Here is a 57,518-nt window from a genome sequence, read left to right on the forward strand (position 1 = left end):
CAATTTGAACTCGAGCGTGTACTGCGCCCGCTTTGCCTTGCTTGTCATTGTTCTTCTCCTTGCTTGAGTTTACCTGCTCAGCAAGGGATTCGTTTTTCGGGGGCAAGCTCAACTCGGCCGTGCCCACGCTGGCAGTCATCGTCACGCCTTTGCCGATGTGCCGCATCGGGCTATGAGCTCCGAATCCCACAGCTACGCCGCCGCCTTCAAATCCTCAATCGCCCGCTGCCTCACCCCCAGATCGTCCCACAGCTCCGGATGGCACGTGAACACCAGAATCTGGTGCCGCGTCGCCGCATCGATCAGCGCTCGCTTGATCGCATCGCGCCGCGCCGCGTCGGTATGCACGGCAGCATCGTCGAGCATCAGCAAGGTCGGGCGACCGGACGCTTTCAAAAGGTCTGCATAAGCCAGCCGCGTCAAGATACCAAGTTGCTCCCGCGTACCGAAGCTCAATGCATCGAGCGTATCCGCACGACCATAACGGTCCAGCGTCGCCGGGCTAAGATCGTCGCCGAGCGCAATCGTCGACTGCGGGAAAATCCGCTTCAGATAGTGCCCAAGCCGCTCGGTCAACGGCGCACGCAACTGCGCCACCGCCGCATCGCGTTCGTCGACGAGCACTTCGTCGAGCAAACTCAACGCGCTCGCCCGCAAGCTGAGTTCGTCTTTGCGGCGCGTGGCTTGTTCCACCGACGCCTTCACCGTCGCAAGACGCTCCCCTAGCCCGGACGCGCCAACCGTTTCCAATTGACTGCGCAATTGCGCCATCCGCAGTTGCCGCTCGTGCTGCTCGTTGCGCGCAAGCTCGGCCGACGCACGATAGCGTTTCGCCTCAGCCGCCGGATCGTCGAGACGCGCCGCTTCCAGTTCGCGCTCACGTCCTTCGAGTTGCTTCTTCAGCGCCTCGACCTGTACACGCTGCTCGACAATTTTCGTCTGCCACTGTGCACGGTTGCGACAAAACGCTTCGTCGCTCAGTTGAGCTTCCTTGCGCTGCAACTGACCGGCGAGCGACTCTGTCGTCGCCGTGGCGGTGGATTTGCTTTCCGCCGCCTGCGCCAGCACTTTTCTGGCGGCTTCCAGTGCATCACGCGCGATGTCGGCATTGCGGCGAGCCTCATCGAGCGGCGGTGCAGCCGAGACATCGGGCAAGATCGCGAGCCGCTCATTCGAGGTCTGCAGCCGCGCGGCAGCCGAAGCCAACGCAGCGCGAAGCGCGTCGATACCCTGCGGCGCATGCACCTCAAGAATCTTCGCCTGGCTTTTCTGCTGAGCGACCAGCGCTTTCCACTGCTCGTGCCTGGCTTCTGCCTCGCCCAGCGACGCCACACCCAGCGCCAGCAATAACTGCGCATGGCTGGCTTCGAGCGATGCCAACTCAGACAACCGCGCCGACAGATCGGAAACGCCGGGAATCACCCGTAATTCGCCCAGCTCGCCAAGACCGATCAGCTTCTCCTCGTCGAGCCGCAGCACGCCCTCGCCGCTCACCTTTGTATCGCCGACGGTGATCGCGCCATTCAGCCGGTATTCGATGCGCGTCATCGCCGCTTCGGTTCGCGCGCGCAGCACGGTCAACTCCGCGTCGAGCGATTGGAGCCGTTTCAATTGCGCACCGTCGATTTCGAGCGCTGCCGCTGCTCGCGTCGCCTCCAGCACGGCCTCGTTTGCCTTGCCGGCGGCCGCGATAGCCGCTTCAAGCCGTTCGCTCTCGGTGCGGTGCAGAGCAATCTGACTGCGCAAATCGCCTGCGGTTACCGCGGCATTCGCCAGTTCGTACGCGCGGTTGGCATCGGCGTACGCCTGTTCGAATTGCGCGACGCTCGCCTGAGCTTGCGTATGTTCGTTCTGAACCGTCGACACGTTGGCTCGCGCTGCGTCGAGTTGCTGCCGCTCGCGAGCGACGGCCGCTTCGAGTTCCGTCGCCGCCTGTTCCTGCTGCACCGACAGCGCCAGTTCCGCGTCGCTTAATTTCAGCGACTGCGCCAGCCCCTGAAGACTGCGTTCGAGTTCCGCCGCTGCATCGGCGCGTTGTTGCGCCTGCACGGCCTTCTGCTCGTGAAGCTCCCAGGGGCGCTTGCGTTGGGCGTCCTCGAAGGCGTCCTGCTGCGTAGCAAGGCGCGCGATATTCTCGTCGAACTGCTGACGCTGCTGTTCCAGATCGTCACGTTCTTCAATGAGCGCCGCCAACGCCTGTTCGGCCTCGGCCAGCGGCCCGGTGGACTTCTGCGTACGCGCCGTAAGCAGTTGCCGAAGCTCGCGCTGCACCGCTGCGATCAGCGCATCCTCGCCGGCGGATTCGCTGCTGCCCGAAAGTTGCGAAAGCGCGTCGCGCAAATACTGTGCCGCGTGCCCCGTAGAATCGCGCACCTCCTGCGTGCCGCCTTGTTGCACCCACAACAAACCGGGAACGCCGGCGTTTTCCGCCTTCAGTGGCCCACGCGCGGCACGCGAAAACCCGAGCAACGCGGCGAGCTTGTCTTCCGCTTCGTCCTCGCCGAATACCGCCTGACCGATCTTCAATTCGCAGCGCTGCCGCGTGACGAACTGCTTCGACAGCCGGCACGCTGTGCCGTCCATATCGAACGTCACTTCAACCGACGGCTGCCCGCTTGCCTTGCCCCACGGCAGCAGGTCTTTCAGATGTGAAGCCTTGTAGCGTTCGAGGAACACCGCCCGCACGGCTTCGGCGATCGTGCTCTTGCCGGCCTCGTTCGGGCCGGTGAACAGATTGAGTCCGGGCTGCAGATCGTCGATAACGAGCCGGCCGGTGAACTGCTTGAATTCCTGAATCGCGATACTTTCCAGCTTCATGCGGACCTCGCTTCGCGCGGCAGTTCACGTTGAAAACGCGCAAGAAGCAATAACGCCTCCGCTGCGCGCTTGATCTGTTGCGGGTCGGATTGTGGGTCCTCCTGCAAGCCCCGCAGGCGCGCCACTACCTTCGCGAGGTAGCCGCTCTGCGCGCCCAGCTCTGCGAGGTCGTCAGCTGTGGGCAGCACTTGCAGGCCACTCAGATCGACGCGTAACGCCCGCACCCGAGCGCGAGTCTCTTCCACTGCAACGTGAATCGCTTCGGCCTCCGCCAGCGCAGTCGTGCCACTAACGGTTACCCGCAGCACGTCTTGACTGCCTAATGCGCTGAGGCGCGTCTTGAGTGAATCCACATCGGTCGGCACCGAGATCGTCTCTTCCCAGCGATGCCATTGATATTTACCCACCCGCACCGCTTCAACGGCCGGCACGGCGCCTGGCCCGGTCAGCGTGACGTCGAGCATGAAGCCCGGATCGTTGGCGCGGAAACGGTCCTGCTCGTGCGTGCCGGCATACCAGGTGCGTTCATCGACGCGCAAATGGCCGTGCCAGTCGCCGAGCGCGAGATAGTCCAGGCGCGCACTCGCGGCACGCGTCGGTGCGATCGGGTTCGACGAGTCGATGCCCTCCTGCAGAATGCCGCTCACGCTGCCATGCGCAAGCCCGATCCGGTGATAGCCGGGCGGCGTCTCCGTCGTGTCGAAGAAGCCCGTCGTGTCGTCGTAGGTGATGCGTTGCGTGAGCGGCGCGCAGAGCAACGCGCATTGGCAGGCGTCGAGTGTCACCACGCCGGGTTCGAGCACGACCCGCACGTTCGGTGCAATACAGTTCAGGCGCTGCGCACGCGTCCACACGCTTTCGACCAGCGCGGCATCGTGATTGCCGGGCAACATGATCCACGGCCCCGAAAACGCCTGCAGCGCGCCGAACAAGCGGCGGATCACCGTGTCCGATACGGTCTGCAGGTCAAATACGTCGCCCGCGACCAGCACGGCGTCGACCTTGCGCGCCGCCGCTTCTTCAGCGATCCGGCGCACGGTTTCGAAGCGCGCTTCCGCGAGGTGTGCGGCTTCGTCCGGCTCGAACTGGCCGAATTGCGTGCCTATCTGCCAGTCCGCGGTGTGCAGAAACCTGATCACTGTGCCTCCATTCCGTTCGATTGCATCGTCACTCTATGTTCATCCAGCGCTCGCCCAAGCCGCTCGCCCAGGCAGCGCCTCGCAGTCTAACCGCAGATGTTACCGCGCCTACGGGTCAAAGAATGTCCAAAGCCAGTGCCGCACGGCCGGAACAGCGGCGCTACACTCGCGTTTCTGGACGAACTCGCCAGTCGCACCGCGACATTCCAATCGAATTGAACCCCGCTGCCCTGCTGCCGATGAACAAAGAGACCGAACTGAAGAAGGCCAAGCGCACCCCGTTACTGCTGCTGGCGGCCGCCGCCTGCGTTTTCCTCGTGACCGCCTTCATGCCGCGCGGCCTCTGGGTGGACGGCATCAAAGCGGTGGCCGAAGCCGCCATGGTCGGCGCGCTTGCCGACTGGTTCGCCGTGGTCGCGCTGTTTCGCCGTGTGCCGATTCCGATCGTCTCCAAGCACACGGCGATCATTCCAAAGAACAAACACAAGATTGCCGACAACCTCGCGGTATTCGTGCAAGACAAGTTTCTGGACGTGCCGTCGCTGGTCGGTTTGATCCAGAAACACGACCCTGCGCAAAGCATCACCGGCTGGCTGACGAAGCCGGCCAATACCGCGCGTCTAGGCGACTACGTGGTCAAACTGACGAGCGGCATTCTCGAACTGACCGACGACGTACGCATTCAGGTCTTCATCAAGGACGCGCTGCGGGACGTGCTGGCCAAAGTCGATCTGTCGCAATCCATGGGGACGATTCTCGACACGCTCACCAAGGACGGCCGCCACCAGGAACTGCTCGACGCCGGCATCGAACAGGTGGTCGCGTTGCTGCGCGAACCGCAGGCGCGCGAGTTTATCGCCGAGCGCATCGTCGAGTGGGTGAAGAATGAATATCCGAAGATGGAGATGATCCTGCCGTCGGCATGGCTCGGCGAAAAAGGCGCCGAAGCGATCGCCAATGCGGTGAACCGGATGCTCGAGCAGATCAGCGAGAACCCCACCCATCAGCTTCGCCAGAAATTCGACGACGCGGCGCAAAAACTGATCGTCAAACTCAAGAGTGATCCGGCGTTCCTGCAGAAAGGCGAAGAACTGAAGCGTTATCTGGTGGAAGGCGAAGCGCTCAGCACGTATGTGAAGGACATGTGGGGCGAACTGCGCACATGGCTCAAGCGCGATCTGCAAAGCAGCGATTCGGCCTTGCACGCCAGGGTGATGGCGATGGGTCAATGGGTCGGCCGCGAACTGGCGCAAGACCCCGCGCTGCGTCAGTCGCTGAACGACCACCTGGAAGAAGCCGCACGCGCCATGGCGCCGGATTTCGCCCAGTTCCTCACACGCCACATCAGCGATACAGTGAAGAACTGGGACTCGCGTGAAATGTCACGGCAAATCGAGTTGAACATCGGCAAGGATTTGCAGTACATCCGCATCAACGGAACGATTGTGGGCGGCTTTATCGGCTTGCTGCTGTATGCGAGTTCGCGGCTGTTCGAACTGTTGCGTTTGCACATGGGCTGAGGGATACGGCCGCCGCGCGTCAAAGCGCCTACAATCCAGGCATATGAATTGCTCAGGCGCTTTATCTGACTGCCGCGGTTCCGCGCGCCCTCAATAACAGCGTCAGTGCCACAACATCGAAAAGTGTGCTCATGAAATTATCGTTACCGCCGCATGGGCGGCCGAACCGCGTATACCCGCCAGGCACGCCTAGTCTCCATGGGTTGGCGTCGGTCATCACCGGCGTGGTGGTGGTGTGCGCGCTGTACTTCGGCCGTGAGGTGTTGATTCCGATCACGCTCTCCGTGCTGCTCAGCTTTCTGCTTGCACCGCTGGTGCAAGCGTTGCGGCGCTTCCACATGGGTCAAATGCCGTCGATCTTTATCGCCGTGCTGTTCGCCCTCGCCACCTTGCTGGCCGTCGGCGCGCTGATCGGGGCGCAACTGGTGCAACTGGCCGGCGATCTGCCCCAGTATCAGGAAGCGATCGAGCAAAAGATCGAGACGGTGCAGGAGAAAACCGTCGGCCGGGCCGATTCGCTCATGAGCCGCGCCGCCGCCACGCTGCAACGTGTCGCGCCGAGCAAGCCGAGCCCGCCACGTCTCACCGGACGCGCGGCGCGCAATGCGCCTCCCGTGCCGCAACAGGTCGAAGTGCATGAGCCGTCGCCCACGCCGATGCAACTCGCTCAACGTGCGCTGTCCCCAGCGATTGCGCCAATCGAGACCACCTTCATCGTGCTGGTCGTGACGATCTTCATCTTGTTGCAACGCGAAGACCTGCGCGACCGTTTGATTAGTCTATTCGGCTCGCGTGACCTGCATCGCACCACCACCGCGATCAACGACGCCGCGGGGCGGCTAAGCCGCTACTTCGTCGCGCAACTCGGTGTGAACCTCAGCGCAGGCGGGGTGATCGCCATTGGTCTGGCGATCATCGGCGTGCCGGGGGCGCTGCTGTTCGGCGTGATTGCAGCGTTGCTGCGCTTCGTGCCGTACATCGGCATCTGGATCGCCGCGATTCTTGCCGTATTTCTCGCCGCCGCCATCCAGCCGCAATGGACCATGGCGGTCTATACGCTGATCCTGTTCATCGTCGTCGATGTGGTGGCCGGGCAGATTGCCGAGCCGCTCCTGTACGGCCATCGTTCGGGGCTGTCGCCGCTGGCGGTAGTCGTGGCGGCGATCTTCTGGAGCTGGCTGTGGGGGCCGATCGGCCTCGTGCTGTCCACGCCGCTCACGCTGTGCGTCGTCACGCTGGGCCGCTACGCCGATCGTCTGAACTTCCTCACGGTGCTGCTGGGCGACCAGCCCGCACTGACGCCCGCGCAAACCTTCTATCAGCGGATTCTGGCGGACGATCCGCATGAAGCCATCGTGCAGGCGGAGCGCCTCTTGCGCGAGATGTCGCTGATCGATTACTACGACAATGTTGCGCTGGAGGGTCTCAAGCTGGCGCGCAACGATGCGATGCGCGGGGTGTTGATGCCCGAGCAGCTGGCGCGGATCAACGACGCGCTGGTCGATATCGTCGAAAACCTGGAAATCGCCGACGGACTGCCAGATCGCCTGTCGCGCACGGACCCGGCCGACTCGGCTGGAGCGATATCGGCTTCGGCGACGGCCGATCTTTCGGAACGGCACGACAGCCACATTTCGGCCCACTCGCGGTTGCGCCATGAAAGCGAAAAAACGTCGGTGCTGTGCGTGCCTGGACGCGGCGCATTCGACGAAGTCACCGCCGCGATCGCCGTGCAATTGCTCGGGCGCCAGGGGCTCGCACCGATGATGGCCACGCACTCGGGTTATCGCAGCGCGCATCCCGACGAACCGAGCTTCAAGGACGCGCCGATCATCTGCATCATCTCGCTCGACGCGCCGGATTCACCACCGTATCTGCGCAATATGCTACGGCGTACGCGGGAATGGCGGCCGCGGGCGACGCTGGTGGTCGGCGTGGGCGGCGTGCCCGAAAGCGGCCCGGAGATGGGCGCGACCGGCGCTTCGCACGCGGCGCCGACGTTCCGCGCGATGATCGAGGAATGCCAGGTGGCGGCGAGCATGCAGCTCTCGCGCCAGCCTTCTCATGCGGCCGGGGCGGATTGAGATAGTCTGCGCGGTCCCTGCATGATTGAACAAGAAAGGCCGTGAGGTGCTGGCGCACCCCGCGGCTTTTCTATTTGCGGTGCGTCCGTGCAATGTACCCAAAATGATGACAGCCGCGCGCGCCCCCTCCTTCATACTTCACCTATCGATTCGCACCGCCTCCAGAGCGCGCTCAAGCGCCGGCGGGCAATCCATCGGTATCGCAGATCCAGGAGACACGCATGAGCCGCAGCTTCAAACCCTATCCGTTCACGCCTCGTCATTATGCGGGTGCGGTGCCGCCGCTAGTCGACGGGCGCGACCCCGTGAGGCGCGCCGTAGCGATTGTCGGCGGCGGTCCGGTCGGCATGACACTGGCGCTGGCACTGGCTCGCCAGGGCGTGCGCTCCGTGCTGATCGAAGCCGACGACGGCGTCTGCACCGGCAGCCGTGCGATCTGCATTTCACGGCGCAGCCTGGAGATTTTCAAGCGGCTGGGCGCAGTGCACGGTTTCCTGCAAAAAGGCCTGCCATGGACGGGGGGCCGCAGCTTCTACCGCGACGCCGAAGTGTTCCGCTTCGCCATGCATCAGGACGACGAGCAATCGCTGCCGCCGATGATCAACATCGCGCAATACCAGATCGAACAGTTGCTGCTCGACGAAGTGGAACAGCACGCGGACCTGATTGAGATCCGCTGGCAAACGCGCGTGACCGGTATTGAACAACATAGCGACAACGGCACGGCCGGCGCAACGCTTGACCTGAGCACCGGCGAGACCGCATGGAAAATGCACGCGGATTGGGTCGTTGCATGCGACGGCGGCCGCAGCACGATTCGCGAGGCGCTCGGTCTCAAGCTCACCGGCACGACGTACGAAGGCCGTTACGTCATCGTCGATATCGAATTGAAGAGCGAACGCGCCACCGAGCGTCTCGCGTATTTCGATCCGCCCTCCAATCCCGGCTCCACCGTGCTGGTGCATAAGCAGCCCGACAACGTCTGGCGCATCGACTACCAGCTTCGCGACGACGAAGACCCGGAGGCAGCGGTCAAGCCCGAGAACGTGATGCCACGTGTGCAGAGCGTGCTCGACTCCATGGGCGAAACGGGCGAATGGTCGCCTATCTGGATCACCGTCTACAAGGCCAACGCATTGACGCTCGAACGCTATCGCCACGACTCGGTGCTGTTCGCGGGCGATGCCGCGCATCTCGTGCCGATTTTCGGCGTGCGCGGTGCGAATTCCGGCATCGACGACGCCGACAACCTCGGCTGGAAACTCGCTTGTGTGGTCAACGGCATTGCGTCGGACCGTCTGCTCGACAGCTACAGCGACGAGCGCGTTTTCGCGGCGCGTGAAAACCTGAGCTACGGGATGAAGAGCACGGAATTCATGGCGCCGCCCTCCTTTGCATTCGACCTGATGCGCAAGGCCGTGCTCGGACTTGCTGAACATCATCCCGGCGTACGGCCGCTGATCAATCCGCGGCAGACGCATGCGATTGCGTATGCCCAGTCACCGCTCAATCGGGTCGCGGCCGTTGCATCGGACGCGTTCGCCAAAGGTCCGGCGCCAGGCACAGTACTGCCGGAGTGCCGCCTTCAACGCATGTGTGACGGTGTAGCAGCCGATATCCATCTCACCGATCTGCTTGGACCATGCTTCACTGCGCTTCGCTTCGGCGCGGACGTGGCACAAGACGAAGCATGGCAGCAATTGCAACACGCGCTTGGCGAACACAGCATTCCGTTCAAAGCGATCACGCTGATCACGAGCGATGCATCGCGCGGCACCGGTGCGCATGTGGTCGATCCGGCGGGCCGCTTGCACGAGATGCTCGACGCGACGCCAGGCACCGTCTATCTGATCAGGCCGGACGGTCATGTGCTCGCCCGCTGGCGCAACGGCAACGCGACGAACGTGCAAAACGCCGTGACGGCCAGTCTGACGAACGGACTCAAGAGGAATCCACACCATGACCGATAGCGAACTCGATCTCGTCTACACGACGCTCTGCAAGACACTGACCGCTGAAGGCGAAGCGCAAGCGCCCTTATATCTGGCACGCCTTGCATTGCTATGCATGACGGAACTCGACGACACGCAGCGGGCGTTGTCGTTGATCGAGGCGGCTAAGCTGCCGACCTGTTCCGTAGCGACCGCGTGATACGGAAGCCCGACGACATAAGGTGCAAAACATAAGGCGAAAAAAAGCCGCCCCGCGATAACACGGGGCGGCTTCTTCTCGTAACAACGTTCACTGCTTCGGATACAACCCCAACGTACTCGCATGCAGGCGCGCGAGGCCGAGCAACGCATCCGTGTAAGGCGTCGGCACTTCCGTCAGTTGCCCCAATTCACGCACCGCGGCCACGAGCGCATCAAGTTCGACCGCCTTGCCCGCTTGCACATCCTGCAGCATCGAGGTTTTCATCGCACCGAGTTTGAGCGTGACCTCGTGGCGATCCGCCGGTGCCTGCCCGATCGGAATACCGAAGCGTGCGCCGATCTCCTTTGCTTCCAGCATGATGCTCGTCACAAAGTTGCGCACCAGTTCGTCGCTGAGAATCCGGTCGGTAGTCGCGCCGGTGATGGCGCTGATCGGATTCATCGTCATGTTGCCCCACAGCTTGTACCAGACATCGCGCTGAATCTGCTCGGACATCGATGCGTTGAAACCCGCTGCGGCCAGCGTGGCGGTAAGCGCTTTGACTCGTTCGCTCGCTCGCCCCGACGCCTCGCCGACGATCAGCCCATTGCCCTGGTGATGCCTGATGACGCCTGGCGATTCGATCAGGCAGCTGGCATGCACCACGCAGCCCACCGTCTGTGCGGTCGGAATCGCCGCGGCGATCGCGCCGTCAGGATCGATCGACTTCAGCCGCTTGCCGGCGAAATCGCGGCCGAGCCCGTCGCAGAACCACCATGGCACACCATTCATCGCTGTCAACACGGTCGTTTGCGGGTTCAGCAGCGGCGCGATATGCGCGGCCACCGACGCCATCGCCGGGCCCTTGACCGCCACCACGACGAGGTCCTGCACGCCGAGATCCGCCGGCTGTTCGCTCGCATTCACCTTCACGGTGTGCGTCACGCCGCCTTCGATCAGGCGCAAGCCGTGCTGCTGCAACGCACTGAGCGTCGCGCCGCGCGCCACCACGCTCACGTCGTGGCCGGCCTGCGCAAGCTTCACCCCCATCCAGCCGCCGATCGCACCTGCACCGTAGATTCCTACTTTCATCGCTTCAGTCCTTGCATTAATCCTTGGGTCAATCTTCGCCTCAGTTCCCGTCTCAGCTCTCGCGTTAATCCCCGCTTTAATCCTTATAGCTCGCGTCGATGCGATCCACGCGCCGCACCAACGCATCGAATACATCCTGTCCCGCACCGTGCCGCGGATCGAACTGCAATGAGTCGCGTGAGCAGCGGATCGCCACTTCTTCCGGCACCGGCCGCGCGCGGCCCATCGAGAACGTAGCCATCTGGATTTCGCACGCGCGATTGAGCGTCCACAGAATAGCGAAAGTCTGCGGCAATGTATGGCCCCATGCCAGCAGGCCATGGTTGCGCAAAATCACCGCCTGCCGGTTGCCGATATGTTCGAGCAGACGCGGCCCTTCTTCCGCATGCACCGTGATGCCTTCAAAGTCGTGATACGCGATGCGGTCGTGCAACTGTGCGCTATAGAAGTTGGTTTGCTCCAGCCCATCTTCGAGACACGCCACCGCGACGCCGGCCGTGGTATGCGTGTGCATCACGCAATGCGCGTCGGCTAAGCCTTCGTGAATCGCCGCATGCACGACGAAACCCGCGGGATTCACCGGATACGGCGAGTTATCGAGCACGCGGCCTTGCGCGTCGATCTTCACGAGATTGCTTGCTGTCACTTCGCTGTAGTGCAGGCCGAACGGATTGATCAGGAATTGGCGCTCGCCGCCGCTGACGCTCGCCGGCACACGCAACGTGATGTGGTTGTAGATCATCTCGGTCCAGCCGAGCATATCGAAGATGCGGTAGCACGCCGCCAGTTGCACGCGCGCCTGCCATTCGTCGGGATGCATCGCGGCGGACTTCGGCGGGCTCACCGGTTGCATTTCAAGAGTCGTCATCAGGGTCTCCGTTGTTATCGTTCGCTTTTCATTCGCGATGTTCGCTATGCTCGGCCGTTGCGCGTAGCGGCCGTTATGCGCCCGCCACCACCGCCGCAATCGACGACGCCACATAGCCCGCGTTACGCGCATTCAATCCGGCGACGCACATGCGCCCCGACCGCAGCACATACACGGCGTATTCGCTGCGCAAGCGCTCGACCTGAGCTTCGCTCAAGCCCGTGTAGGTGAACATGCCGCGTTGCGCGACGTAACGCGCGCGCATCACTTCATCGACGTGACCTGCCAGGCCTTCGTGAATCGTGCCGCGCATGGCGAGAATCCGTTCGCGCATGGTGGCAAGCTCCGCTTCCCATGACGCGCGCAAGGACGGGTCCGACAGCACATTGGCGACGAGGCGTGCGCCGTGCGTGGGCGGATTGCTGTAGTTGGCACGCACCGCCGACATCAATTGCCCGAGCACGCGAGCCGCCTCTTCCTTGCTCTTGCACACCACGCTCAATGCGCCGCAACGCTCGCCGTACAGCGAGAAATTCTTCGAAAACGAATTGGCGGCGATCAACGGCACACCCGCATCGGCGAGCAGGCGCACGCAGGCGGCGTCCTCCTCGAGGCCGGCGCCGAAACCTTGATATGCCATGTCGACAAACGCAATCAGTTTGCGGCGCTGCAACACCGGCACCAGTTCCGCCCATTGCGCCGGGCTGAGGTCGACGCCGGTCGGGTTGTGACAGCACGCGTGCAGCAGCACGATGCTCCGCTCCGGCAAGCGGCCGATCGTGTCGATCATGTCAGCGAAACGCAGGCCACCGGTGTGTTCGTCGTAATAGGGATAGGTGTTGACCGTGAGGCCCGCGCTTTCGAACACCACACGATGGTTTTCCCAACTCGGATCGCTGATCCATATCTGCGAGGCCGGGAAATAACGCTTCAGAAAATCCGCGCCGACTTTCAGTGCACCGGAGCCGCCGATGGTTTGCAAGGTCGCGATCCGGCCCGCCGCACGCGCTTCGTTGTCCGCGCCGAACACCAGCGCCTGTGCTGCGTCGCGGTAGAGCGGCAGGCCTGCCATGGGCAGGTAGGAGCGCGGCCCGATCGAGCCGAGGAGCGCGGTTTCAGCCAGCCGCACGGCGTCCATCACCGGCAGCTTGCCGGCGTCGTCGAAATAGATGCCGATGCTCAGGTTGACCTTGTTGGGCCGCGGATCAAGTTGAAAATCTTCGTTCAGGCTCAGAATCGGGTCGCCCGGATAGGCGGGAATATGGTCGAACATGGCAATTCCTTGAGTGGAGCCCCGCATGTGGCTTGCGTGCGGCCTGCGTATACCCTGGATGTGGACGGTTGCAGTCTGGTCGTAGCCGCGTGGGCGAGACGGAAGTCTAAGCGGGTTTCCAGCTTCGCGTCGACCAGGACGAGTGTCGGCCAATCGCTCGCTGCATACAATCAATCGATTTTTCACGATTAGTAAGTTTTTCTTTAGAATCGCCTGATGCCACTCACACGCGTCACCATCCGTCAGTTCGAAGCCTTTCTCGCCATCGTCGATTTGCACAGCATCGGCGCGGCGGCGGAACGGCTCGGGCTGACCTCGTCGGCGGTCAGCCAGTTGCTGGCCGAACTGGAAACGGAACTGGGCTTTCGTCTCTTTGACCGTACGACGCGGCGCGTCAATCTGTCGAGCGCGGGGCAGGATTTTCTGTCGTCGGCCGAATCGGTGTTGCGCTATGTACGCGCCGCCGCCCAATCCGCCGATGACATCCGCAATCGCGCGGCCGGCATCGTGCGAGTCGGCGCGCCGCTGGTGCTCGCGGCGACCGCGTTGCCGGCTGCCATCGCCGAATATGCGCGCGACAAACCAAAGGTGGTCGTGCGCATTTGCGACACCGTGGTCGAACAACTGGTGGAGCGCGTGGAAAGCGGCGACGTGGATCTGGCGATCGGTCCGGATCGCCAGAGCGGCACGCGGGTGCGTTGCGATCCGGCCTTCGCGAGCCCGTGGGTGATGTGGTGCGCGCCGACGCACCCGTTGAACGCGCGGCGCCGGGTGCAGTGGCAACATTTGCGCGACGTGCCGATTGTCGCCACCGGCCGCGATCACGAGCGCGCAGTCGAACAGATGCTGGCTAATTTGCCAATAGAGGCGCGCATCATTCCGGTGGATGTGGTGGACAACGTCACGACGGCGTTCGGCCTGGCTTCACAAGGGCTTGCCGTGACGCTCGCGCCCGCCTATGTTGCGCCGCTCGCGCGAACCTTCGGGCTGGTGATGAAGCGGATCGTCGATCCTGAAACGATCCGCGAAGTTTGCGTGTATCGCTCGACCGAACGTGCGTTGTCACCGCCCGCGGACGGTTTCGCGGAATTCATCATGCCGTGGCTGAAGCGCTGGGATCGTGAAACGCAGGCCGATGCGCGGGTTAAGCGCGGGTGATCTTTCACGCAAATTCAATTGCGCTTCCGCTGCCCGTCGACTGCGTCGCAGTCAATCTATGACCGCGACTTCAGCGCGCCGGATCAGGACCGTTCAGGCAGCAGACATAGCGCGAACAGCTGGCGTTGGCTGGAGATACCGAGCCGCGCATAAGCACGCTTCTGATACGTAATCACGCTGGTGGCCTTGATGCCCATGTGCTCGGCGATCTCGGCAGCGCTTGCACCTTCGAGTGTGCCACGCAACACGTCGATCTCGCGCGGCGTAAGCGCCGGGCAGGCGCGTCTGACGCGCGCCAGCATCGCGGCTGCTGTACCTTGCTGATGCTGCCCGTTGAGTGCGTAATGGCTTTTCGCGGCGTGCGCGAACAGATGCGCCACGCTTTCCACGTGCTCAAGCTCGCCGGGCTGGAACATGCCGTAGGCGCTGTCACGATACAGATTGATCGACAGCCAGACGCTTTCCATGGGTTGCAGGAGCAACGATAGCCGGTCGGACACGTTGGGCTGCGCATAGCAGGCGGCGCGATAGGCTTCGTTTTCGATCTCCACGCTTTGCTGCTGGTGCAGCTCTAATGCTTCATGCTGCCTGGCTTGCGGGCGATCGATGATGGCACGGTTGCCGTCGAGAGCATAAAAATGCGTAGCGTAGCGGTCGGCGACATCACGCAGAAAGCGCCCGCCGCGATGATCGGCGGCGGAGACGGTGCGCGGCCTCGCGTCGAATTCGTAGGCGAAGATCGTGCACTGCGAAACGGGAAGCGTGTCGCCAACGGTTTTCAGAATGCTTGCAGCAAGTGCGTCCGGGTCGGCATGTGAGATCGACATGACGAGGTCGGTAACACGCGAAGTGTTGATGTGCCCGCTGCGAGGCGATGGGGATATGCGCCAGGAACGCATGATAAAGGCGAGGCCGGAGTGCTTGGGTTTCGGTCCGGCAAGCGTAGCACAATGGCGCATTGCGCCTGCTGCGGACAAAAAAAGCTACAGCGCCCCCAATTTGACAGCAAGAAAATCGACCAGCAGCCGCGTTCTCTGCGGCAACCGTCGCGTCTTCGCCCACATTGCATGCAATGGCAGGGGTGCAAGCTGAAAATCCGTCAACAAAACCTCAACCCGTCCTGCCTCCACCCACTCCTGAACCTGCCAGAACGCAGCAACCCCGATCCCCATCCCGCCCAGCACACCGGCGTTCACCGCAGCCACCTGATTGCTGTCAAAGCGCCCCGCTACGTTCACCGTAATCTCGTTTCCATCGGAAGATGTCAACACCCACCGCCCGGGATGGGGCACACCCGTTCGTACGACGCAATCGTGTCTCGCCAGATCCTGCGGATGCGACGGTCTGCCGTGTTCGGCAAGATAAGCCGGCGCGGCGAACACCACCCGCCGAAGCGTGCCGATCCGTCGTGCCACCAGCCGTGAATCAGGCGTTTCGCCGATGCGAATTGTCACATCCGCACCGGTCTCGACCGGATCGCGATACTCGTCGCTCAGATCGAGTGACAACTCCAGTTGCGGATGACGCTGCAAAAACTCCGCGGCGAGCGGCGCGATGAATTGCGGTCCGAATAGCGTCGGTGCATTGATACGCAATCGGCCGGTGAGCCGGTGCGCTTCCTCGGCGAGTTCGGTGCGCGCCAGTTCGAGTTCGGTCAGCGCGCCTTTGACGCGTTCGTAAAAGCGCATGCCGGCCGCGCTCGGTTGCGAAGTGCGTGTGGTTCGAACGACCAGGGTCGATCCGTGCGACCGCTCAAGCACCTGCAGCGACCGGCTGACTGCCTGCAACGACCGGCCAAGCCGGCGCGCGGCGCTCGTCAGACTACCCTCCTCGACGATCGCCACCAAGGTTTCCAGATCGCGCAATGCATCCATCGCCGATTCTCCCGTTTTTCGTGAGGATGTATCCAATTCAGTGCGAATTGTGTTCGTCAGACGTGAGAGTAGCATTCATTCAACTTCACTTGACAGCTAGCCCGACGATGGACTCTCCCACGATTCAATGCTCGACGGCATCCCAAACGGCTACGCCGCCGGCACACAGCGTTCCGACCGCCCGCTTCGCCGCGATGGTCGCGGTCGCCGTGCTGCCCTTGTATGCGTCACAAACGTTGATCGGCCCACTCAATGTCTCGCTGCATCTCGGGGCATGGACCACGCTCGTCACCGCATTGACGCTGTTCGGCTATGCGGTCGGCCTCGTCGGGCTCGTCCCGCTGATCGACCGCTTGCCCAATCGGCCCTTGATTGCCGCAACGTTGTTCGCGCAGATTGCGTGTCTCGCACTGGCCGCTGTCGCGCCGCTCGCTCCGGTGTTTCTGGCGGCATCGTTCGCTGTCGGCGTGACATCGAGCGTCGTGCAGATGCTGGTGCCCGCAGCAGCATCACTCGCGCCACCGGCTTCGCGCGGCAAAGTCGTCGGCAATGTGATGAGCGGCCTGATGCTCGGCATTCTGTTATCGCGGCCGCTTGCCAGTGTGATTGGCGGCGCACTCGGCTGGCGTGCGTTTTATGCAACCGATGCCCTGCTGCTCGCCGCCGTCACGCTCGCCGTGGTGCCGCGTTTGCCGGATAGCCGCCCTGTCGGCGCGCCGCCCTATGCCGCGTTACTGACGTCGATGGCGCGATTGCTGGCGCATGAACCGGTGCTGCGCCGCCGGGCTCTCTATCAAGGCCTGCTAATGGCCGGTTTCAATGCGTTCTGGAGCAGTGTTGCTATCGTCCTGACCCGTGCGCCGCTCGGTCTGAACAGCACCTCCGTCGCGCTCTTTGCGTTAGCGGGCGGCGGTAGCGTGTTCATCGCACCGTTGGCGGGCCGTGCCGGCGACAGGGGCTGGTCGAAGCCCGCCAGCATGCTCGCTCATGCGGTCGCCATCGCGGCCGCTCTGATGGCGGCATTGGCGTTGACCTCGGGTGTGTCGCGTGCCGCTTCGATCGCCATGCTGGCCGTAGCTGCGTTCTTTATCGACGGTGGCGTAATCGCCGATCAGGCGCTTGGCCGCCGCGCGATCAATCTGCTCGCGCCCGAATCGCGTGGCCGGGTGAACGGGCTCTATACAGGGCTCTTTTTCATCGGCAGCGCGATAGGCGCCACCATCGCCGGGCCGGCGCTCGCGCGTTGGGGTTGGCCGGGTGTATGTGTCGCGGCATTGGGCTTTTTTGCCGCGGCAGCGGGACTGCATCTGCGCGACAGTTCGCGCGCCGCATGATCGATGTTACGAACGATTCAAGGAGCATGCTCGTGACATCCACACGTACCGGGATGCGCTATCACAGCATCGAGATCGACGGTCTCGACATTTTCTATCGCGAAGCGGGACCGCGCGATGCGCCGGTCATCCTGTTGCTGCACGGCTTCCCGTCGTCGTCGCGAATGTACGAGACGCTGATGCCGCTGCTCGCGCGAGATTACCGGCTGATCGCGCCGGACTACCAGACGAATGTCGAGCGGTATCCACTGTCCAGCAGAAACCCTGCATCAGAAGCGGTAATTGATAGAGACATCGGCCACACCGGTTGCCCTGCTATGCGTAATCGGACTATTGCCCGCGCTGCCGACCAGTTGTTCGAATGCTCCGTCGGCGGTGGCAAACCAGTGCTTGTCGAATAGCCACACGGCGCTGATGCCGAAACCCACCGACTTGAAACCCGCGCTCGCGTGATACTCCGAGTACTGAGAGTGCGCCGCCTGGTTCTGATTCACACCGTACCAGCTGTTCATGTAGTTGGAGTCAGCGAGTGTCACGTTCGGCCCAGCGAACCAGAAGAATTTTTTGGTGCTGCCCGGCATCGGCAGATAGGCGCCTAGATCGCCGATCCAGCCGTTCGAGCCGCCGAAATAGCGTCGGATGTCGGCGCGCAGCACGAGTGGGAAATCCTTCGACACGACATATTCTCCGGAGAGTTTGACGCCCGGCGCCGGATTGATGTTGCCGAGCCCGTTCAACTCCTCCGGATCGTCGTGCCCGCGACGCCCGAGATCGTAGACCGCCGCGAGACTCGCACGCCAGTTCTGCCCTTGCGCAAAGTTGACCCCAAGACCTTCGCCGCTCGAAAAGAAGAATAGGTCCTTGTAGCGCACATCAATGCTCGGACCGGCCATCACGTGATATCTGTCGGAGCCTTCATAACGCGGCTGGAACGACATCGCCGCGCCGAATCGCACCTGCCAGTCCGGGATATTTGGCTGCCACAGCTTCTGCAGCGGAATGCCCACGGAGTACTGCCATTCGCCCAACGGCGAAGGCGTTTGGGCCAGGACCGAACCGGGAAGAACGCCGATACCGCCGAGGGCCAAGGCGACCAGAGAAGTTGCCGCGATACCTGTTTGCTTTTTGCGAATCTTGCCGATCCATTTTCTGCGGCTGTTCAGCACCAGAAACCTCCGTTTCTCGCGTATCGCGAAGGGGTTTATGTTCCTGCCAGATGTCGGCAATGTGTATTGCAAATACATCCGGGCAACCGCCGCAATGCTACGCGCGGCATGTAATTCTTTCAGCAGACGACACGAATTCCCGGCAAACCGCATTATTCGAAACTGGTGCCGCCCCGTAATTGGGGCCTTTGTGCGAACAAAAACGTGCAAAAGATTTGCCGACGCACGCTGCCGCGCAAAATGCGGGCCAGGTCGCTGGAGAGTCGGCGCAGATCAGGGCAATAGAAGGACAGACCAACGGCCGCTGACAAGCGCGCCGTGGCGATGATGACGGGCAGAATACAGGTACAAAAAGACTTCAGGCGCCGCGCAACGCGGCGCCTGAGAGCAGGATTGGGTTGTCAGCGACGCTCGTCGCTTTACTGCGCCGCTTCGACCAGCACAGGTTTGTCGCGATAGAGATTCGGAAACAAACGCTTCAGGTTTGCGACCTTTGGCATGTCGTTAATTGCGATGTACGCGGAATTCGGATGCAACGTCAGGTAGTTCTGGTGATAAGACTCGGCAGGATAGAAACCCTTGAACGGCTCCGTCTTCGTGACGATCGGTGCCGGGAAAGCGTGTGCCTTATCCAGTTGCGCGATGTAACTTTGCGCGACGCGCCGCTGCGTGTCGTTCAGCGGAAAAACTGCCGAGCGGTATTGCGTCCCGCTGTCCGGCCCCTGGCGGTTCAACTCGGTCGGATCCTGGATCACGGAAAAGTAGACCTGCAACAACTGCCCGTAGGTGACCTTGGTGGGGTCGAACGTGACCTGCACGGATTCCGCATGGCCGGTGTCGCCGCCACTGACGGTTTCGTACTGTGCCGTGTCGCGCTGGCCGCCTGAATAACCCGACACCGCCTTTGTGACGCCCCGCACGTGCTGGAACACGCCCTGCACGCCCCAGAAGCAGCCGCCCGCGAATACCGCGGTTTCTTCGTGCGCGGTCGCGGCGGAGATTGGCTCGTCGAGTGCGGGTGGCGCAATGACAACTCCGGCTTCCGACGAGAAGGCCATGCGCTGCGCCAGCAGCAGCGCCAGCGCGCCGAGCCCGACCGAAAGCGCGACGGCCGCGCCGCGTGAGCGGGCCGGTTTGCCGATGATGCGTTTCTCTGTGTTCATGATGTTCGTCCTGATTCGATCAGCTCGTGCCGCGCGCGGCGGCCGTGAAAGTTAAAGCGAGGCCGTTCATGCAATAGCGCAGGCCGGTTGGTTTGGGTCCGTCGTCGAAAACATGGCCCAGATGGCCGCCGCAGCGCCGGCACAGTACTTCGTCGCGCGTCATGCCGAACGACTTGTCGGTACGTGTGATGACCGCGTGATCCAGCGGCTGCCAGAAACTCGGCCAGCCGGTGCCGCTATCGAACTTCGTCTTCGACGAAAACAGCGGTAGTGCGCAGCCCGCGCACGCGAAGGTGCCGACGCGGTGTTCGTCGTTCAGCGGACTGCTGAATGGACGTTCCGTGCCCGCTTCGCGCAGCACGCGGTATTGCGCGTCCGTGAGCAGCTTGTGCCATTCGCCGTCGCTGTGCGCGACCTCGAAGGCCGCTGCCGCGCCCGTATCCGCCGCACTTGCCGTGCGCCATGCCGCGGTGCTGCCGGCGAGCGACGCCGCGCCGATTAACCTGAAGAATGTCCGTCTGTTGCAAGCCATGATGATCGTCCCGGAAAGTCCGTACCGTTCACCCGTTCAGGCGCTGATCGCGCCGCCCGCGAGTGGTCTTGACACTTAGTCGGCCAGCAAGGGGATTTATGACAGCATGCGCGTCTTTTTGCGTGACGGCGCCGGTTACAGCGGAAATTTCGTGGTCGACAGGATTTCCTTGAGCACCATAAAGGAGCGGATTTGCCGGACACCGGGCAGATAAAGCAGTTGCTCCGCGTGCAGACGATTGAAGCTGTCGCTATCGCGCGTGCGGATGGTCATGAAATAGTCGAACTCACCGGTCACGACGTGGCACTCCATACACCCCGCCACCTTCTGCGCCGCTTTCTCGAACTCGGCAAACGACTCCGGCGTAGACCGATCCAGCACCACGCCGATGATGACCAGCATGCCTGCTCCCGCCGCCTTCGGGTCGATCAACGCGACGACGCCGCGAATCAACCCCGATTCCTTTAGCCGTTCGACGCGCCGCAGACACGCCGGCGCGCTCAGTTTGACTTTGGCCGCAAGCGCGACGTTCGAGATCGACGCGTCGGTTTGCAACTGACGCAGGATCGCCCGATCGATGCGATCGAGCGCGTGCAGCGGATCGACCGCCGTGGATGCAGTCGAGACATCTGCTGCGGCCTCGGTGTTGTTGATGCCACGAACTTTTGTTGCGTTCATTGGTGCTTTTTCGGAAATTTATTAATCAACTTTCAACTCAAGAGTTTTAAAAATATGCTGAATGGAATTTCTTTGCAAGCTCATTTCTAGCGCTTTTCCCTACCATTGGTTTAGCGCGACGGCTTGCTGCTCGCGTCGAACCTACAACTTCGGAGCTGCCATGAACTTGCAACGATTCCCTCGCTACCCGTTGACTTTTGGGCCCACGCCGATCCAGCCGTTGAAGCGGTTGAGCGAGCACCTGGGTGGCAAGGTGCATCTGTACGCGAAGCGCGAGGACTGCAACAGCGGCTTTGCCTTCGGCGGCAACAAGACGCGCAAGCTCGAGTATCTGATTCCCGAGGCATTGGCGCAGGGTTGTGACACGCTTGTGTCGATTGGCGGGATCCAGTCGAACCAGACCCGCCAGGTGGCGGCGGTCGCGGCGCATTTGGGGATGAAGTGCGTGCTGGTGCAGGAGAACTGGGTGAACTATTCGGACGCTGTGTACGACCGGGTCGGCAACATCCAGATGTCGCGCATTCTGGGCGCGGATGTCCGCTTGGTGGCTGACGGCTTCGACATTGGCTTTCGCAAGAGTTGGGAGGATGCACTGGAGAGCGTGCGCGCCGCCGGCGGCAAGCCGTACGCGATCCCGGCCGGCTGCTCCGACCATCCGCTGGGCGGCCTCGGTTTCGTCGGCTTTGCCGAAGAGGTACGTCAGCAGGAAGCCGAACTGGGTTTCAAATTCGACTACATCGTGGTGTGTTCCGTGACCGGCAGCACTCAGGCCGGCATGATAGTGGGCTTCGCCGCCGACGGCCGCGCCGAGCGCGTGATTGGCATCGACGCATCCGCGAAACCGGCGCAGACCCGTGAACAGATCACGCGAATCGCGAAGCAGACCGCAGAGAAAGTCGGCCTTGAACGCGACATTACCGACAAGGACGTGGTGCTCGACGAACGCTACGGCGGCCCCGAATACGGCTTGCCGAACGAAGGAACATTGGAGGCCATCCGCCTATGCGCGCGACTTGAGGGCGTGCTGACCGACCCGGTGTACGAGGGCAAATCGATGCACGGGATGATCGACATGGTGAGAAACGGCGAATTCCCGGCGGGCTCACGGGTGTTGTACGCGCACCTGGGTGGCGTGCCGGCGCTGAACGGCTACAGCTTCATTTTCCGGAACGGGTAATTGACGGCAGGCCCGAGAGCGAGCGGCAAGCGGCAAGCGGCAAGCGGCAAGCGGCAAGCGGCAAGCGGCAAGCGGCAAGCGGCGGACAGCGAACTACGGACGGCGACCGATGTACGGTACACGGCGCACGATCCGTAGTGCGCGACGGGAGGCGATTAGCCTGCAGCAACAGAGTCTGTCACCGCTCGTCAAATAGCTTTGAACGAACGAAGCCGAAAACGCAAACACGGCCGCCGGTTTATGAGGTGCGTTTCGGCGCGCGCAGCGCCGCCGGAAGAATGACGCCTTTGTCACTCACGCCGAATGTGCGAGAACACGGATTCCAGATGCACCACTACCGTGGCTGCGCGGGGGACCCGCTTATGAGCTGGCGGGTTGAGCCGCTTTCTTTGCTTATCTTTCTTTGCGGCGGCAAAGAAAGTAAGTGCCGCCCCGCACAGGGGCAACGCTAATAGACCACTAACAATTCAAGGAAAGGCCAACGCCACATGCACACAGAAACAGGCGCCGAGCAGGCAAAAAAAAATCAAACCATCAACCCCTTCCCCAACTGCTCCCGCAAAAACCCAACAAAAACCCGAATCGTGACAGAACTCTGCCGATGCTGCGGATAGACCGCATAGACAGTAGTCGCCGCAGGCAAAAACCCATCCAGCACGGTCACCAGCTGACCACCAGCAAGCGCATCAGCAACAATAAAATCAGGAAGCCGAACAATCCCCAACCCAGCCACTGCCGCATCGCGAATCAGCTCCCCATTATTGGCCCGTAGCGGCCCATGCACCTCAACCCCTTTCGAAACACCATCAACAACAAAATCCCAACTCACAGCACCACCATGCCCATACAACAGGCAGGAATGCCGCGCCAGATCGGCAGGCACAACAGGTGCCCCACGCCGCCGCACATACCCCGGACTACAACACGCCACCATCCTGACATCGACGAGCTTCTGCGCGATCAGCGTTGAATCCGGCAACGCGCCGATCCGGATCGCCATATCGAAACCCTCACCGACCACGTCGACCGTGCGATCGCTCAACTCCATATCGAAGCGCACATCGCCATGCTCGCGCAGAAAGTTCGCCACCAACGGCGATAGATGCATCATGCCGAACGACATCGGCGCACTGACCCGCAACAGCCCACGCGGCCCGGCGCGACGCAGCGACATCGCCTGCTCGGCGTCTTCCACCTCGCCGAGAATGCGCCGCGCGCGCTCATAGAACTCCTGACCGAGCTCGGTCACGGCCAGCTTGCGCGTATTGCGGATCAGCAACTGCACGCCGAGCGCCTCTTCCAGCGCCATCACGCGCCGGCTGACGAACTGCTTCGAGAGCGCCAGCCGCTTTGCCGCCGCGGTGAAGTTATGGGCGTCCACCGTGGCGACGAAAATCCGCATGTCATCGAGTTGCATCGTATTGTCTACCTTGACGAGACAGTGTTTCCTATTCAGATCAGATTATATCCATCCTGATTGACCTAAACTGTCGTTCATGGATCGCAGCCAAACATCTGGCCAGATCGCACAACCCAAACCAAGGAGAAATACGATGCTCGAAATCAGACACGCCAATCAACGCGGCCGCGCCGAGCACGGCTGGCTCAGTTCGCGTCATACGTTTTCCTTCGCGAGCTATCACGATCCGAAGCAGAACGGCTTTTCCGACCTGCTCGTAATCAACGACGACCGTGTCGCACCGGCGCAAGGCTTCGGCAAGCACCCGCACCGCGACATGGAGATCTTCTCGTACGTGCTGGAAGGCGCGCTGGAACACAAGGACACGATGGGCACCGGCTCAGTGATCGTGCCAGGCGACATCCAGTTGATGAGCGCGGGAACCGGTGTCGCACATAGCGAATACAACCATTCGAAGAGCGAACCCGTACACTTCATGCAAATCTGGATTGCACCGGCGCAGAAAGGCACCGCGCCGCGCTATCAGCAACGACACTTTGGCGCGGATCAGAAGCGCGGCGTGTTGCGCCTCGTGATGTCGCCGGACGGTGCGGACGACTCGCTGGTGCTGCAACAGGATGCGCGGGTCTACGCCGGGCTTTTCAACGGTGACGAAACTGCGCGCCTCGAACTGGCCAGCAATCGCTATGCTTATATTCACGTGGCGCGCGGCAGCGTCACGGTGAACGGCGTCGAACTTGGAGAAGGCGACGGCGCGCGGGTTCGCGGCGAAGAAGCCCTGACCCTCACGCAAGGTCGCGACGCGGAAGTGTTGGTGTTCGATCTGCGTAACATCGAAATGTCGGAGTTGTGGGCTTAAGCGGTCTGATCCTGTCGATAGACATGGTCGGCTTAAGCGTGGCTCGCTGCAACGTGTGCGGCGAGCCGCCCCCTTCCTTGCCTACTGAGAAAAATCATGCGCTATACGCTATTTGAAAACCAGAAAGACACAGTCATTCTCGTCGCCCGCATCCTGTTGATGGTGCTGTTCGTGATGTTCGGCTGGTCGAAGCTGACCGGTTTTTCCGGCACGGTCGCTTATATGACGTCGAGCGGCGCTCCAATTCCGGAATTGTCGGCGGTCATCGCCGTGGTGATGGAGTTTGTTGTGGGCATTGCGCTGCTAGTGGGCTTCTACACGCGGCCGCTTGCGCTGCTGCTGGCGCTCTATACGCTCGGCACGGCGATCATCGGCCACCACTACTGGAACATGACGGGTGCGATGCAGTACGACAACATGATCCACTTCTACAAGAACATCAGCATCATGGGTGGATTGTTGCTGTTGTGCGTGACCGGGGCCGGCAAGTATTCGGTCGACCGGCGCTAAGTTACGGCTGCGCTGCCAGTGTTCGGCAAGCTCGACAAAAAGGTCGCCCGGCATTGACCGGGCGACCTTTTTTGTTGCATGAAGCAGTCCACGCTAGCCCGCAAACTGTGCCAACACACGCTCACGAATTGCCGGCCGGATATTCGACTGAGCCATATTGCCTTGATAATGCGCGACCACGCGCGGGTTCATCACGCGAAACCACAGTGGCGGCACATACGCGAGCATGATCATGGTCGCGTAACCGGAGGGCAATTGCGGCGCGCCGTCGAAATGGCGCAGCGCCTGGTATGAACGCGTCGGATTTGCATGATGATCGGCGTGACGCTGCAATTGATACAGAAACAGGTTCGTCACGATGCGATTGCTGTTCCATGAGTGCTGCGGCTGGCAGCGTTCATAACGGCCGCTCGCGAGTTGCTTGCGGCCCAGCCCGTAGTGCTCCAGATAATTGACCACTTCGAGCAGCGAGGCGCCATACGCGGCTTGAATCAGCAGAAACGGAATCACCGTTTTGCCGAACAGCGCGATCATCGCGCCCCACAGCACCGCCGTCATGGCCCACGAGTGCAGGACTTCATTGCGCCATGTCCAGGGCGACTTGCCGAGACGCTCGAGCCGATGCTTCTCGAGGCGCCACGCCGACGCGATGCTGCCGAGTACCGTGCGTGGCAGAAACCGCCAGAACGATTCGCCGTAGCGCGCGCTCGCCGGATCGGGCGGCGTCGCCACGCGCACATGATGTCCACGATTGTGTTCGACGAAGAAGTGGCCATAGGCGACCGGCGCCAGCGTGATCTTGGCGAGCCATCGTTCGAAGCCATCGGTCTTGTGGCCGAGCTCGTGTGCGGTGTTGATCGACACACCGGTTGCCGCGCCCAACGAGAGCGCAAAGCCAAGGTAGTCGTACCACGCCATGGCATGCGTGCCGACGATCCACAGCGCGCCGAAGAACGACACGTATTCGATGAAGGTGGCGAGATAGACCACGCGGCGGTAGTAGCGCTCTCTTTCGAGTCTGGGGACGACGTCCTCCGGCGGATTGCTCGGATCGTCACCGATCAGATAGTCGAGCACCGGAATAATGCCGAACACGAAAATCGGCCCGAACCACCAGAAAATATGCCAGCCGGTCTGCAAGGCCAGATTGGCCGCGTGCAGCGGCAACGTGATGGTGAGTGCACCGAGCAGCCACAAATAACGCTTGCCATCGACCCACCGAGCGGGGGCCGCTTGCGATGTTGCCATTGTCTCCCTCCTAGTTTTATGTCGCCTGCCATTAGCAAGCTTTGCGCTCGCTAGCCAGTACGCATGTCGGCGGGACATTGCTCGACTCCCAGATTTATATGGCCTGACGGGCGCGATAGCCAAGTAATTGCCCCAGGTGGGAGGCTCCAAACAAAGGGACCGGGGGTGCGGCATTTGGGGTGGGCTTCGAGCGGGTGAATGAAACGGGTGTTTGGGGCGCAGCAAACGCTGTCCGCGAATTGCAGCCCGACCCGGCGGCTTCGCCTGTCGCCGCGCGACGCGCCGTCCGTCCCTTGACCGCGGTCAGCCAAATTCATATAATCAAGCTTCAAAACTACGTACGAGCGGGTGTGAAAAACGTAGCGCCGCCCGGGCCACCGGGTTCCACCTGGAGTGGAAATTTCGCCGCAAGGTGAATAGAGAATCCCGCATGCGACGGCTGCCGAAAGGCAGCCGTTGGTTTTTGTGGCTCACCTTCCCGGCTAGGGACGAATCTTGCGCCCCTCATAGGTTGCCCGCAGCAGGGTTTTGAACGCAACCTTTTTCGCTTGTCGCAGACGCTTCGTCAGTGCTTTTTCGAGAAGGTACGCGGATTGAACTCGTAGAATCAGACGCTGCTTTCTTGCCCTATCTTTTTCCACTTCAAAGAACACGGCGTATAACGACGTGGTGCCATCGGCATTCGTCTTTTGCAGCGTCATGAAGTTCGGCTGCTGTTCGTCAGCGACGATAATGGGACGCTCACCAAGCGTCATGACCAAATCCCGCAACAGGTGCTTCGACAGTTCGTAGCGGCCCAGATCGAGAACCCGCTGCTCACGACCATCATCGTAGATCTCTACGTTCGGAATTTCTATGCGCGCTCTTCCGTCCCGAGCAAAACTGTGGGAAAAACAATGGCACGAAAACATCACGAGCACGGTCACCACCGAACTCACACCGAGGTCGCATTTAAAGGCGAACGAATCGAGATGACTCAAGTCCCACGGCGTCCCGTGGTGAACAACGGGTTGAAAGAAGTGAGTTGCACATTCTGGTGATTCAAAAACTTGTAACTCAAACTTCGGCATAGGCAATCGACGGCTTTGGATCGATCAATATTCTACGTCTGTCGAAGTCGTTCGTTTTCCGAAATAACACTGTCAAATGGCATAGGAATTTTGGGATCTCTCACAGCATACGAAAACCCGCTGAGAAAGTTAATTCCTCCGCAGGGCCGCGTCAGATTATCCTGACAGGTCGCGTCCAAATCTTCGCTCAGCCAAAAAATCCGCTCAAAACCAAGTCCAGTCTCGCCATAAACAAAAACGGCGGCCCGAAGGCCGCCGTCCGCTATTCACACAAACCCTTCAAACTGTCGCTTCGGCTTCTGCTTCGCTCACCACTTCGTCCACATCGCTGCTGCGGATCAGGTGATCGAACGCGGAGAGCGATGCCTTCGCGCCCTCGCCCACTGCAATCACGATCTGCTTGAACGGGACCGTGGTCACGTCGCCGGCGGCGAACACGCCCGGCACCGACGTCGCGCCGCGTGCGTCGACCACGATCTCGCCGTGCTTCGACAATTCGACCGTGCCCTTGAGCCATTCGGTATTCGGCACGAGACCGATCTGCACGAACACGCCTTCGAGTTCGATGTTCTTCGTTTCGCCCGAGCGCAGGTCCTTGTAGACCAGACCGTTGACCTTCTTGCCGTCGCCGGTGATTTCCGTGGTCTGGGCCTGCGTGATGATCGTCACGTTGGCGAGACTGCGCAGTTTGCGTTGCAGCACTTCGTCTGCACGCAGTTGCGCACCGAATTCGAACAGCGTCACTTCGCGCACAATACCCGCGAGGTCGATCGCCGCTTCGACGCCCGAGTTGCCGCCGCCGATCACCGCAACGCGCTTGCCCTTGAACAGCGGACCATCGCAGTGCGGGCAGTACGCCACGCCATGGTTACGGTACTCGCGCTCGCCCGGCACGTTGATTTCGCGCCAGCGGGCACCCGTGGCAAGAATGATCGTCTTCGCCTTAAGCACCGCGCCATTCGCCAGACGCACTTCGTTGATGCGGCCCGGAATCAGCGCTTCAGCGCGCTGCACGTCCATGATGTCGACTTCGTAGCTCTTCACATGCTGCTCAAGCGCCATGGCGAACTTCGGTCCTTCCGTTTCCGTCACGGAAACGAAGTTCTCGATCGCCAGCGTATCGAGCACCTGGCCGCCGAAACGCTCCGCCACGACACCTGTCGCAATGCCCTTACGCGCCGAGTAAATTGCCGCAGCCGCGCCCGCCGGGCCGCCGCCGACGATCAGCGTATCGAACACCGGCTTCTTTTCCAGTTCCTTGGCAGCACGCGCACCGGCATTGGTGTCGAGCTTCGCGAGGATTTCCTTCACGCCGCTGCGGCCCTGGCCGAACACTTCGCCATTCATGAACATAGTCGGTACCGCCATGATCTGGCGCGCTTCGACTTCGCTCTGGAACAACGCGCCGTCGATCGCCACGTGGCGGATGCGCGGGTTGAGCAGCGCCATCACGTTCAGTGCCTGGACGACTTCCGGGCAGTTCTGGCATGACAGCGAAAAATACGTTTCAAATTGGTAGTCACCGTCGAGGTTGCGGATCTGTTCGATCACCGCATCGTCGAGTTTGACCGGATGGCCGCCGACCTGCAAAAGCGCGAGGACGAGCGACGTGAATTCATGCCCCATCGGAATGCCGGCGAAACGGATACCCGTTTCCTTGCCAGGCTCGCCGATCGAAAACGACGGCTTGCGCTCGCTGTCGCCGCGACGTTCGATCACGGTGACGCGTTCCGACAACGTCGCGATATCGTTCAGCAATGCCAGCAGCTCTTGCGATTTCGCGCTGTCGTCGAGCGACGCGACGATCTCGATAGGCCTGCTAACCTTTTCGAGGTACGTTTTCAATTGGGTCTTGAGATTGGCGTCCAGCATGGCTATTCGATTCCGTGACGAGGGGTGTTGGATCCCGGTCGCCGCACGCATCCGGATAGGAAGCGTGCAGCCCGGGGACGTGTGAACCACTGTAAGAAGCGGTCCGCACGGCGGTGCGCCGTGAGGCGCTTACTGCGGCAGGCTTTTAGACCTTAGATCTTGCCGATCAGGTCGAGCGACGGGGTCAGCGTTTCTGCGCCCGGCGTCCACTTGGCGGGGCAAACTTCACCCGGGTGAGCCGCGATGTATTGCGCAGCTTGCACCTTGCGCAGCAGTTCGCCAGCGTCACGGCCAATGCCGTTGTCGTGAATTTCGGCCAGCTTGATTTCGCCTTCCGGGTTGATCACGAACGTGCCGCGCAGTGCCAGGCCTTCTTCTTCGATCAGCACGTCGAAGTTGCGCGAGATTGCCAGGGTCGGGTCAGCGATCATCGGGTACTTGATCTTCCGGATCGTGTCCGACGTGTCGTGCCATGCCTTGTGCGTGAAGTGCGTATCGGTCGACACGCTGTAGATTTCGACGCCGAGCTTCTTGAATTCGGCGTAACGATCGGCCAGGTCACCCAGTTCGGTCGGGCAAACAAACGTGAAGTCAGCCGGATAGAAAACGAAAACCGACCACTTGCCCTTCAGGCTTTCTTCAGTGATGGTCTGGAAATCGCCATTGTGAAAAGCCTGCGCCTTGAACGGTTTGACTTGACTGTTGATGATCGGCATTTGCTGAGTCCTCTTTCGGGTTGGTTGGAAAGTGGAGTCAGTATGTCAGACGTTACTTAATAGGTAAAGTGGTGTGTTTAAATTATTTCGATAGTTTATTACTATTTGACTGGCTACCGGCGACTATTGCGTCGCACCAATCCTCGGGTCAGTCTCTCATGAGCCGCCAGAGCGTCGTGCGGCCGATTCCCAACGCCCGGCTTGCTGCAGCGCGATTGCCGCCAGCCTGTTTGAGGGCGCGTGCGACATCCTCGCGGGTGGGTGAGCGACGGCCCGAGGCGTCGCCGGCGGCGTGGGCGTGAGGCGTGACGCCATGCACGTCCGCGGCCGTCTGCCGCATCCGCCCGAACTCCGGAAACACTGCCTGCAGGTCCTGCCAGCCCTCGCCGGCCGAATCGCTCAGATAAATCGCGGCGCGCGCCAGCAGATTTTCCAGTTCCCGCACATTGCCGGGCCATGCATAGTGCTCGAACAAAGGCGTGAGGAACGCCAGCACCCGCTCGAGCGCGGCACCCGATAGCCCATATTGGAGCGCGCTGCGGTTCAACAAGTGCCGCGCCAGTTGCGCGACGTCGCCGCGTCTTTCGCGCAGCGGCGGCAATTCTATCTGAAGCAGATTCAGCCGAAAGTACAGGTCCGCCCGGAACACACCCTGCTCGACCAGCGCGTGCAGATCGCGATGGGTGGCGGCGATCACCCGCACGTCGACGGGGGTCGCGCGCCCGGAGCCGAGCTTCATGACTTCGCGCTCCTGCAACACTCGCAACAGCCGGCTTTGCAGCGCCGCCGGCATCTCGCCGATTTCGTCGAGGAAGATCGTCCCGGTGTGGGCAATCTCGAAGAGACCCGGCTTGCCGCCCCGGCGCGCGCCGGTGAACGCACCTTCCTCATGACCGAACAGTTCGCTTTCGATCAGGCCTTCAGGCAGCGCTGCGCAATTGAAGGCGACAAACGGATTGCCGCGCCGCCGGCTGGCATTGTGAATGCCCTGCGCGACCAGTTCCTTGCCGGTGCCGCTTTCGCCGCTCAACAGCACGGTGGCATCGTGAGCCGCGCCTGCGCGTGCAAGCCGCCGCACCCGCTCGAGCGCCATCGAGTGGCCGACCAGATCGTCCAGATGGTGCCGCGCGACCAGATGCTTCGGCCGCTGGCTGGTACGCAGCGAGCGGTCGATCCGCTGCGCGACCAGCGCATCCTGCACCGTGACCACCGAGCCGGATCGCACGCCCTGCTCGACGATCGGCACGCAGTTGACGATCAGCGCGCGGCCGCCGATCTGCTCGATACGCTCCTCGACCGGCATGTCATGCTCGAGCGTCTCGCGCAGCAGCGGGCCGACGGCGCGCGTCAATTGCGCCGGGACGTCCTGTTCGCGGTCGAGGCCGAGCAGATCGAGCATCGCCGGATTGACGGCTTCGACCTGACCGGCGTCGTCGAAGGCGGCCACGCCGTCGCGCAGGTGGGCGACGATCGTGTTCAGGCGCACCCGCTTCGATTCCTTCTGGCGGCTCACGCGCGCCAGCTCGACCGAGCGTTCGAACGCTTCTTCGACTGCGCCCAGCGAGTACAGAAAGACACTCTCCAGACCCGCTTGCTGCGCGAAATCGCAGGCCATGCCGGGGCCGATGATGACTTTGCAGCCCTCCGCTGCGAGGCCCGCGACCGCGAGCCGCACTTCGTCGATCGAGCGGTAGGCGCGCTGTTTCAGGCCGACGGTCAGCCACGCGCTCAGGTCCGCGAGTTCGTGCGAGATGGTTTCGTGCAGGACAAGGCCGATCTTTGCGCCCGGCCAGGTCGTCGTGGCTCGGGTTATCGCGCTCAGCACGTCGAAGCCGTTCACCTTGACCATGACCACCGGCACGCTCAGGTTGTCGCGCAGGTAGGCGCCGTTCGATCCGGCCGCCAGTACGACATCGACCGAGCCCGCGTCCACATAGGCCTGCAAGGCCGTGACGGCGGCGCCGTAGCCTTCCCGCACCGAAAAGAACCTGGCCTGCCCGGTGTAACGCGGCGCGACTGTCTCACAAAGCGATTGCAACCGGCTGATACTGACCAATGCAACGCCCGGGCGACCGGAATTGGGATTGGCAAGGGACGACGTGAAAGTGGACACTGCGACGCTCCGCTCGTGACTGAAACGTTCCACGAAACGTTTCATGGAACATTCCGACATTCTGCCATGAACCGCGGCGCTGCTCCCGTTTCACCTAACCTGCTGATTGTTCGATACAAATTGTGTGAGTCAGCAAATGGCATGCTTCCTGCAACTTCAGCTGCGCGTTCTATCACCCACTTTCCCATCTGGAGACACACCATCATGAGCACTTCCGCCAATCGTCGCGCCGCGTTCCGCGCCAAAGTCAACCAACGCCAGGGCCTGCTCGTGCCGGGCGCCTTCAACGCGATGAGCGCGCGCGTGATTGAAGACGCCGGCTTCGAGGCGATCTACATCACCGGCGCAGGCGTGACCAACATGTCGCTCGGCCTGCCTGATCTCGGCTTCATCGGCCTTGCCGAAGTCGCCGAGCATTGCGCGCGGATTCGCGACGCGGTCGCGTTGCCGCTGATCGTCGACGCCGACACCGGCTTCGGCAACGCGCTGAACGTACGCCAGACCGTACGTGTGCTCGAACGCAGCGGCGCCGACGTCATCCAGTTCGAAGACCAGATCATGCCGAAGAAATGCGGCCACTTCTCCGGCAAGGAAGTCGTCAGCACGAGCGAGATGGTCGGCAAGATCCGCGCCGCCGTCGATGCCCGCGAAGACGGCAACCTGCAGATCATGGCGCGCACCGACTCGGCCGCAGTCCATGGCATCGAAGACGCGATCGAACGCGGTCATCGTTTCATCGAGGCCGGCGCCGATATTCTGTTTATCGAAGCGACCGAATCGCTCGCCGACATCGAGCGGTTGCCGTCGCTGTTCGACAAGCCGCAACTGATCAACATCGTGATCGGCGGCAAGACGCCGGTGCAATCGCGTGAAGCGCTCGCCACGCTCGGCTACGGCATCGTCCTGTACGCAAACGCGGCGCTGCAAGGCGCGGTGCTCGGCATGCAACGCGCGCTCGGCACATTGAAAAGCAATGGCCGCCTCGATGAAGACGCGACGCTCGTCGCGCCGTTCAGCGAACGCCAGCGCCTTGTGAACAAACCGCTGTACGACAAGCTCGATCGCGAATACGCGGCGAAGGACTGAGCGGTAAGGAAAGTTGTGTTTCCGGCGCGATCGTCGCCGAGTTGCTGTGGTGCGCTGTGTGCCGCGAATTGTTGCGTTACGATGCAGGGTTGGCGGCGAGGGGCATGGCTTAGGCACGACGGCTAAACGACGGCCGCGCGGCAGCTACGCGGTAGCAGCCCAAGCGTATCGCCCATGAAAAAAGCCCATGAGTGGGCCTTTTCGCGCACGGCTCCGCTGACGTCAAACAGACCGCGACCTCGTTGCTCGTCCATCGAGGGGTGCCGGAAACACGCTTTCGAAAGGTTGTCGCAAGAACATGAAGTCAACACAATCGCGCGGGACATGCCGGCACGCTAAAGACGCCAAAGGCGTCATCGAATCCACACGCAACGGCAAGGTGTCGAGGACGGCGCAATGACCGACACCGCACGCAATTCACACGTCGGCTGGCTGCCCTATATCGTCGCGGCCACCTTCTTCATGGAGTATCTCGACACCACGGTGATCGCCACGGCCTTGCCGCAGATGGCGCACTCGTTCGGCGTCGGGCCGAACAGCCTGAGCCTCGGCATGACGGCTTACATGCTGGCGCTGGCGATTTTCATCCCGGCGAGTGGCTGGGTCGCCGACCGCTGCGGCTCTCGCACGGTGTTCTTCAGCGCGATCGGCGTGTTCACGGTTGCTTCCGTGTTGTGCGGTTTATCGCAAAACGTGACCGAATTTACGGCCGCGCGACTGCTGCAAGGCATAGGCGGCGCAATGATGGTGCCGGTGGGCCGTTTGATCGTGGTCCGCAACACAGAGAAGAGCCGGATGATGCAGGCCATCTCGACCATCACCTGGCCGGCCATTGCTGCGCCTGTGGTCGGACCGCCGGTGGGCGGCTTCATCACCACCTATGCGTCATGGCGCTGGATCTTTCTGCTGAATGTGCCGTTCGGTCTGGCAGCGATGGCTGTTGCGCTCGCGCTGGTGCCAAACCTGCGCGGCACCGAACGCAAGCCACTCGACGTCGTCGGCCTCCTGCTGAGCGCCACGACGCTGACGGCGATTCTGTATGGCGCTGAACTGGCGAGCCAGCCCGGCGAAAATCCATGGGTGGCAGGCGCGCTCATCGTCGGCGGATTGCTGATGGGCGTGGTGGCGTTCCAGCACGCAAAGCGTAACCCGCATCCGCTGATCGACGTATCCACGCTGAAAATCCCGACCTTTTCCGTGACGGTGGTGACGGGGTCGTTCACGCGTATCGGCATTGGCGCGGTGCCGTATCTGATGCCGCTGCTGTTCCAGGTCGGCTTCGGCTTGTCGGCGTTCAAGTCGGGTCTGCTGTTACTGGCGAGCGCGCTCGGCAACCTCGGCATGAAGGCGCTGACCACGCGTATCCTGCAACGCTACGGTTTCCGGATGGTGTCGATCATCGACGTGATGGTGGCCGGCATTTTCATCATTGCCTGCGGGCTGTTGACGCCGAACGTGCCGCTTGCGCTAGTGTTGTTCGTCGTGTTTATTTACGGCGTAGCGCGCTCGATGCAATTCTCGACCCTTGCCACGCTCGCCTACGCGGACGTCGCACAGCCGCAGATGAGCGCGGCAAGCACGCTATGGAGCGCCGCCGCGCAGATGACGATCGGCTTGGGCATTGCCTTCGGCGCCGTCTCGCTGCGCGCGGCAGCGTTCTTCAATGGCGAGACAACGGGCCGTGTGTTCACTCTGGACGATTTCCGCCTCGCGTTTCTGTTTGCCGGCGTCCTGACGCTGGTGTCCGTGACCGGCTACCTCGGTCTCGCACGCGACGCCGGACAGAGCATCGGCGGCGGTTCACGCGGCACCGAAGACCCGGCGAAAAGCTGAGCGCACAGCGGGCTGGATGGAGAGGTTTGAAGCGGCGGCGCTCAACGGGCGCCGCATCTTTTGATTGCTTGATCAAAACAAGCGGAGACGCGCGGTGCAAGCAGATGATCTGACGATTTCGAGCAACAAGACCGACCTCGACATAGAGATGGTCTACGCGTTCCTGTCGCAGGAGGCAGCATGGGCGCAGGACATGCCACGCGAGACGTTCGACCGGGCGATAGAGGGATCGCTATGTTTCGGCGCCTACATCGAAGGCAAGCAAATCGCATTTGCTCGCCTGATAACCGACCATGCGACATTCGCCTACCTGTGCGATGTATTCGTGCTGCCGGCGTACCGTGGCAAGGGATACGCGTCAGCGTTGATGAAGCACGTATTCGCCAGCCCATCGCTGACCGGTTTGCGCAGAATCGTGCTGGTGACGACAGACGCCCATCACGTCTACAAGCCGCATGGCTTCAAGGAACTGGTGGCACCGGAGCGCTACATGGAAGTGCACAACCCGGACGTTTACAAAACGGCTTGAGCAAAGCGCGGGCCGCTCATGGCCAGGCCGCCGTTAGTGGCAGATGAGGCGCGAGATCGATGAACGGGCGCCGGCGTTCCAGATCCAGATGGTTCTGCACCGCCTTGCGCACTAAGCAAACACCCCTTCCCTGACCCACTTGGTCATGATCCATTTCTCGCCTTCCAGGACAGGCGCTCCGCCATGCAAGCTCAAAGGATCGAGCTGCCGCGCTCCGTTCATATAGCGAAAATAGATAGCGCCACCCCGTTTCGGGGCAACCGACACGCCAGCATCGGGGAAAAAAGTTTCCCCTCCAGCGGCCACATCGTTGAGATACAAAACCAGCGTAGCAACCCGCTGCCCGCCGCGCGCCATTTGCACGCCACTGCCCGTCTGCGACGGCGGAAAATAATCAAAGTGCGCCCGATATTCGGCACCAACCCCATACCTCAATACCTGCAACCCCTCACCATTGTCGACTGGCCAGTTCATCAAGCTGGCAAAGCGCTTTTCGAGCCGATCGAGGAAAGGGTCAGCACCGCGGTGATACCAGGCGCCTTCGCTAGTGCGGTTGGCAATCACGTCATTCGAGCCGTTCTCAGGATTGACGGTAGTGGAACGCTTGAGCAACGGACGCGACCGTTCGATCATTTCATCGCATTCCTCGTCCGACATCACGTCGGCGAACGCGACGATCTGCGGCCGCTCGCAGCGCATCAGTACCTTGACGTCGCGATCGTAGGCACGAATCACATTGCCCGCAGCGACTGGCGCCGGATCGTAGCGGTATTCGCCCGCGGCCACCTCGAACCCGCATGGCGCGGCAACAAGGGCCGCGCGAGCCGCATCGGCAGCATCGAACGAAGCGTTCACCGTGGCTTGCGCGAGGTCCGACTCGAAGCCGGCGCCCACCATGGCATCCACCAACGCCGCAGGGCTAAAGCCGCGCTCGACATGACTGTTCAACCAGGTTTGCACGGCATCATTTACGACAGGCATACATCTCATCCCACATCCAGAGTTCGCTCGCTCAGCACGTGCGGACCGGGCGCGCGGCCAGTCGGGCGATGCTGACTAAAGCAAAGGATGATAGGTGGCCATCCCGTCGCATTCCACGCGACGATTCGGAAACGGGCCCTGGCTAAAACGCATTGAGCGTCGGATTCGACGCGTCACCGACTATGAAATTTCCCACTCACCTAAGCGTGGGCGGACGAGGTGTACCTGATCGCCAGCAGCCGTCGCGACCCTGTCATCGGCGCGCCATGTTCGACAGGTACTTTCCTGCGACAACATAACCCACCCCGACCCAATGCCACAGCTTTCCGTGCGCGGCAGCGATAGCCACAGACGCACCATAAAAGGCGGCCGCTTTGCTTAAAGCCGCCTCCGTCAGCGCGCTGCTCAATGCCTTCCTGATGGCGATGCAGATCGCCATCGGCTTAACCGCGCATTCGGACGGGCTGTTCGCTGATGGCATCCACACGTTGAGCGACCTGGCCGCCGACAGTGTCGTGCTGATCGTGCTGTATCTCAGCGCGAAGCAACTGGACGCAACGCCGCGTGATGGAGACGGCAACGCCTCGCAAGCCGTGGCGTCCCTCCTGATCGCCGTCTTGCTGATCGTCACAGCAGCCGAGATGCTCTGGCACAGCGTCGGGCAAACCGCCACGTTGAACGGCAACCCGACGCTGCAGGTCAGCGCGCTCGCGGTCAGCGGTTTCGTCACGATCGCCAAGGAAATGCTGTTCCGCTACATGCGCGCCGAAGGCCAGCGCGCCGGCTCGGCAATTTTGCTGGCAAGTGCATGGCATGCGCGAATGGATGCGGTGTCGGCGCTGGTCGCAACCCTCGGTGTGGCCGGCAGCATGGCGGGTATGCCGATGCTGGACCACGTGGCAGGCGCGGCGATCGGCCTGATGATCATGCGCATGGGATGCGTCAGCGCGCGCAGCGCATTGACGCAACTGGCAGCCGGTGCGGCCGGAAAAGCCGCCGCACGCCACGCGGCAGAATAACGCGCGTTTCAGCCGTAGGCCCGCTCGCGCATCCACTTCGTCATGATCCATTTGTCGCCACCGAGCACCGGCGCGCCGCCGTGCAAGGTCAGAGGATCGAGTTGACGCTGGCCGTTCATATAGCGGAAATACACCGCGCCACCTTGTGTCGCCGCGACTGACATGCCAGCCTCCGGGAAAATCGTTTCTCCGCCGTCGGGCACGTCGTTCAAATAGATCACCAAGGTTGCCACGCGCTGGCCGCCCTGGGCGGTATGCACCGCGCTGCCGGCCTGATCGGGCGGGAAATAATCGAAATGCGGGCGATATTCGCCGGTCGTGCCGTAATGCAGAATCTGCAGCCCTTCGCCGTTTTCAACCGGCCAGTTCATCAGACTGGCGATGCGCCGGTCCATCTTTTCGATGAACGCGTCTTCGCCACGCTGATACCAGATACCTTCACTGGTGCGATTGCGAATGACGTCTTCCTTGCCAGTGTCGGGATTCACGATGGTCGAGCGTTTCAGCCGATGCCGCGAGCGTTCGATCATCTCGTTGCACTCGTCGGGCGACAGCACATCCGCAAACACGATCACTTGCGGCCGCTCGCAGCGCATCAACACGCGGACGTCGCGATCGTGTGCACGGATCACATTGCCGCGGGCAACGGGCGACTCGTCGTACTGGTATGTCCGCGGCGCGGATTTTGCCAGCGCGGCCTCGGTCGCCGCCGACACCCGGGCCGCTGCGTCAGCCGGGTCCCTGCCGAACGCTTTGTGAACCTCCGCGCGCGCGGCTTCCGTGGCGAAACCGGCTTGCACCATCGCATCGACCATCGAGTCGATGCTGCAACCGCGCGCTACGTTGCTGCTCAGCCACTCTTCCCACGACGCATCCACTACCGGCATAGAACTCCCCTGCTAATCCGTGTCATGAAATACTGCATCAACTGGCCGGCTCATAGCAAGGCTGGAGGCATTGCGCCAAGGCTGGCCGGTTATGCGCGACGCTGCCTGCGTCGATAGAGGTCGAGGCCTTTTGTCGCCTGCGCCCTGATTGCGCGCTGCACGAAAGGTGTCCAGCCGAGCAGCGCGCCCTTGATCCCCAAAGCCTGACGGGCCCAAAGCCACAGGTCGAACGTATCGCGATGTTCGACGATGCGGCCCTCGCGAAACACGAAGCGGGCGTCGATACGATTGACCACGGTGCGGCCCGTCTGACTGAACGTGTAACGGGCCACCCAGTGGGCGTGGCCGTTGAGCTCGCCCGCTTCGACGCTGTCGAATGTCAGTGAGAAATCCTGCGCACGCGCCACCAGCATACGCCACATGTCGCGTGCCTCTTCGCCGCGCAGCTCGCCAAAAGCCGGATCGCTGAAGACCACGTCGTCGGCATAGCAGGCGGCCATTGTTTCGGCGTCGCGCTGCTGGAACGCAGTGTAAAAGCGCTCGATCAGTTCGGTGTTCGGATGGCTCATTTTTCTTGTGCTATGCATTATCCAGTTGCGGAAACGGCCCCAGAGAGCGCGCGCGCCGAGGTTTGAGCGCGCCCGAGCAGCACACAATATCGGAAAACTGCGCGTTGGGGTGAGCCGAGGGCGGCTGGCGAGATTGGGACGCTCGGGCGGCGCAGGCTACCCGTTCGACGCTACCCGGCGCACCGGTACAGATTCGCGCTGACGACCCAGCAGCCAGATTCCCGCCGCAATCGACACCGCCGCCGCGCCGGCCAGATAAAGTGCCGCAGCAAAGCCGCTGGCGAAGCTCGCGTGCGCGGACGCCACCAGCTTGACCCGCAGCGCAGGCGACAGATGCGCGGTGGCCTGCACGATATCCCCCGCCAGCACGCGTGACAACAAGCCCTCATTGAGCGCGGCTCGTACGTCAGGCGTCATTTGCGTGCCGGCCAAAAACGCTGCGTGGGTGCGAGCCGCGAGTACCGCGCCCAGCACACCCACCGACGTCACGATGGCCGTGAAGCGCGTCGTCGTGCTGATACCGGACGCCATTCCGGTTCGATCAGGCGGTACGCACGCCATGATGGCCTTCTGCGTATCGCCGTTCATAATCCCTGCACCCAGCCCGGTCACGACCATGCCGAGTGCCACCAGCGCATAGCTTGCGTCGCCGGCTACCCACGCGGTCAACAGATTGCCGGCCCCGATCAGCAACAGCCCGGCAGAAAGCAACGCCATGCCCGGCAACCGTCGCGCGAGCGCCGCGCCGATATACGGCCCCAGCACCATCGCCAGCGCGAACGGCAACATGCCGACGCCCGCCATCACCGCCGACAGACCGAACGCGTTCCGCAGGTAGAGCGGCAAAAACGTCATCATCACCTGCGCGCAGGCGGCGTACCCGAACATCGCGAGCACGGCGGCGACAAAGCGCGGCTGGCGGAACAGCGCAAGATCGACCATCGCATGCGCCCGCGAGCGTTGCACGTGGACGAATGCGCCAAACAGCAGTGCGCATGCCGCGAGCCTCGCACCCGTTGTCCAGCTCGCGAGTCCGTCGGTGGGCACTTCGATCAACGCCCAGATGCCGAGCGCGAGCGCAAGGCCGAACAGAATGCTGCCGGCGGCATCGAGCGGACCGGGTTCAGGATTGCGCGACTCGCGAATCGAACGTGACGCGCACCACGCGAGCACTGCGCACACGGGCAGATTGAGCAGAAAGATCCAGCGCCAGCCGAGCCACTGGGTAATCACGCCGCCGACGAGCGGGGCCACCGTCGTTGCGAGGCCCATGCAGGTACCCCACACGGCCCATGCCCGCACGCGCGCGGGACCTTCGTGAAAGGTATTCGCGATCACGGCGAGCGCCGCGGTGAGCAGCATCGCGGCGCCGACGCCTTTGACCGCACGCGCCACATTCAGCGTCGCAGCCGTTGGCGCCGCCCCGCAACCCAGCGACGCCAGAAAAAACACCGCGAGCCCGAGCAACAGCATCCGCTTACGGCCGACTCGATCGGCAAGACCGCCCGCGGGCAGCAGACACGACGCGAAAGCGACCATATACGCGCTGACGACCCATTCGACGTCGGCGAAACTCGCGTGAAACGAGCGCGCAATCGACGGCAACGAGACGGCCACGACATTGGTATCGAGAACGATCAGCGCGCAGGTCGCCGATGCGGTGGCCAGCACGAACGCGGGGTTGACGGGTTTTGAGCCGTTGGAGCCGGACGGCTGCGCAGGCAGTGCGGGACGGTCGGATAGGGAGGACATACAGACAGGCGGAGTCGAATCGAGGTCACTCGATGGTAACGAAGCGTCTATTGCCTGTCATTGGCATAGAATCACAAGATAATTAGCTCTGGCGGAAATACCGAAACCCATGCGAAAGCTCGAACTCCGCCATATTCATGCATTCGTTTGCGTCGCGAAGCATCTCCACTTCTCCCGCGCGGCCGATGAATTAAGCATCGCGGCACCAACGCTGACCAAGCTGATCCAGGAAGCAGAACGGCTGCTCGGCGTACGGCTCTTTCATCGCACCAAGCGGTCGGTCGCATTGAGCGCGGCAGGCAACGCCTACCTCGCCGAAGCGCTCAGCGCGCTCGACCACCTCGCGCGCGGCGAAGAGCGCGCGATTCTCGCCGAGCGCGGCGAGTTGGGACGGATCGAAGTCGGCTATGTGGCTTCGGCCGCGTATGCGGGTGTATTGCAATCGGCGGTTGGCGGTTTTCGCACGCAATACCCTGGCGTCGACATTTCGATTCGAGAGGTGCCGATGGACAGCGCGGCCGAGATGCTGCGCGACGGTCTGCTCGACGCAGCCTATGTGCGGCCGCCGATGCCGCTCGTCGACGGCATTCAGGCCACTACCGTACATCGCGATACGTTCGTCCTCGCGCTACCGGAAAATTGTGCGCTGGCTGGCTTGCCAGACATCAAGCCTGCGCAACTGCGCGACCAGTGCTTCGTGCTGCCGGAACAGGAAGCCGGCACCTTCGAAGTCGCACGGCGTGGGCGTTTTTCGCCGCGGCTCGGATCACGCCCCGGCACGCTCGCGGCGGTACTGGCCTGCGTATCGCTAGGCGGCAATGTGGCGGTCGTGCCGCATACGCTGGCTGATTGCATCGCATTGCCGGGCGTCGTCTACCGAAGCATCGCGGGCAAACCCATTGCCTCGGAAATCGCCATTGCGTATCGAAAGTTCGAACGGGCACCAGCCGTGCGAGCGTTTCTCGAGTTTGCGCGAAGCAGGTAAAACCTGCCTCCGCTACCGTCACGCCGCCTTTCGTTATATCCTGTCGAATATCACGGTATGCTTCGGGGAGCCTGGTGGCCCGGCCGCCAGGCGCGCACGACGAAGCGAAACAAGCATGTAGGAGCCAGCAGCGGTGCGTAGTCGATCCACATTGCAATCCACAGTGTCCGACCCGGTGGGACGCCTCCCGAACGGGCTTTCGTCGACCATCGTCGCGGTGAAATCGGCGTCCGAACGTGGCCGCGCCGAACTGATCCGCGATGTCGTCGATGCTTACCGGCGGCTTTACGGGAGCGTACAGCGCTTCGTGCTGATGCTCACGGACGACCAGTTGAACTTCGCATCGGTGGGGACGTCGGGCTCGCACTCATTTAACCAGTTGCTGTCGATCCTCGCCGAGCAGGCCAAGGCGGCGGCCTTCGTCCGTCTGCGCGATCTGAAAGCTTCGATCGAAGAAGCGCGCTCGGCCGAACAACTACGCGATGCGATTTTCTCGGATGCACTCAGCAACGACCTGGCCGCGTTGCGCAAGGTGGTGGCGGAACTCGAACGGCTCGACGCTGCCTTTATCGGCCTGTGCGTTGGGCATGTTCTGGATCGTCATTACCGCACATGAACGTTTTCTTTCGTCCACCGTTATATATTTTTAAATATATCGCCAGTAACGCTTGCGTGGCGAGCGCGTCCAGCACGCACCTTCAATCAGCCTGACGCCTGAACCGGATTCGAGGTCCTCATGCACACGCCCCCGTTTCGCCTCGCCCAGCCAACGCGCCTCAAACTGTCCAGCGATGAGCTCGCCGGCACGGGCTTGCGCGCGGCCGAGCCGTGCTGCACGCCCGCCAAGGTTTCGCTCGCTAACGCCAAACGGCGCGCGCGCCTCGCAGAGCTCGATGGCCAACTGCATTGTTCGATCATCGGCACCTGTCTCAGCACGCACGAACTGCGCAAGCTGGTGCCCAAATTCACCGGCCTCGATCGCCGGGACGCGAGCGATCTGGAGATTCATCACTCGGCCGTCGAACTCGCGATCGATGGCGGCGCGGGCGCCAAAGCCCTGCACAAGGTGCTCGACGAGCACTATGCGGCGGCAATCCGTCGCTTCGACAAAGCCGCCGACGACGTCGATCTGCTGAAGCTCTGGGACGAAGCACTGAAAAGCGGCGACATCCCGCCTGCTTACTGGGCTTTGATGACGCACCCGTACGCGACCTTGTCCGTGCGCCAGAAAGCGTTCGGCGAATTGCACATGCTGTCGCATCTGGTCGGCGCGGCGAATCGCGCGGACATCCGCAGGCTGGTTGCGCTGGAGGCCGAAAACGCCGAGTTGAAAGAGAAAGTCGAGCGGCAGCAAAACCGCTTGCAGGAGATCAGCGCGCAGCGCGACGCATCGATCGCCGCGCTCAACGAGCAGATCGCGCAACTCACCGCCCTGGCCACGCGCCAGACGCCGACGGATCCCAGCGATCTCGAAGCCGAAGTATCCATGCTGCGCGACAAGCTCACCGATAGCGACCAGCGGGTGGCACTGCATACGAGCCGCCGTGAAGCCGCAGAACAGCGCGCGCTCCAGGAACAAGGCGCGGCTCTCGCGTTACGCAAGAGCCGGGATCAGACGTTGGCGCTTCTCAAGCTGGTGCAAAGCGAATGCGATGCGCTGGAACGCGCGACCGTGGATGCAGCGGACAGCCACGGCACAGGGACGCGGCAAGCCAGCCTCGACCACGTGCGCGGCAAACGGATTGTGTACGTGGGCGGCCGGCCCGGCTCGAATGCCGCGCTCAGGCGACTGGTGGAGGCGGCCGGCGGTGATTTCGTGGTGCACGACGGCGGCGTGGAAGATCGCAAAGGTCTGCTTGCCGCTGCGTTGCCGGGTGCGGATATCGTCGTGTTTCCAGTCGACTGCGTCGATCACGATTCGATGAATACGCTCAAACGGGTTTGCGAACGCCATCAGATCGACCATCACCCGCTGCGCACAGCGAGCGTGGCAAGCTTCGTCGAATTGGTGAGCCGCCTGCATCCCGAGCATCGGGCCCAATTGGGCAATCCGCCACCGTCGGCGTTTTGCCTGCGCCACGGCTGAGCCGTAAGCCGTAAGCCGTGAGGCCTGAACGCTGAACCGGGAAACCGTCAGCCCTCAGTCACTCAGGAGCGAATCAGTTTGGTCAGCTCGGCGATCTGTTTCGCGCAGCTTCGTTGCGCCTCGACTTCGACATCGCGGTACAGACGAATGATGTTTTCGCCCACCGGCGTCAGCGTACAGCCTCCACCGCTTTGACCACCCTGCTCCGAATGGGTGGCGGGCGCTTTGAGCGAGCGGTTCAGTTCGTCGATCAGCAGCCATGCGCGCCGGTAAGACATGCCGAGGCTGCGCGCCGCAGCCGAGATCGAGCCGTATTCGCGCACGGCTTCAAGCAGTTCGACTTTGCCGGGTCCGAGTGCGACGGCATCGCCGCTGCGGATGCGCATTCTGAAGCGCACTTCGGGGCGCGGCTTCGCAGCCTTTGTCGCGGATTGTGTCGCGGGTCTTGGTTTGGTTTTCGCGGTATCAGCCATGCGCGAAAGCATACACGAACCGCCTCGCCCTGCCACCCTGGCTGAATGGCCTTCAGTGGTGATCCGGGAAGCAATGCCCATAGTCTTCGCAGCCTGGGCAACCGGGGGCCGGGCCGGGCTGAAGCCCTAACGAAAGCGCGCGTTGCTGGGCGAGGAATTTCTTCCAGCGCAGGTTGTCGACATTCAGCCCGACGAGCGCCGGGAAATAACGCGTCAGCATCCATGTGACTTCTTCGCGGCCCGCAAGACCGAGGTCGCGCCACAGATGATCCGGCCGCAAGCACGCGTGAGCGATGATCGAGGCGAGACAGTGGGCGTCGTTCACGTCGACGGCAGTGCTGGAATACGTGAGCAGCAGCGCGTGTAGCGTTTCGACGAATTCCGCGTGTTCGCTGGTGTCGACCGGCGGCAATGCGGGCAGACGGGCAAGCACGGACGCAGGCGCGTGCACAAAGTGCCGATCCAGTAGTGCGCGCCACGCCGGCTGCGGCAACCCAAGCAGGGCGAGTTCGTGACGCACGTTGCGCGCGGCAATCAGCCTGGCGAACAGTTGAGTATCGGGCGACGCGGCGTTCGTGGCCGCGGCCAGCCACCCTGCGATGCACTCGGCGACCTGCGCATCAGGCAACGCAAGAGACAGTTCGGAGGCGGGCGCGGCAAGATCCGCGACAGGCGAAAGCGGCTCGTCAGACATGGCGGCAACGCGATGAAGAACAGCAAACCATCTTACGCCACTCGCCCGAATCCCCTACGCCAAGGGCTTCAGAACATGCGCCTCGATACGCGCCAAACGTTTGACGTGGCGTGTATTACGCTGCGATGGGCGTCTCGGCGCAAAAAAGCCTCGATACGCAATAGATCGCCAGGCATATCGGCCACTCCGGGCCTCATCCCTATCGATGGAAATTCACGGCCCGCTTAACAACATCGTCAAATCGAGTGCAAACGCGCCGCTCGGCTGATCGCAGGCGGTGAAGCCGGGCGCGACGCGTACCTCGATGACGTCGTAATATAACGCTCTTAATAACGCATTGGGGTTATCGCATGATTCGCAAGCTGCTCGCATCTTTCGTGGTTGTCGCCGGGGTGGTGACAGCCGCGCCCGCCTTCGCGCAGGACGACACGGTCAACGTGCTGTACGCCGGTTCGCTCGTCAATCTGATGGAGCGCAGCGTGGGGCCGGCTTTCGAAAAGGCCACCGGCCAGCATTTCCGCGGCTATGCGGCGGGTTCGAACAAGATCGCTAACGAGATCAAGGGCAAGCTGCGCCGCGGCGACGTGTTCATCAGCGCGAGCCCGAAGGTGAACACCAGCCTGATGGGCGAGGCGAATGGCGACCACGTGACCTGGTACGTGAACTTCGCGGAATCGCCGTTGATGATCGGCTATAACCCGCAAAGCAGGTTTGCCGCGGACTTCAAGAGCAAGCGCTGGGATCAGGTGTTGCAGGAACCGGGTATCCGCATCGGCCGCACCGATCCGAAGCTCGATCCGAAGGGCGCGTTCACTGTCGAGATGATGACGAAGGCCGCGGATCTCTACCATCAGCCGGACCTCGTCGAAAAGACGCTGGGCGACGCGGAAAATCCCGCGCAGGTTTTACCTGAAGAAACGCTGGTGGGCCGCCTGCAATCCGGTCAGCTCGATGCCGGCTTCTTCTATTCGACCGAAACGTCCGACCTGAAAATCCCGGCGATCCGTCCGGCGCCCGAATTGCAGGCCAAAGCAAGCTACACGCTGACGATTCTCAGCGACGCCCCTAACCATGCGGGCGCGAGCAGCTTCGTCGACTTCCTGCTGAGCGCGCAAGGGCGCGCGTTGCTCAAGCAACACGGCGTCGATGTGATCAAACCGACCGTTACCGGCAACGTGCAAGCAATGCCGCCCTCGGTGCAAGCCGTGATCGATGCCGCCCAGTAAGGTGGTGAAACCGGCCGTGAAACGGTCCGCCGCGCGGCCGCTGCTGTGGCTGGCGGCGCTGCTTGCCGTCTATCTGTGCGCCCCGTTTGTTGCAAGCGTGCCGCAACTCGGCGCAGCCGATTGGCCGAATGTCGATTGGCGCGCGGTGTGGTCGGCGGTCGGCATATCGGCGGCGAGCGCCAGTGTGGCGTCGTTCGTGATTCTGCTGGGCGGCGTGCCGCTCGGCTATTTTCTGGCGCGCTCGAATTCGCGCAAGATGGCGCTGCTCGGCTTCGTCGTGCAGTTGCCGCTTGCCTTGCCGCCGCTCACGAGCGGCGTGCTGCTTTTGTTTCTGCTCGGCCCGTATAGCTGGGTCGGCCGATTCACTAACGGGGCGCTGACGGATTCGTTTGCCGGCATTGTGCTCGCGGAAATCTTCGTGGCCGCGCCCTTCCTGATCATCGCTGCGAAATCGGCCTTCGCCGCCGTGGACCCCGTGCTCGACGACGTGGCCGCGACGCTCGGCCATCGCGCGAGCAGCCGCTTCTTCCGCGTGATGTTGCCGGTTGCATGGCCGGCGATTCGCGCAGGACTTGCACTCGCGTGGTTGCGCGCGTTCGGCGAATTCGGCGCGACTGTGATGGTGGCCTATCATCCGTATTCGCTGCCGGTGTACACATACGTCGTATTCGGTGGCCAGGGCCTGCCGGCAATGATGCCCCTGCTGCTGCCGACGCTCGCGATTGCAATTGTCTGCGCCGCGCTGTCGATTTATAGCCTTCGGCAAAAAGCCGCGCTCGAACAAACCGAAAACGGCGACGATGCACTGGAACCCGGCACGGATCTAACCGCGAGCCGTGGCGAGACGCCCGATCTTCGCCTTGCCTTTCATTTGCAACGCCGATTGGGCGCGTTCGAACTCGACATAGCGTGGACGCCTGCGACGCGGCGGCTTGCGATCATCGGGCCGTCGGGCTCCGGCAAATCCCTGGCGTTGCGTCTGATTGCCGGGCTCGAATCCAACGCTTCCTGTTCCGTCCGGCTCGGCGCAACCGATTTGAGCTTGCTGCCGCCCGAGCGCCGCCAGATCGGCTATATGCCGCAAGACTACGGGCTGTTCCCGCACATGACGGTCGCGCAGCAACTCGCGTTTCCCGTCGACGCCGACGCGGCCAGCGCGCGTTACTGGCTCGATCATCTTGGCCTCGCGCAACTGGTGGCACGCTTGCCGAATCAATTGTCGTTCGGGCAGCGGCAACGCGTGGCGCTGGCACGGGCGCTCACGCGTCATAGCGAATTGTTGCTGTTCGATGAGCCGTTCGCGGCGCTCGATACGCCGCGGCGGCGCCGTTTGCAGCAGTCGCTGCGGGCGTTGCAGCGCGAGATTGCGGCGGTGACCATTATCGTCACGCACGATCCCGACGAAGCGGCTCTGCTTGCCGACGAGGTGCTGGTTGTCGAACAGGGACGCGTGCTGCAGGCAGGTTCCATCGATGAGGTGTTCGAACGGCCGGCCTCGATGCGCGTTGCCGAGCTGCTCGGTTTGCACAACGTCGGCGAAGGTTTGATGACAGCGCCTGGGCAAGTTCAGATCGGCAATGGATTGGCGATCTCGACGGGCGATAGTGGTTCTATGGTTCCGGTCGGGCAACGGGTGATGTGGCGCATCTCTTCCCACGCCGTGGCTATTTCGCCCGAAGGGGCTTACGCCGGTGTGGTCGACGCGGTCGAGTTACGGCGCGGTGAGCGATATGTCCGCCTGAATATCGCCGGGGTGCGGTTCGATATCGCGAACGAAGATGCCCGGCTTCGGGAAGGAAGCCCTTGCCGGATTGACGTCGATGCCATCGGCGTGTCGGTCTGGAATGCAAGCTGACACGTTCATTCTGATACTGATGACAGCGGCGTGGCGATCTGGCCGCCCCCGCCCCCGCTGCCGACGCTCGACACCCGGCTACCCCTCGCCAACGTGAGCCCGCTTCCTGACCTCGGAAAACGCCACATCGACCAGCAGTTTTCCAGAATCAAAAACCGTGACGAGCGCCTCGTTCCAATCCTCTTCAACAGTACGATCGTCCCACACCACCGGCAGCGTCGCCGTCCGATACTCGCCTGTGTGACGATTCACCAGCAGCGTCAGACGCCCTTTCATCGACCGCTTGCCCGCATCCGTGACCGGGTCCTTGTGTACGTCGTGCCATTCATCTCCAAGCCGGATGGCCGAACACTTCATGGCGAACCGCTGCGTATCGCGGTTGATCTGCTGCAGCAACGCACCGCCCATGCCGAAGACGATGTTGTCCGCTGCGAAGCCGGCCTCGTCCATGCCCGCAAGGATTGCCTCAATCGACTCCGGATTCACGCCGTCACCCTGAATCACGCGCACGTTGTTGAGCACGCGCCGCCCTTTGCTGGTCACCGTCGAACCGAACGAAGCCTCGAGCGCCTGCATGGTCTGCAGGACAATCGTCCGCGGATCGCCGGAATCAGGCCGGATCACCAGGGTGCCGCCGGAATCGAGCACCGCCTGCTTCAACTCGGTGCCCCACGCTTCGAGCGCTGCGAACAGGTCGTAGGAATCGGACACTACCGAAACGATCGCCCCCGGCTTGCCGAACTGCGCGATCATGTTGCGGAATGCGTCGGTTTCACGCTCGCGCCCCCATGACGTGATCGTGCTGTGCTCCGCGGCCGGCACCGAAAACGCCGCCATCGGTTCGTTGTAGTAGTGGTTCGCGGCAACCACACCGAGCACCGTATCCGAGCCCATGAAACTGACAAGATGCGCCGCGCCGCCGATCGCCGCCGACTCCGCACTCGACACGCCGCGCGCACCGAAATCGTGCAGTTTGAACGGCAGTTGCGTGAGGTCGTCGCTACTCTTCTCCAGATAAGCACGAATGGTTTTCCGCAGATGCCAGCTTTGCGTTGCAACCGTAATCGGATACCACACACGCATCAGCATCGTTTCCAGATACGAGGCTAGCCAGAACACCTGTGGATCGTCACATTCGACCGTGACCAGAACGTTGTGCGTCGGCACGACCGAGCCTTCCGGCACCGCGCGAATCCGCACCGGCAGATAGCCGTCATAGTGTTCGACGATGTAACGCCAGCCGGCTTCGTTGAACGGCTCGCCGTGCGCCGGGAAAAACGCCTTCGCCTGCCCGATCATCGCCGCGGAAATGGGGCGGCACAGATACGCCTTGATCAGCATCTGCAGGCCGAAGAACAGCGTGCGCTCATAGCGTCCGCCGCGCGACTCGATGTATGAAAACATCGCCGACGCTTCCGGCGGATATTGCAGATAGTGCGACGCCTTGTACGAATCCGTGTTGAGGATCGGATTGGACAGGATCGACGCCATGTCGGTGAACGGGTTTGTATCGTTTTGCATGGATGACGCTGCGCTCGTGCGGCTGTCTCAGAGGAAACCAGGCGGGCCGGGGGTCTTGCCGCCTGCGCGGTAGGTAAAACTACACCATACACCGTCAAAACACGCCCGGAATCACCCGGAACCGCACCTTACCCCTATACGCCCGATACTGCTCGTCATCGGACAGGAGCCGCTCCTCCCGCACTATGCGCCCGACCTGCAACGCAAACTGGCATCCGTAAACAATCACGTTCTGAATCCCGAAGTTCGCCAGCAGAAAACCGATATCCGTAACGAAATACCCGAAGTACATGGGGTGGCGCACGAACCGGTAAGCCCCGCGAGAAACCACCCCGCGATTGGCGGGCAAAATACCGAAGGATCTGCTCAACGACACCTTCGCGAACAGTTGCCAGAAAATCCCCAGCAGCTGCAACGACGCGCCGGCCACCTCCGGGATGAGCTGGACGCCGGGCGAAAGCCGCACAGCAAGAAAATAGAAAGTCCCGCCCACCGAGCAGATGAAAGCGAAAGGCGTCCAGTCGCGTTTGACGGGCACCCTCGCAAATAAAGACAAACCCAAGGTCATGAACGCGCCCACCACCAGCAGCAACAAGGTGATGCGCGTGGGCGCCGCGAGCCATTGCCTGATCGCCGCGTAGGTAAAGATGCTCAACATGAGCGCCGCGGCGCAGCGTGCGAGGATTTCGATCGACGCTTCACGCATGCCGCCCGCCGGTATCACACCGTTTACACCGTCGGCGCGAGCCAGGGTGGCCGCCGGGTCGCCCATCGTGTCATCCTGGAGACGGCCCGCACCATCGAATTCCCGCGAGGGTGTGGTCTTTGTCATGGCATGCTCATTTCGATATGCGAATTATTCTTCAAGCCTGCTGCACGAAGGCATCCGGTCCATCAGTGTCACAGCGTAGCAGCCGCATCGCCCGGATGTCCATATCATGCCACGCCCGCCCGGATTCCATTCTGGCGCGCGAGGCTCGGCGGTCGGGTTTGGCTCAGTGGCCAGACTTCAGTTGGGGCGGCACATCCGGCCGCGTCGCGAACAGGCGGCCGAGCATGCCTTTGCGGGGCTCGGCGATGGCCGGCCACAGCATGTCGGCAAGCAGGCAGATGCCTTGCGCAAGCGCGCTGTCGTGGGCGGAGGCGACAAGCGGCACGCCGCGGTTGAGCGCCTCGTTGACCTGCTTGTCGTCACGGGGAAGCTGGTGCGCGACCTTCGCGCCGAGGGTCCGCTCGAGCGTCGGCAGATTGATGCGTGCGTTCTTGTCGTATTGATTCACCACGACCCGCACCTTGCTGGGTGGATGACCCAGTTCCTTGAGAATGTCGAGCATCCGGCGGCCGCCGTGCAGGTAAAGCGGGTTTTGCCTCACCACCACGCAGATCGCATCGCTGTAATCGAGTGCACGGATCGTCGATGGGTTGAGGCTCTGGCCGATGTCGATCAGCACCGCATCGTAACGCTCGCGCGCGAGTATGAGAATTTGCTCGAGTTGCGCGGGCAACAAGCCGGCTGCCTTGAGCGGATCGCCCGCGCCCGCCAGTACGTCGAGGCTTGCGCCTACGTGCATCACACATGAGTCGAGCAAGGCGGCGTCGAGGCGGTCGATCTGCGAGCACAGATCGGCAAGTGTCACGGGCGGCGGCTTGTTGGCCATGTGCAGACTGGCATCGGCGAATTGCTGGCTGAGATCGATCAGCAGCACGCGCCTGTTACGCAGCGCGGCCAGCGAACAGGCGAGATTCACGGCGATCAGCGTCGTGCCGCTGCCGCCCTTGCACGATGCCAGCGAAACGACCTGCCAGGCGCGGCGCACGCCCGCACTTTTTTTCGCGGCGATATGCGTGAGCGCGGCGGTGATCTCGTAGGCGTCCAACGGCCATGACAGGACATACCGCACGCCGACGCGAATCGCCGCGGTCAGCAAGGCGGTGGACGGTGCCGGCGTGACCAGCATGCAATGCAAGCCAGGCGAGCAGGCCAGCGCCTCCTCGACACCGGCCAGTTCGCGCGCGCTCAGATCGACATCGTCGACGATCAGCAGATCGGCGCTCCTGATCGCGCCGGCGTGCATGCGCAGTTGCCGCACCGTGCAGTATGCGTTGCGCAAGCGATACACCACGCCGCTTTCGTCGAGGCGCGCGACGATATGCGGCGCACGCTCCATGCTGGACGAGATCAGGAAGATGTCGATCATGCCGGGCCTCCGCAGGCCTGAACCTTTCAGTTGGCGAGGCCCTGCTAATAACAGTCGATGATCAGGCGTATTCGTCAGGATCGGATGGGTAGATTTCCGGGCTGCGATCGTAGCTTCGTTCAGGCGACATCGGCATTTCGACCCTCGCGTCGCGCAACCCATCGCGCTGGATCTCGGCCTGAGCCTTGCGTTTCATCGCCTCGGCGATCACCAGCGTGAGCAGATCAGGCGCCGGTGCGGCAAACACTGTCCGCTGCCGCGCCAAGTGACGCCGATAAGAGAGACCGGCGCCGTGCGCCGTGGTGTGGTGGTCCAGCCGCAGCGCGGCAGGCTTGCTGATTGCTTTCATGGCACCCCCCGAATAATGGGCTATTTCAAGGTCGCATCCAGGTTAGCCGTGCCCGCGCAATTGCACGGGCACGGCGCCCGGCTCCCCCCGCTACGTACGCCCCTCTGTGGGGACTCACGCCGTTCCTCCCCGCTTCTTCGCGCCGGCCGGTCCCGACCGTGCGCTGCCCCTTCCCTGTTCTGTGCGTCGCGTACTCGCGAATTGTGCGAGCACGGTACCTGTCGCTATTCTCATCAACTTCGCGTCCGTCCAGACTGACGGAAAAAGTGGCGAGGTCAACGCTTCACGTCGTCCGGTGACGAATGACCGATACTCCGTATCGATCATTCACCCCGTTTTTTTGACATCCGTTTTTCAGTGGCCCCGCCGCACCCTCGTAAGACACTTTGGCTACCCCGAGTGCTTACGAAGCCAATGTTTGCCTCCCGGTTCCGGTTGCTTTCCCCGTGCTTCAGGAATCCGGCGGCAATGCATTTGCTTGTGAAGCTCCTATTGCAATGGCTGTGCCATGTACCTCCAATCCCTTGCCGCGCGGTGATTGTTGCTGCAGCGCACCTTGCCGGATGATGTCTCACGGCACAGGTTGATTCGGATTCGACACGCGATGAGTTCGCCCACTAACGCATTGCAGAAGGATTGACCTGCTTGGATAATCGGAAGCGATCCTCATCGAACCGTATCCGGCCGCACTTTGCGGCGCGACCCGGTCAAATGTGCCGATGCTGCAGGCCACAAAGCTGCCCTCGCAGCCGCTGCCCAATGTGTTGCAAGCCTGAGACACCGGGATTCGACCGCGCTGCCTCCTCCGCACGATGACGTGCAATGCGGTTTGCGACGCTCTGTGGCACACCACGCACAGCCGGGGTTGACTGGCTATTTTTGAACGGTCAGCGCACACGTCGACGCGAGAAAAACGTTTCTGAATCCATATTTGTTTGTATGGCGCTCGAAAGCACTTTCGCTTATGGTTAGGCTATGCGCCACGTAGAGCGCCTATGTCGGGACCACCGAGCTAAAAAACAGCGTTTGTGATTCGGGGATGAAATAGTCAGGTAGTTTCAGCGTTGAACGTTGTTCTGCTGCCTGTCCGATGTGTGACACCTCGCGGCTCGCATCGCCGCGTCACGCCCCCGCCATTGCCGCTACCGCGAATTTGTCATTGCCGGTCTGTCCAGTACGTCAAAGAGCCGTTATGAGAGCAGCAACGATCCGGGGGTAAGATGACTACGACTTGTACGCCTGTCGACACCGAACGCACCGTTCTGTACGTGTCGAACTCGCCTGACCAGGACCTCGCCAGCTTCCTGGCCGCGTCGGGCTGGCAAGCGGTGCATGCCAGGAGCACTGCCGTTGCCGAACGCATGATCGAGCGCGGCAACATCAAGGTCGGCCTCGTCGAATTGCCCGGCGACTGCACGTCCCAGCATTTGTCCGCGCTGGCCTCCTGCATGCGGCGCGTCGAAACCAATTGGGTCGCGCAGATCGCGCCCGGCCAGGCGGAAAACGAACTGGTCAGCCGCTTTATCCTCGATTATTGCTTCGATTTCGTTACCCGCCCGTGGCTGAACGACCGGCTCGTGTTCGCGCTCGGCCACGCCCACGGGCTGTCGAGCTTGCGGCACGCGCCTGTCGCGCCCGAGCCGTCGCTCGGCCGGCACGGTATGGTTGGGCAGTGCGAGGCGATGCAGCAGCTATACCGGCGCATCGACAAATGCAGCGCGACCGAAGCGCCGGTGTTCGTCGCTGGCGAATCGGGCACCGGCAAGGAACTGACCGCCCGTGCGATTCATGAGCGCTCGCCGCGCGCCGGTCAGGCGTTCGTCGCAATCAATTGCGCGGCCATCCCGCCGAGCCTGCTGCAAGCCGAATTGTTCGGCCACGAACGCGGCGCCTTTACCGGCGCGTTGCAGCGCAAGATCGGCCGGATCGAAAGCGCGAACGAAGGCACCCTGTTTCTGGATGAAATCGGCGACATGCCGCACGAGTGCCAGGCGGTGCTGCTGCGCTTCCTGCAGGAAGGCACCATCGAGCGGCTCGGCGGCAATGGGCCGATCAACGTCGACGTGCGGGTGATTTCGGCAACCCACGTCGATCTGGACAGAGCCGTCGAAGACGGCCGCTTCCGCTCCGACCTGTATCACCGTCTGTGCGTGCTGCGGCTCGTCGAGCCGCCGTTGCGCGAGCGCGGCGGCGACATCAAGCTGCTCGCCAACTATGCGCTCAGCATGTACCGGCAGGACGGCGCGCGCAAATTGCGCGGGCTGTCGAGCGACGCGATCGTCGCCATGTCGAACTATGCGTGGCCAGGCAACGTGCGCGAGCTGATCAATTGCGTGCGCCGTGCCGTGGTGATGAGCGAGGGGCGCTTTATCACGGCAAGCGACCTCGGCTTGCCGGAAACCGACAACGGGCCGGCAGTCACGCTGGCGGAAATCCGCAACAAAGCCGAAAAGGACGCCATCGAGCACGCGTTGCAGCGGCACGGCTACCGATTGTCCGAGGCCGCGGCCGAGCTCGGCATTTCGCGGGCCACGCTGTATCGCCTGATGCATGCGAACCGGCTGCATCAGGAACCGGCAGCCGGCCGCGCGTCGAACCCCAACGGCGGCGCGGACGCCGACGACGAGACGGAGCGGCACGCGTCGTCGCTGGTTTGATCTCGCAGACCGCGTAAGCGGGCAAACCGCAACAAATAGTGCCGCGCCCATTGCCGCGGACGGGAGCGCCGGACGACGTCACCGCCTATCGGATCCCCCGTGGCGTTGCTATGCTGAAGGCCGTTCATCCTCCCTGGAGTGGGCTTGGCCGATCAGCATGATCCGGCGCCGGTGTGCCGCCCCTCCTCCGTCCTCCCCGCCCAGGCGAGTCCGTGCGACGCGCTCGCCATCCACGCTCAGCCCCTGAGCTTCGCCCCCCCGTGCCGACGCAAAAAGCTCGCCCTCGCCGCGACCATCCTCGGCTCGAGCATGGCGTTCATCGACGGCTCCGTGGTCAACGTAGCGCTGCCGTCGATCCAGACCGAACTGGGTGCGAGCGTCGCGGCGATCCAGTGGGTGGTCAACGCGTATCTGCTGTTTCTCGGTGCGCTGGTGCTGGTGGGCGGCTCGCTCGGCGACAAACTCGGCCGGCGCACCGTGTTCATCGCGGGGATCGGTTTGTTCACGCTGGCCTCGATCGGCTGCGGTCTGGCGCCGGGCGCCGGTGCCCTGATCGCGGCGCGCGGTGTGCAAGGGATCGGCGCGGCGCTGCTGGTCCCGAGCAGCCTCGCCATCATCGGCGCGGTGTTCGACGACACGGCGCGTGGCAAGGCGATCGGCACCTGGGCCGGCGTCGGCGCAATGACGTCGGCGGTCGGGCCGGTGGCCGGCGGCTGGCTCGTCGATGCGTTTTCGTGGCGGGCGATTTTCTTCCTGAACGTGCCGATTGCGTGCGCCACCATCGCGCTGGCGGTCATCGCCGTGCCGGATAGCCGGCAGGAGGACGATCCATCGGCCCCAGACCCCGCGCTCAAGGGGCACGCGCTGCCCGGGATTGACTGGCGAGGCGCCATCACAGCGACTGCGGGGCTAGCCGCGTTGACCTACGGCCTGACCCTCGCTTCGGCGCACGGCTTCGGCGACCGCTGGGTGCTGGCATTGATCCTTGGAGGCCTGGTCGTGCTGACCGGCTTCGTCGCGCTCGAAGCAAAGACCCGCAATCCGATGATGCCGCTCGACGTGTTCCGTTCGCGCGACTTCGTCGGTGCGAATCTCGTCACGCTGCTGGTCTACTTCGGGCTGGGCGGCGCACTATTCTTCCTGCCGTTCACGCTGATCCGCGCGTATGGCTATAGCGCGACCGAGGCGGGCGCGGCGTTGCTGCCGGTGCCTGTCACGATCGGCCTGTTGTCGCGTTTCACCGGCGGCCTGACGAGCCGTTACGGCGCGCGGACCTTGCTGGGCATCGGGCCGGGAATCGCGGCGATCGGCTTTGCGATGCTCGCACTGCCGTGGGTACGCGGCGAATATTGGCGCGGCTTCTTTCCAGCGCTTGTCGTACTCGGGCTCGGGATGACGATTACCGTCGCACCGTTGACCACGACGGTGATGACCTCCGTATCCGCCGCGCGCACGGGCGTCGCCTCGGGCATCAATAACGCCGTCGCCCGGGTGGCGAGCCTGCTGGCGATTGCCGTACTCGGAATCGTGTTCGTGTGGTCGCACGACGCAGCGCTCGACGCGCGGCTCGATGCGCTGAATGTGCCGCAAGCGGCGCGTCAGGCAGCGCGGCTGGCACAAGCCGGTATGGAAGCGGGCGCACCGCCATCGGGCGTCACGCAAAGCGCTGCGCATGCCGAAGTGACGCAGGCCCAGGCTGAGGCTCTGGGGGCGGCGCTGCGGGCGGTGGCGCTGGTGTCGGCGCTTTGTGCGCTGGCCGGCGCGGCGCTGGCGACTTTGACGATTCGCTCGAAAAAAGAACCATAGTGCGCTCGCGCTATCCCATCGACAGTTCAGAAAGCAGTGAAACGTCGCGGTCAACCGGCCGCCATACTGGTGCTCAGGTACTTAATATCACCCTTACCCGAACGGGAGCTTGCACATGACGATTACCTGCTTTATCCGTTACCAGATCGACCCATTCCAACGCGATGCTTTCGACGAATATGCTCGCAACTGGGGCCGCATCATTCCCCGCTGCGGCGGTCATCTGATCGGCTACTTTCTGCCCCATGAAGGCACCAATGACATTGCCTGGGGCTTGATTGCGTTCGACAGCCTCGCCGCGTACGAAGCCTATCGGGCAAGGCTGCGAGCCGATGCCGAAGCACGGGAAAATTTCAGATTCGCGCAGACGAAGCGCTTCATTCTGCGCGAGGAGCGCACCTTCACCGAGGTGGTCGAAGGCACGCTTGGCGTGGCGGCGATGGACTCGGTGGAAGCGACGGAATAGGCGTTGCCGGGCGTAGGCAAGCTTTCTGCTGCCTGACGTTACAATTCGATCCGGCGAGCCTTCGCGTGACCACCTAAAGCCGCCAACGATGGAACTTGTACGACCAAATCCGTGTCGGTTCAGGGTCACACCACCGAACCGATCCACGCGTCCCGGCACCACCGTCCGCACCTGGTACCCCGCTTAGCAACCTATGCGCAAAATACTTCACGCCTGGTTTCTCATTTTTCTCATCCTGAGCGCCACGCCGGTCTTTGCCGCCGTGGCGCAACCCGCCGCCGCATCCGCGGCATCCGGCGCCGCGCTCACCCTGACGCCCGATCAGGCCCGCCAGGCCCTTAGCGTCCTCAACGACCCCACACGCCGCGCGCAAGTCAGCGACACACTCCGGGCCATCGCCGCAGCGGGCGCACTCAGCGCTCCGCCCGCCTCGGCGGCTGCGGCCGCGTCGGCGCCCGGCGCAGCCAGCAGCGCCGCCGCGCTCGCTCCATCCACATTCCAGTCCAATGGCCTCGCCTCGCAACTGGCGCGTCAAGGCGCGCATTGGGCCGTGCACCTCGGCAATTCATTGCGCAGTTCGGTCGCCGCGCTGCTCGACGTCGCGTCGGTGCGTGCCTGGTGGCATTGGCAATCGACCAACCCGCAAGCGCGTAGCGTGCTCGGCCATGTCGCATGGTCGCTGCTGGCGGCGCTGCTGCCCGCGCTCGTGCTCGAATGGCTCGCGCGCCGC

General features: G+C 62.5%; 49 protein-coding genes and 1 pseudogene (1 of these 50 running past the window's edge). 23 read left to right on the top strand and 27 right to left on the bottom strand.

Annotated elements, in window-relative coordinates; translation table 11 throughout:
* Positions 1 to 192: 192 nt before the first annotated feature.
* Both KHO31_RS26175 and KHO31_RS26180 read right to left on the bottom strand, forming a co-directional pair.
* Positions 193 to 2,817, bottom strand: a complete 2,625-nt coding sequence (locus tag KHO31_RS26175) for an AAA family ATPase (protein ID WP_201072780.1) — start codon at positions 2,815 to 2,817, stop codon at positions 193 to 195.
* Positions 2,814 to 3,956 (bottom strand): metallophosphoesterase family protein, encoded by a 1,143-nt coding sequence (locus KHO31_RS26180; RefSeq protein ID WP_201140399.1) that lies wholly within the window; start codon positions 3,954 to 3,956, stop codon positions 2,814 to 2,816. Before KHO31_RS26180 ends, KHO31_RS26175 begins: the two co-directional genes overlap by 4 nt.
* 239 nt (positions 3,957 to 4,195) lie before the next feature.
* Here KHO31_RS26180 and KHO31_RS26185 point away from each other — a divergent pair, with 239 nt between their 5' ends.
* The 4 genes from KHO31_RS26185 to KHO31_RS26200 all read left to right on the top strand — a co-directional run bounded on the left by KHO31_RS26185 (position 4,196) and on the right by KHO31_RS26200 (position 9,711).
* A complete protein-coding gene (locus KHO31_RS26185) occupies positions 4,196 to 5,476 on the top strand; it encodes a DUF445 domain-containing protein (RefSeq protein WP_201073003.1) in 1,281 nt (426 codons plus the stop codon).
* A gap of 131 nt (positions 5,477 to 5,607) precedes the next feature.
* On the top strand, positions 5,608 to 7,560 hold the full coding sequence (locus tag KHO31_RS26190) for an AI-2E family transporter (RefSeq protein ID WP_201072776.1): 1,953 nt from the start codon (positions 5,608 to 5,610) through the stop codon (positions 7,558 to 7,560).
* Positions 7,561 to 7,781: 221 nt separating this feature from the next.
* On the top strand, positions 7,782 to 9,530 hold the full coding sequence (locus tag KHO31_RS26195) for an FAD-dependent oxidoreductase (RefSeq protein ID WP_211624446.1): 1,749 nt from the start codon (positions 7,782 to 7,784) through the stop codon (positions 9,528 to 9,530).
* Positions 9,520 to 9,711: a hypothetical protein gene (locus KHO31_RS26200; RefSeq protein WP_201072772.1), complete on the top strand. Its 192-nt coding sequence runs from the start codon at positions 9,520 to 9,522 to the stop codon at positions 9,709 to 9,711. The genes KHO31_RS26195 and KHO31_RS26200 overlap by 11 nt, the downstream gene beginning before the upstream one ends.
* A 90-nt stretch (positions 9,712 to 9,801) precedes the next feature.
* On the opposite strand, the gene KHO31_RS26205 is transcribed toward KHO31_RS26200, so the two are convergent.
* From KHO31_RS26205 to KHO31_RS26215, 3 genes are all read right to left on the bottom strand, one after another.
* Positions 9,802 to 10,785: a 2-dehydropantoate 2-reductase gene (locus KHO31_RS26205; RefSeq protein WP_211624448.1), complete on the bottom strand. Its 984-nt coding sequence runs from the start codon at positions 10,783 to 10,785 to the stop codon at positions 9,802 to 9,804.
* 76 nt (positions 10,786 to 10,861) lie between these two features.
* Complete coding sequence (locus tag KHO31_RS26210; protein WP_201072768.1) at positions 10,862 to 11,653, bottom strand: class II aldolase/adducin family protein; 792 nt, start codon at positions 11,651 to 11,653, stop codon at positions 10,862 to 10,864.
* A gap of 73 nt (positions 11,654 to 11,726) precedes the next feature.
* Positions 11,727 to 12,926 carry an amino acid aminotransferase gene (locus KHO31_RS26215; protein WP_201072767.1) on the bottom strand — a complete coding sequence of 400 codons (1,200 nt, stop codon included), beginning with the start codon at positions 12,924 to 12,926 and terminating at the stop codon, positions 11,727 to 11,729.
* A 216-nt stretch (positions 12,927 to 13,142) separates the two neighbouring features.
* Between KHO31_RS26215 and KHO31_RS26220 the strand changes: the two genes are divergently transcribed.
* A complete protein-coding gene (locus tag KHO31_RS26220) occupies positions 13,143 to 14,084 on the top strand; it encodes a LysR family transcriptional regulator (protein ID WP_201072766.1) in 942 nt (313 codons plus the stop codon).
* A gap of 83 nt (positions 14,085 to 14,167) precedes the next feature.
* On the opposite strand, the gene KHO31_RS26225 is transcribed toward KHO31_RS26220, so the two are convergent.
* Together KHO31_RS26225 and KHO31_RS26230 are read right to left on the bottom strand one after the other, a co-directional pair.
* Complete coding sequence (locus tag KHO31_RS26225) at positions 14,168 to 14,983, bottom strand: helix-turn-helix transcriptional regulator (protein WP_201072765.1); 816 nt, start codon at positions 14,981 to 14,983, stop codon at positions 14,168 to 14,170.
* Positions 14,984 to 15,067: 84 nt separating this feature from the next.
* Positions 15,068 to 15,958, bottom strand: a complete 891-nt coding sequence (locus KHO31_RS26230) for a LysR family transcriptional regulator (protein ID WP_211624450.1) — start codon at positions 15,956 to 15,958, stop codon at positions 15,068 to 15,070.
* Positions 15,959 to 16,065: 107 nt separating this feature from the next.
* On the opposite strand from KHO31_RS26230, the gene KHO31_RS26235 reads away from it, so the two are divergent.
* Positions 16,066 to 17,292 (top strand): MFS transporter, encoded by a 1,227-nt coding sequence (locus KHO31_RS26235; protein ID WP_201072763.1) that lies wholly within the window; start codon positions 16,066 to 16,068, stop codon positions 17,290 to 17,292.
* A gap of 26 nt (positions 17,293 to 17,318) precedes the next feature.
* Positions 17,319 to 17,516, top strand: a pseudogene (locus KHO31_RS39460) (alpha/beta fold hydrolase); the annotation flags it as partial.
* Between the two features lie 45 nt (positions 17,517 to 17,561).
* On the opposite strand, the gene KHO31_RS26240 reads toward KHO31_RS39460, so the two are convergent.
* The 4 genes from KHO31_RS26240 to KHO31_RS26255 all read right to left on the bottom strand — a co-directional run bounded on the left by KHO31_RS26240 (position 17,562) and on the right by KHO31_RS26255 (position 20,831).
* A complete protein-coding gene (locus KHO31_RS26240; RefSeq protein WP_201072761.1) occupies positions 17,562 to 18,458 on the bottom strand; it encodes a MipA/OmpV family protein in 897 nt (298 codons plus the stop codon).
* A gap of 419 nt (positions 18,459 to 18,877) precedes the next feature.
* Positions 18,878 to 19,621, bottom strand: coding sequence for a peptide-methionine (S)-S-oxide reductase MsrA (msrA, locus tag KHO31_RS26245; RefSeq protein ID WP_201072760.1), 744 nt, complete (start codon positions 19,619 to 19,621; stop codon positions 18,878 to 18,880).
* A gap of 19 nt (positions 19,622 to 19,640) precedes the next feature.
* Entirely contained in the window at positions 19,641 to 20,153 is a 513-nt protein-coding gene (gene msrB, locus KHO31_RS26250; RefSeq protein ID WP_201072758.1) for a peptide-methionine (R)-S-oxide reductase MsrB, read from the bottom strand.
* A gap of 135 nt (positions 20,154 to 20,288) precedes the next feature.
* Positions 20,289 to 20,831 carry an Lrp/AsnC family transcriptional regulator gene (locus KHO31_RS26255; protein WP_201072756.1) on the bottom strand — a complete coding sequence of 181 codons (543 nt, stop codon included), beginning with the start codon at positions 20,829 to 20,831 and terminating at the stop codon, positions 20,289 to 20,291.
* Positions 20,832 to 20,991: 160 nt separating this feature from the next.
* Here KHO31_RS26255 and KHO31_RS26260 point away from each other — a divergent pair, with 160 nt between their 5' ends.
* On the top strand, positions 20,992 to 22,008 hold the full coding sequence (locus KHO31_RS26260; protein WP_201122416.1) for a 1-aminocyclopropane-1-carboxylate deaminase: 1,017 nt from the start codon (positions 20,992 to 20,994) through the stop codon (positions 22,006 to 22,008).
* Between the two features lie 526 nt (positions 22,009 to 22,534).
* Here KHO31_RS26260 and KHO31_RS26265 read toward each other — a convergent pair.
* Positions 22,535 to 23,425: a LysR family transcriptional regulator gene (locus KHO31_RS26265; RefSeq protein ID WP_201072752.1), complete on the bottom strand. Its 891-nt coding sequence runs from the start codon at positions 23,423 to 23,425 to the stop codon at positions 22,535 to 22,537.
* Between the two features lie 136 nt (positions 23,426 to 23,561).
* On the opposite strand from KHO31_RS26265, the gene KHO31_RS26270 reads away from it, so the two are divergent.
* Complete coding sequence (locus KHO31_RS26270) at positions 23,562 to 24,287, top strand: pirin family protein (protein ID WP_201072750.1); 726 nt, start codon at positions 23,562 to 23,564, stop codon at positions 24,285 to 24,287.
* Between the two features lie 96 nt (positions 24,288 to 24,383).
* Entirely contained in the window at positions 24,384 to 24,797 is a 414-nt protein-coding gene (locus KHO31_RS26275; protein ID WP_201085057.1) for a DoxX family protein, read from the top strand.
* Between the two features lie 93 nt (positions 24,798 to 24,890).
* Here the strand turns inward: KHO31_RS26275 and KHO31_RS26280 are convergent, their stop codons facing one another.
* The 5 genes from KHO31_RS26280 to prpR all read right to left on the bottom strand — a co-directional run bounded on the left by KHO31_RS26280 (position 24,891) and on the right by prpR (position 31,861).
* Positions 24,891 to 26,045: an alkane 1-monooxygenase gene (locus tag KHO31_RS26280; RefSeq protein ID WP_201072748.1), complete on the bottom strand. Its 1,155-nt coding sequence runs from the start codon at positions 26,043 to 26,045 to the stop codon at positions 24,891 to 24,893.
* A gap of 482 nt (positions 26,046 to 26,527) precedes the next feature.
* Positions 26,528 to 27,115, bottom strand: coding sequence for a hypothetical protein (locus KHO31_RS26285; protein ID WP_211624452.1), 588 nt, complete (start codon positions 27,113 to 27,115; stop codon positions 26,528 to 26,530).
* A gap of 279 nt (positions 27,116 to 27,394) precedes the next feature.
* On the bottom strand, positions 27,395 to 28,987 hold the full coding sequence (gene ahpF / locus KHO31_RS26290; RefSeq protein ID WP_201072746.1) for an alkyl hydroperoxide reductase subunit F: 1,593 nt from the start codon (positions 28,985 to 28,987) through the stop codon (positions 27,395 to 27,397).
* A gap of 152 nt (positions 28,988 to 29,139) precedes the next feature.
* Positions 29,140 to 29,703: an alkyl hydroperoxide reductase subunit C gene (ahpC, locus tag KHO31_RS26295; RefSeq protein ID WP_201072745.1), complete on the bottom strand. Its 564-nt coding sequence runs from the start codon at positions 29,701 to 29,703 to the stop codon at positions 29,140 to 29,142.
* Between the two features lie 148 nt (positions 29,704 to 29,851).
* Positions 29,852 to 31,861: a propionate catabolism operon regulatory protein PrpR gene (prpR, locus tag KHO31_RS26300; RefSeq protein WP_236555371.1), complete on the bottom strand. Its 2,010-nt coding sequence runs from the start codon at positions 31,859 to 31,861 to the stop codon at positions 29,852 to 29,854.
* 159 nt (positions 31,862 to 32,020) lie between these two features.
* Between prpR and KHO31_RS26305 the strand changes: the two genes are divergently transcribed.
* From KHO31_RS26305 to KHO31_RS26315, 3 genes are all read left to right on the top strand, one after another.
* A complete protein-coding gene (locus tag KHO31_RS26305) occupies positions 32,021 to 32,902 on the top strand; it encodes an isocitrate lyase/PEP mutase family protein (protein WP_201072744.1) in 882 nt (293 codons plus the stop codon).
* A 396-nt stretch (positions 32,903 to 33,298) separates the two neighbouring features.
* Complete coding sequence (locus KHO31_RS26310) at positions 33,299 to 34,735, top strand: MFS transporter (RefSeq protein WP_201072743.1); 1,437 nt, start codon at positions 33,299 to 33,301, stop codon at positions 34,733 to 34,735.
* Positions 34,736 to 34,829: 94 nt separating this feature from the next.
* Positions 34,830 to 35,264, top strand: coding sequence for a GNAT family N-acetyltransferase (locus KHO31_RS26315; protein WP_211624454.1), 435 nt, complete (start codon positions 34,830 to 34,832; stop codon positions 35,262 to 35,264).
* A 111-nt stretch (positions 35,265 to 35,375) separates the two neighbouring features.
* On the opposite strand, the gene KHO31_RS26320 is transcribed toward KHO31_RS26315, so the two are convergent.
* The gene (locus KHO31_RS26320) at positions 35,376 to 36,245 is read right to left on the bottom strand and encodes a 2OG-Fe(II) oxygenase (protein ID WP_211624456.1); all 870 of its coding nucleotides are present in this window, start codon (positions 36,243 to 36,245) and stop codon (positions 35,376 to 35,378) included.
* Between the two features lie 374 nt (positions 36,246 to 36,619).
* On the opposite strand from KHO31_RS26320, the gene KHO31_RS26325 reads away from it, so the two are divergent.
* Positions 36,620 to 37,264: a cation diffusion facilitator family transporter gene (locus KHO31_RS26325; protein WP_201072737.1), complete on the top strand. Its 645-nt coding sequence runs from the start codon at positions 36,620 to 36,622 to the stop codon at positions 37,262 to 37,264.
* A gap of 8 nt (positions 37,265 to 37,272) precedes the next feature.
* Here the strand turns inward: KHO31_RS26325 and KHO31_RS26330 are convergent, their stop codons facing one another.
* The 3 genes from KHO31_RS26330 to KHO31_RS26340 form a co-directional block, all read right to left on the bottom strand.
* Entirely contained in the window at positions 37,273 to 38,151 is an 879-nt protein-coding gene (locus KHO31_RS26330; RefSeq protein ID WP_201072735.1) for a 2OG-Fe(II) oxygenase, read from the bottom strand.
* Positions 38,152 to 38,240: 89 nt separating this feature from the next.
* Positions 38,241 to 38,720, bottom strand: a complete 480-nt coding sequence (locus tag KHO31_RS26335; protein ID WP_201085054.1) for a nuclear transport factor 2 family protein — start codon at positions 38,718 to 38,720, stop codon at positions 38,241 to 38,243.
* A 156-nt stretch (positions 38,721 to 38,876) separates the two neighbouring features.
* Positions 38,877 to 40,472, bottom strand: a complete 1,596-nt coding sequence (locus tag KHO31_RS26340; RefSeq protein ID WP_201085053.1) for an MFS transporter — start codon at positions 40,470 to 40,472, stop codon at positions 38,877 to 38,879.
* A 109-nt stretch (positions 40,473 to 40,581) separates the two neighbouring features.
* Here KHO31_RS26340 and KHO31_RS26345 point away from each other — a divergent pair, with 109 nt between their 5' ends.
* The 3 genes from KHO31_RS26345 to KHO31_RS26355 all read left to right on the top strand — a co-directional run bounded on the left by KHO31_RS26345 (position 40,582) and on the right by KHO31_RS26355 (position 43,543).
* The gene (locus KHO31_RS26345) at positions 40,582 to 41,457 is read left to right on the top strand and encodes a LysR family transcriptional regulator (protein ID WP_201072729.1); all 876 of its coding nucleotides are present in this window, start codon (positions 40,582 to 40,584) and stop codon (positions 41,455 to 41,457) included.
* A gap of 133 nt (positions 41,458 to 41,590) precedes the next feature.
* Positions 41,591 to 42,073 (top strand): hypothetical protein, encoded by a 483-nt coding sequence (locus tag KHO31_RS26350; RefSeq protein ID WP_236060980.1) that lies wholly within the window; start codon positions 41,591 to 41,593, stop codon positions 42,071 to 42,073.
* Positions 42,074 to 42,193: 120 nt separating this feature from the next.
* Positions 42,194 to 43,543: a DUF2325 domain-containing protein gene (locus KHO31_RS26355; RefSeq protein WP_201072727.1), complete on the top strand. Its 1,350-nt coding sequence runs from the start codon at positions 42,194 to 42,196 to the stop codon at positions 43,541 to 43,543.
* Between the two features lie 62 nt (positions 43,544 to 43,605).
* Here KHO31_RS26355 and KHO31_RS26360 read toward each other — a convergent pair whose 3' ends face one another.
* Entirely contained in the window at positions 43,606 to 44,016 is a 411-nt protein-coding gene (locus tag KHO31_RS26360; protein WP_407945966.1) for a winged helix-turn-helix domain-containing protein, read from the bottom strand.
* 52 nt (positions 44,017 to 44,068) lie between these two features.
* Positions 44,069 to 44,710, bottom strand: coding sequence for a nitrogen fixation protein NifQ (locus KHO31_RS26365; RefSeq protein ID WP_201072725.1), 642 nt, complete (start codon positions 44,708 to 44,710; stop codon positions 44,069 to 44,071).
* Between the two features lie 350 nt (positions 44,711 to 45,060).
* Between KHO31_RS26365 and KHO31_RS26370 the strand changes: the two genes are divergently transcribed.
* Positions 45,061 to 45,936: an extracellular solute-binding protein gene (locus KHO31_RS26370; RefSeq protein WP_211624458.1), complete on the top strand. Its 876-nt coding sequence runs from the start codon at positions 45,061 to 45,063 to the stop codon at positions 45,934 to 45,936.
* Positions 45,937 to 45,952: 16 nt separating this feature from the next.
* The gene (locus KHO31_RS26375; protein ID WP_211624460.1) at positions 45,953 to 47,791 is read left to right on the top strand and encodes an ABC transporter ATP-binding protein/permease; all 1,839 of its coding nucleotides are present in this window, start codon (positions 45,953 to 45,955) and stop codon (positions 47,789 to 47,791) included.
* A 78-nt stretch (positions 47,792 to 47,869) separates the two neighbouring features.
* On the opposite strand, the gene KHO31_RS26380 is transcribed toward KHO31_RS26375, so the two are convergent.
* From KHO31_RS26380 to KHO31_RS26395, 4 genes are all read right to left on the bottom strand, one after another.
* Positions 47,870 to 49,312, bottom strand: coding sequence for a nicotinate phosphoribosyltransferase (locus KHO31_RS26380; RefSeq protein ID WP_211624462.1), 1,443 nt, complete (start codon positions 49,310 to 49,312; stop codon positions 47,870 to 47,872).
* A 94-nt stretch (positions 49,313 to 49,406) separates the two neighbouring features.
* Positions 49,407 to 50,018 carry a methyltransferase family protein gene (locus KHO31_RS26385; RefSeq protein ID WP_236061014.1) on the bottom strand — a complete coding sequence of 204 codons (612 nt, stop codon included), beginning with the start codon at positions 50,016 to 50,018 and terminating at the stop codon, positions 49,407 to 49,409.
* Between the two features lie 289 nt (positions 50,019 to 50,307).
* On the bottom strand, positions 50,308 to 51,510 hold the full coding sequence (locus tag KHO31_RS26390) for an AAA family ATPase (RefSeq protein ID WP_211624464.1): 1,203 nt from the start codon (positions 51,508 to 51,510) through the stop codon (positions 50,308 to 50,310).
* Positions 51,511 to 51,571: 61 nt separating this feature from the next.
* A complete protein-coding gene (locus KHO31_RS26395; protein ID WP_201072716.1) occupies positions 51,572 to 51,859 on the bottom strand; it encodes a hypothetical protein in 288 nt (95 codons plus the stop codon).
* A 1,220-nt stretch (positions 51,860 to 53,079) separates the two neighbouring features.
* Between KHO31_RS26395 and KHO31_RS26400 the strand changes: the two genes are divergently transcribed.
* From KHO31_RS26400 to KHO31_RS26415, 4 genes are all read left to right on the top strand, one after another.
* On the top strand, positions 53,080 to 54,516 hold the full coding sequence (locus tag KHO31_RS26400) for a sigma-54-dependent transcriptional regulator (RefSeq protein ID WP_201072714.1): 1,437 nt from the start codon (positions 53,080 to 53,082) through the stop codon (positions 54,514 to 54,516).
* Positions 54,517 to 54,660: 144 nt separating this feature from the next.
* Positions 54,661 to 56,322: an MFS transporter gene (locus KHO31_RS26405; RefSeq protein WP_211624466.1), complete on the top strand. Its 1,662-nt coding sequence runs from the start codon at positions 54,661 to 54,663 to the stop codon at positions 56,320 to 56,322.
* 115 nt (positions 56,323 to 56,437) lie between these two features.
* Complete coding sequence (locus KHO31_RS26410; protein WP_201072710.1) at positions 56,438 to 56,788, top strand: NIPSNAP family protein; 351 nt, start codon at positions 56,438 to 56,440, stop codon at positions 56,786 to 56,788.
* Positions 56,789 to 56,981: 193 nt separating this feature from the next.
* On the top strand, positions 56,982 to 57,518 hold the 5' end (the start) of the coding sequence (locus KHO31_RS26415; protein WP_211624468.1) for a mechanosensitive ion channel family protein. 2,025 nt of this gene lie beyond the right edge of the window; 537 of the gene's 2,562 nt are visible here — the first part of the coding sequence; it begins with the start codon at positions 56,982 to 56,984; its stop codon lies beyond the right edge, outside the window.

Source organism: Paraburkholderia domus (assembly GCF_905220705.1).
Lineage (GTDB): Bacteria > Pseudomonadota > Gammaproteobacteria > Burkholderiales > Burkholderiaceae > Paraburkholderia > Paraburkholderia domus.

Excerpts from the sequence above, each read along its gene's own strand:
- ahpC (WP_201072745.1), bottom strand. The coding sequence starts at position 29,703 with ATGCCGATCATCAACAGTCAAGTCAAACCGTTCAAGGCGCAGGCTTTT.
- KHO31_RS26340 (WP_201085053.1), bottom strand. The coding sequence starts at position 40,472 with ATGTCCTCCCTATCCGACCGTCCCGCACTGCCTGCGCAGCCGTCCGGC.
- KHO31_RS26365 (WP_201072725.1), bottom strand. The coding sequence starts at position 44,710 with ATGTCTGACGAGCCGCTTTCGCCTGTCGCGGATCTTGCCGCGCCCGCC.
- KHO31_RS26220 (WP_201072766.1), top strand. The coding sequence starts at position 13,143 with ATGCCACTCACACGCGTCACCATCCGTCAGTTCGAAGCCTTTCTCGCC.
- KHO31_RS26335 (WP_201085054.1), bottom strand. The coding sequence starts at position 38,720 with ATGAGCCATCCGAACACCGAACTGATCGAGCGCTTTTACACTGCGTTC.
- KHO31_RS26185 (WP_201073003.1), top strand. The coding sequence starts at position 4,196 with ATGAACAAAGAGACCGAACTGAAGAAGGCCAAGCGCACCCCGTTACTG.
- KHO31_RS26210 (WP_201072768.1), bottom strand. The coding sequence starts at position 11,653 with ATGACGACTCTTGAAATGCAACCGGTGAGCCCGCCGAAGTCCGCCGCG.
- KHO31_RS26260 (WP_201122416.1), top strand. The coding sequence starts at position 20,992 with ATGAACTTGCAACGATTCCCTCGCTACCCGTTGACTTTTGGGCCCACG.
- KHO31_RS26195 (WP_211624446.1), top strand. The coding sequence starts at position 7,782 with ATGAGCCGCAGCTTCAAACCCTATCCGTTCACGCCTCGTCATTATGCG.
- KHO31_RS26190 (WP_201072776.1), top strand. The coding sequence starts at position 5,608 with ATGAAATTATCGTTACCGCCGCATGGGCGGCCGAACCGCGTATACCCG.
- KHO31_RS26200 (WP_201072772.1), top strand. The coding sequence starts at position 9,520 with ATGACCGATAGCGAACTCGATCTCGTCTACACGACGCTCTGCAAGACA.
- KHO31_RS26270 (WP_201072750.1), top strand. The coding sequence starts at position 23,562 with ATGCTCGAAATCAGACACGCCAATCAACGCGGCCGCGCCGAGCACGGC.
- KHO31_RS26310 (WP_201072743.1), top strand. The coding sequence starts at position 33,299 with ATGACCGACACCGCACGCAATTCACACGTCGGCTGGCTGCCCTATATC.
- KHO31_RS26235 (WP_201072763.1), top strand. The coding sequence starts at position 16,066 with ATGGACTCTCCCACGATTCAATGCTCGACGGCATCCCAAACGGCTACG.
- KHO31_RS26285 (WP_211624452.1), bottom strand. The coding sequence starts at position 27,115 with ATGCCGAAGTTTGAGTTACAAGTTTTTGAATCACCAGAATGTGCAACT.
- KHO31_RS26380 (WP_211624462.1), bottom strand. The coding sequence starts at position 49,312 with ATGCAAAACGATACAAACCCGTTCACCGACATGGCGTCGATCCTGTCC.
- KHO31_RS26255 (WP_201072756.1), bottom strand. The coding sequence starts at position 20,831 with ATGAACGCAACAAAAGTTCGTGGCATCAACAACACCGAGGCCGCAGCA.
- KHO31_RS26410 (WP_201072710.1), top strand. The coding sequence starts at position 56,438 with ATGACGATTACCTGCTTTATCCGTTACCAGATCGACCCATTCCAACGC.
- msrB (WP_201072758.1), bottom strand. The coding sequence starts at position 20,153 with ATGGCTTGCAACAGACGGACATTCTTCAGGTTAATCGGCGCGGCGTCG.
- KHO31_RS26175 (WP_201072780.1), bottom strand. The coding sequence starts at position 2,817 with ATGAAGCTGGAAAGTATCGCGATTCAGGAATTCAAGCAGTTCACCGGC.
- KHO31_RS26345 (WP_201072729.1), top strand. The coding sequence starts at position 40,582 with ATGCGAAAGCTCGAACTCCGCCATATTCATGCATTCGTTTGCGTCGCG.
- KHO31_RS26330 (WP_201072735.1), bottom strand. The coding sequence starts at position 38,151 with ATGCCGGTAGTGGATGCGTCGTGGGAAGAGTGGCTGAGCAGCAACGTA.
- KHO31_RS26395 (WP_201072716.1), bottom strand. The coding sequence starts at position 51,859 with ATGAAAGCAATCAGCAAGCCTGCCGCGCTGCGGCTGGACCACCACACC.
- KHO31_RS26400 (WP_201072714.1), top strand. The coding sequence starts at position 53,080 with ATGACTACGACTTGTACGCCTGTCGACACCGAACGCACCGTTCTGTAC.
- msrA (WP_201072760.1), bottom strand. The coding sequence starts at position 19,621 with ATGAACACAGAGAAACGCATCATCGGCAAACCGGCCCGCTCACGCGGC.
- KHO31_RS26215 (WP_201072767.1), bottom strand. The coding sequence starts at position 12,926 with ATGTTCGACCATATTCCCGCCTATCCGGGCGACCCGATTCTGAGCCTG.
- prpR (WP_236555371.1), bottom strand. The coding sequence starts at position 31,861 with ATGAAACGTTTCGTGGAACGTTTCAGTCACGAGCGGAGCGTCGCAGTG.
- KHO31_RS26390 (WP_211624464.1), bottom strand. The coding sequence starts at position 51,510 with ATGATCGACATCTTCCTGATCTCGTCCAGCATGGAGCGTGCGCCGCAT.
- KHO31_RS26265 (WP_201072752.1), bottom strand. The coding sequence starts at position 23,425 with ATGCAACTCGATGACATGCGGATTTTCGTCGCCACGGTGGACGCCCAT.
- KHO31_RS26355 (WP_201072727.1), top strand. The coding sequence starts at position 42,194 with ATGCACACGCCCCCGTTTCGCCTCGCCCAGCCAACGCGCCTCAAACTG.
- KHO31_RS26385 (WP_236061014.1), bottom strand. The coding sequence starts at position 50,018 with ATGCGTGAAGCGTCGATCGAAATCCTCGCACGCTGCGCCGCGGCGCTC.
- KHO31_RS26205 (WP_211624448.1), bottom strand. The coding sequence starts at position 10,785 with ATGAAAGTAGGAATCTACGGTGCAGGTGCGATCGGCGGCTGGATGGGG.
- KHO31_RS26280 (WP_201072748.1), bottom strand. The coding sequence starts at position 26,045 with ATGGCAACATCGCAAGCGGCCCCCGCTCGGTGGGTCGATGGCAAGCGT.
- KHO31_RS26305 (WP_201072744.1), top strand. The coding sequence starts at position 32,021 with ATGAGCACTTCCGCCAATCGTCGCGCCGCGTTCCGCGCCAAAGTCAAC.
- KHO31_RS26320 (WP_211624456.1), bottom strand. The coding sequence starts at position 36,245 with ATGCCTGTCGTAAATGATGCCGTGCAAACCTGGTTGAACAGTCATGTC.
- KHO31_RS26370 (WP_211624458.1), top strand. The coding sequence starts at position 45,061 with ATGATTCGCAAGCTGCTCGCATCTTTCGTGGTTGTCGCCGGGGTGGTG.
- KHO31_RS26230 (WP_211624450.1), bottom strand. The coding sequence starts at position 15,958 with ATGGATGCATTGCGCGATCTGGAAACCTTGGTGGCGATCGTCGAGGAG.
- KHO31_RS26225 (WP_201072765.1), bottom strand. The coding sequence starts at position 14,983 with ATGCGTTCCTGGCGCATATCCCCATCGCCTCGCAGCGGGCACATCAAC.
- ahpF (WP_201072746.1), bottom strand. The coding sequence starts at position 28,987 with ATGCTGGACGCCAATCTCAAGACCCAATTGAAAACGTACCTCGAAAAG.
- KHO31_RS26360 (WP_407945966.1), bottom strand. The coding sequence starts at position 44,016 with ATGGCTGATACCGCGAAAACCAAACCAAGACCCGCGACACAATCCGCG.
- KHO31_RS26275 (WP_201085057.1), top strand. The coding sequence starts at position 24,384 with ATGCGCTATACGCTATTTGAAAACCAGAAAGACACAGTCATTCTCGTC.